Annotated in this window: 35 protein-coding genes and 2 pseudogenes (2 of these 37 only partly in view); 32 read left to right on the forward strand and 5 right to left on the reverse strand. The window is 74.5% G+C overall.

The window, feature by feature from the left end; genetic code table 11:
• From ACIO92_RS20755 to ACIO92_RS20850, 20 genes are all read left to right on the forward strand, one after another.
• Positions 1-589, forward strand: partial view of an ATP-binding protein gene (locus ACIO92_RS20755; protein ID WP_402282557.1) — the 3' end only. Its footprint begins 791 nt before the window's first position; only the last 589 of its 1,380 coding nucleotides appear in the window; its start codon lies off the left edge, out of view; the stop codon is at positions 587-589.
• Positions 590-653: 64 nt separating this feature from the next.
• Positions 654-1,079, forward strand: coding sequence for a nucleotide pyrophosphohydrolase (locus ACIO92_RS20760; protein WP_402282555.1), 426 nt, complete (start codon positions 654-656; stop codon positions 1,077-1,079).
• 127 nt (positions 1,080-1,206) lie between these two features.
• Positions 1,207-1,692 (forward strand): DUF6099 family protein, encoded by a 486-nt coding sequence (locus tag ACIO92_RS20765; RefSeq protein WP_366441276.1) that lies wholly within the window; start codon positions 1,207-1,209, stop codon positions 1,690-1,692.
• Between the two features lie 574 nt (positions 1,693-2,266).
• Positions 2,267-3,190 (forward strand): LLM class F420-dependent oxidoreductase, encoded by a 924-nt coding sequence (locus ACIO92_RS20770; protein ID WP_366441277.1) that lies wholly within the window; start codon positions 2,267-2,269, stop codon positions 3,188-3,190.
• 12 nt (positions 3,191-3,202) lie between these two features.
• The gene (mmuM, locus tag ACIO92_RS20775; protein ID WP_401239165.1) at positions 3,203-4,114 is read left to right on the forward strand and encodes a homocysteine S-methyltransferase; all 912 of its coding nucleotides are present in this window, start codon (positions 3,203-3,205) and stop codon (positions 4,112-4,114) included.
• 402 nt (positions 4,115-4,516) lie between these two features.
• On the forward strand, positions 4,517-5,986 hold the full coding sequence (locus tag ACIO92_RS20780; RefSeq protein ID WP_402282553.1) for a 3' terminal RNA ribose 2'-O-methyltransferase Hen1: 1,470 nt from the start codon (positions 4,517-4,519) through the stop codon (positions 5,984-5,986).
• A complete protein-coding gene (locus ACIO92_RS20785) occupies positions 5,983-8,532 on the forward strand; it encodes a polynucleotide kinase-phosphatase (RefSeq protein WP_402282551.1) in 2,550 nt (849 codons plus the stop codon). The genes ACIO92_RS20780 and ACIO92_RS20785 overlap by 4 nt, the downstream gene beginning before the upstream one ends.
• Positions 8,533-8,937: 405 nt before the next feature.
• Positions 8,938-9,663: a Crp/Fnr family transcriptional regulator gene (locus ACIO92_RS20790; RefSeq protein WP_366441424.1), complete on the forward strand. Its 726-nt coding sequence runs from the start codon at positions 8,938-8,940 to the stop codon at positions 9,661-9,663.
• Between the two features lie 92 nt (positions 9,664-9,755).
• The gene (locus ACIO92_RS20795) at positions 9,756-10,676 is read left to right on the forward strand and encodes a hypothetical protein (protein ID WP_366441281.1); all 921 of its coding nucleotides are present in this window, start codon (positions 9,756-9,758) and stop codon (positions 10,674-10,676) included.
• A complete protein-coding gene (locus ACIO92_RS20800; RefSeq protein ID WP_402058005.1) occupies positions 10,673-13,177 on the forward strand; it encodes a hypothetical protein in 2,505 nt (834 codons plus the stop codon). Before ACIO92_RS20795 ends, ACIO92_RS20800 begins: the two co-directional genes overlap by 4 nt.
• Entirely contained in the window at positions 13,174-14,817 is a 1,644-nt protein-coding gene (locus ACIO92_RS20805; protein WP_401239177.1) for a hypothetical protein, read from the forward strand. The genes ACIO92_RS20800 and ACIO92_RS20805 overlap by 4 nt, the downstream gene beginning before the upstream one ends.
• A 254-nt stretch (positions 14,818-15,071) precedes the next feature.
• Positions 15,072-15,518 carry a Pycsar system effector family protein gene (locus ACIO92_RS20810; protein ID WP_366441284.1) on the forward strand — a complete coding sequence of 149 codons (447 nt, stop codon included), beginning with the start codon at positions 15,072-15,074 and terminating at the stop codon, positions 15,516-15,518.
• Between the two features lie 8 nt (positions 15,519-15,526).
• Positions 15,527-18,091, forward strand: coding sequence for a VWA domain-containing protein (locus ACIO92_RS20815; RefSeq protein WP_402282696.1), 2,565 nt, complete (start codon positions 15,527-15,529; stop codon positions 18,089-18,091).
• 338 nt (positions 18,092-18,429) lie between these two features.
• On the forward strand, positions 18,430-22,281 hold the full coding sequence (locus ACIO92_RS20820) for a tubulin-like doman-containing protein (protein ID WP_402282548.1): 3,852 nt from the start codon (positions 18,430-18,432) through the stop codon (positions 22,279-22,281).
• Complete coding sequence (locus ACIO92_RS20825; protein ID WP_402282546.1) at positions 22,278-24,995, forward strand: hypothetical protein; 2,718 nt, start codon at positions 22,278-22,280, stop codon at positions 24,993-24,995. Before ACIO92_RS20820 ends, ACIO92_RS20825 begins: the two co-directional genes overlap by 4 nt.
• Before the next feature lie 623 nt (positions 24,996-25,618).
• Positions 25,619-27,814 carry a hypothetical protein gene (locus ACIO92_RS20830; protein ID WP_402282544.1) on the forward strand — a complete coding sequence of 732 codons (2,196 nt, stop codon included), beginning with the start codon at positions 25,619-25,621 and terminating at the stop codon, positions 27,812-27,814.
• Positions 27,811-30,519, forward strand: a complete 2,709-nt coding sequence (locus ACIO92_RS20835; RefSeq protein WP_402282542.1) for a hypothetical protein — start codon at positions 27,811-27,813, stop codon at positions 30,517-30,519. The genes ACIO92_RS20830 and ACIO92_RS20835 overlap by 4 nt, the downstream gene beginning before the upstream one ends.
• A gap of 236 nt (positions 30,520-30,755) precedes the next feature.
• Positions 30,756-31,988 carry an arginine deiminase gene (locus ACIO92_RS20840; RefSeq protein ID WP_401239192.1) on the forward strand — a complete coding sequence of 411 codons (1,233 nt, stop codon included), beginning with the start codon at positions 30,756-30,758 and terminating at the stop codon, positions 31,986-31,988.
• A 105-nt stretch (positions 31,989-32,093) separates the two neighbouring features.
• Positions 32,094-33,155, forward strand: a complete 1,062-nt coding sequence (gene argF, locus ACIO92_RS20845; protein ID WP_401239195.1) for an ornithine carbamoyltransferase — start codon at positions 32,094-32,096, stop codon at positions 33,153-33,155.
• Positions 33,156-33,324: 169 nt separating this feature from the next.
• Positions 33,325-34,803 carry an amino acid permease gene (locus ACIO92_RS20850; protein ID WP_366441291.1) on the forward strand — a complete coding sequence of 493 codons (1,479 nt, stop codon included), beginning with the start codon at positions 33,325-33,327 and terminating at the stop codon, positions 34,801-34,803.
• On the opposite strand, the gene ACIO92_RS20855 is transcribed toward ACIO92_RS20850, so the two are convergent.
• The gene (locus ACIO92_RS20855) at positions 34,757-35,200 is read right to left on the reverse strand and encodes an ATP-binding protein (protein WP_366441426.1); all 444 of its coding nucleotides are present in this window, start codon (positions 35,198-35,200) and stop codon (positions 34,757-34,759) included. The genes ACIO92_RS20850 and ACIO92_RS20855 overlap by 47 nt on opposite strands.
• Before the next feature lie 521 nt (positions 35,201-35,721).
• Here ACIO92_RS20855 and ACIO92_RS20860 point away from each other — a divergent pair.
• Together ACIO92_RS20860 and ACIO92_RS20865 are read left to right on the forward strand one after the other, a co-directional pair.
• Positions 35,722-36,549: an enoyl-CoA hydratase family protein gene (locus ACIO92_RS20860; RefSeq protein ID WP_366441292.1), complete on the forward strand. Its 828-nt coding sequence runs from the start codon at positions 35,722-35,724 to the stop codon at positions 36,547-36,549.
• A 179-nt stretch (positions 36,550-36,728) separates the two neighbouring features.
• Positions 36,729-39,011: a bifunctional salicylyl-CoA 5-hydroxylase/oxidoreductase gene (locus ACIO92_RS20865; protein WP_401239316.1), complete on the forward strand. Its 2,283-nt coding sequence runs from the start codon at positions 36,729-36,731 to the stop codon at positions 39,009-39,011.
• 272 nt (positions 39,012-39,283) lie between these two features.
• Here the strand turns inward: ACIO92_RS20865 and ACIO92_RS20870 are convergent, their stop codons facing one another.
• Together ACIO92_RS20870 and ACIO92_RS20875 are read right to left on the reverse strand one after the other, a co-directional pair.
• A complete protein-coding gene (locus ACIO92_RS20870) occupies positions 39,284-40,180 on the reverse strand; it encodes a PaaX family transcriptional regulator C-terminal domain-containing protein (RefSeq protein WP_366441293.1) in 897 nt (298 codons plus the stop codon).
• Between the two features lie 209 nt (positions 40,181-40,389).
• Positions 40,390-42,012 (reverse strand): AMP-binding protein, encoded by a 1,623-nt coding sequence (locus ACIO92_RS20875; protein WP_402057993.1) that lies wholly within the window; start codon positions 42,010-42,012, stop codon positions 40,390-40,392.
• Between the two features lie 231 nt (positions 42,013-42,243).
• Between ACIO92_RS20875 and ACIO92_RS20880 the strand changes: the two are divergent.
• The 4 genes and pseudogenes from ACIO92_RS20880 to ACIO92_RS20895 form a co-directional block, all read left to right on the forward strand.
• Positions 42,244-43,389: pseudogene (locus tag ACIO92_RS20880) on the forward strand (acyl-CoA dehydrogenase family protein); the annotation flags it as partial.
• 237 nt (positions 43,390-43,626) lie between these two features.
• Positions 43,627-43,998, forward strand: a pseudogene (locus ACIO92_RS20885) (RidA family protein); the annotation flags it as partial.
• A gap of 96 nt (positions 43,999-44,094) precedes the next feature.
• A complete protein-coding gene (locus ACIO92_RS20890; RefSeq protein WP_402282538.1) occupies positions 44,095-45,651 on the forward strand; it encodes an MFS transporter in 1,557 nt (518 codons plus the stop codon).
• A gap of 152 nt (positions 45,652-45,803) precedes the next feature.
• Positions 45,804-47,723: a PA14 domain-containing protein gene (locus ACIO92_RS20895; RefSeq protein ID WP_402282536.1), complete on the forward strand. Its 1,920-nt coding sequence runs from the start codon at positions 45,804-45,806 to the stop codon at positions 47,721-47,723.
• 134 nt (positions 47,724-47,857) lie between these two features.
• Here the strand turns inward: ACIO92_RS20895 and ACIO92_RS20900 are convergent, their stop codons facing one another.
• Together ACIO92_RS20900 and ACIO92_RS20905 are read right to left on the reverse strand one after the other, a co-directional pair.
• Positions 47,858-49,030 carry an aminotransferase class V-fold PLP-dependent enzyme gene (locus ACIO92_RS20900; RefSeq protein ID WP_366441297.1) on the reverse strand — a complete coding sequence of 391 codons (1,173 nt, stop codon included), beginning with the start codon at positions 49,028-49,030 and terminating at the stop codon, positions 47,858-47,860.
• On the reverse strand, positions 49,027-51,024 hold the full coding sequence (locus ACIO92_RS20905; protein WP_402282534.1) for a hypothetical protein: 1,998 nt from the start codon (positions 51,022-51,024) through the stop codon (positions 49,027-49,029). Before ACIO92_RS20905 ends, ACIO92_RS20900 begins: the two co-directional genes overlap by 4 nt.
• Before the next feature lie 159 nt (positions 51,025-51,183).
• Between ACIO92_RS20905 and ACIO92_RS20910 the strand changes: the two genes are divergently transcribed.
• The 6 genes from ACIO92_RS20910 to ACIO92_RS20935 form a co-directional block, all read left to right on the forward strand.
• Positions 51,184-52,566 (forward strand): ABC transporter substrate-binding protein, encoded by a 1,383-nt coding sequence (locus tag ACIO92_RS20910; RefSeq protein ID WP_402282532.1) that lies wholly within the window; start codon positions 51,184-51,186, stop codon positions 52,564-52,566.
• Positions 52,563-53,477 carry a carbohydrate ABC transporter permease gene (locus tag ACIO92_RS20915; protein WP_402282530.1) on the forward strand — a complete coding sequence of 305 codons (915 nt, stop codon included), beginning with the start codon at positions 52,563-52,565 and terminating at the stop codon, positions 53,475-53,477. Before ACIO92_RS20910 ends, ACIO92_RS20915 begins: the two co-directional genes overlap by 4 nt.
• Positions 53,478-53,656: 179 nt before the next feature.
• Positions 53,657-54,499 (forward strand): carbohydrate ABC transporter permease, encoded by an 843-nt coding sequence (locus tag ACIO92_RS20920; protein ID WP_402057966.1) that lies wholly within the window; start codon positions 53,657-53,659, stop codon positions 54,497-54,499.
• Positions 54,500-54,501: 2 nt separating this feature from the next.
• Positions 54,502-56,382 (forward strand): alpha-galactosidase, encoded by a 1,881-nt coding sequence (locus tag ACIO92_RS20925; RefSeq protein ID WP_402282528.1) that lies wholly within the window; start codon positions 54,502-54,504, stop codon positions 56,380-56,382.
• Positions 56,379-57,374 (forward strand): LacI family DNA-binding transcriptional regulator, encoded by a 996-nt coding sequence (locus tag ACIO92_RS20930; protein WP_401239248.1) that lies wholly within the window; start codon positions 56,379-56,381, stop codon positions 57,372-57,374. Before ACIO92_RS20925 ends, ACIO92_RS20930 begins: the two co-directional genes overlap by 4 nt.
• A 278-nt stretch (positions 57,375-57,652) precedes the next feature.
• A protein-coding gene (locus ACIO92_RS20935; RefSeq protein WP_401239251.1) for a hypothetical protein crosses the window boundary here: on the forward strand, positions 57,653-57,671 show its 5' portion. 524 nt of this gene lie beyond the right edge of the window; the window shows 19 of its 543 coding nt (coding positions 1-19); its start codon is at positions 57,653-57,655; its stop codon lies off the right edge, out of view.

Raw genomic sequence — 57,671 nt, forward strand, 5'->3', positions numbered from 1 at the left:
CGCCGCCGAACAGGTCGTCATCGGACTCCGGTCGGCCTTCTCCTGCGACCCCCGGCCGGAGGGGATGCGGGCACCCGTACCCATGGGCGAGGGACGCCTGCGGCGCGGCTGCGACAACCTCGCCGAGGTCCTGCACCGCACCCACAACGACTGTCCGCGCCGCCACCAGCGCTTCGCCGCCGTGGCGGGGGCGGGCTGCGTCGGCGCCGTCACGGGAGTCGGCGTCCAGGAACTGCCCGAGGGCACCGTCCGCGCGGTCCTCGAACGGGGCGGCCGTGCCGCCACCCCGCTCAGCCGCCTCGGCGACGGCGAACTGCGCTACCTGGCACTCGCGCTGACACTGCTCACCGGACCCGGGGTCCTCGCGATGGACCGGATCGCCGAGGTGCCCGACGCCATGCAGTCCCTGACACTGCTCGCGGACGGCCTCGACCGGGGGCTCGACGAGCGGCAGGCGCGCGGACTGCTCGGACTGGCCGTGGACATCGCAGCCGACGGACACATCCGGCTCGCGGGCACGGTCGGCTCGCGGACGGGGGCGACGGCCCGCCCGCTGCCGGGGGTGACCGTCGTGGACCTGGAGCCATGAGGGGCGCCCCGGTCCGCCAGGCCCGTGACCAGTGGGGGAGGAGAAGGGTGGTAGACCTGGGCGGATGACGGACAACGACGTAGCGGGACTGCAGCGCAGGCTGGCCGCATTCGCGGCCGCCCGCGACTGGCAGCCCTTCCACACCCCCAAGAACCTGGCGGCGGCCCTCAGCGTGGAGGCGTCCGAACTCCTGCAGATCTTCCAGTGGTTGACGCCCGAACAGGCCGAACGGGTGATGGAGGAACCCGAGTCCGCGCACCGGGTGGCGGACGAGGTGGCGGACGTACTCGCCTACCTCCTCCAGTTCTGCGCGGTGCTCGGGGTCGATCCGCTGGAGGCGCTCGCGGCCAAGATCGAGCGGAACGAAGTCCGCTTCCCCGCGCGGAAGAGCGGCGAAGGGAAGGAGAAGACCCCGGGGACGACTGCGGGAGCCGTCACGGAAGAGGCCCCCGAGGCGACTCCGAACGGAGATCGTCACTCTTCGGAGTGATCGACTTGTCCCCGTCGGGCCGCCTGTCCACAGATTTCCGAATTCCCCTGCTGTTGGGGCTCAGGTTGCCTCACTCTGGGTAATGGAATGAATGAGTGGATAAGTCGTTCGAACGGGGGCGGTGTTGATGGAGGCGGAACGGCTCATCGGGCTCGGCCGACAGGCGTTGGCGGAGAGCGGTACGGCGCAGGACATCGTGGCGGAAGCCTGGCAGGCCCAGGCCCTCGCCCAGGCCATAGGGAACCGGCTCGCGCTCTGCGGACCGCAGGAACTGCGCGGCGAGGCGCGGGGACTGAGCGAGACCGGCGACTCCCCCGCCTGGGGGCCCGGCGGCCCGAGGGCGGCCCGGCTGACGGAAGTGGCCGACCCTCAGGGGGCGTTGACCGCGCTGGGGGCCCTGCTCGGAGAAGTGGGGATCGCCCTCGTCGGGGTGGCATGCGCCACCGACGAGGAAGGGCTCTACTGGGCGTGCATCGAGGCCATCGACGCGGCGGACGAGTCGAGCGACCGGGTACGGGGAATGCTGCACCGCCTCGCGGTGCGCGACGGGGAGCGGGCCCGCCCTCCCGACCCGGCGCGCGGCCGGGCGGGCCCCGGGCGGGGCCCGTCATGAGGGGAGCGGCGGCGGACGCGCTGGAAGCGGTGGTGCCCCTGCCGGCCGGGCTCGTAGCGGTCCGCCGCGTGCCGGACCGGCGTGCTGTGACGGGCACCCTCCCGCGGACCGCTCTCCTCCGCGCGAAGTTCCGCCATGCCGTGTTCCGCCTCCTGGCGGTCGGCGGCGGACTGGCGGTCGGCGTCCAACCGGGTGAGGTCGACGGAGAGCACCGCCATCAGCTCCTCCATCTGCTGGAGCGGGCCCTTGGGGGCGCCGGAGCCCTTCTGCTCGGGCACGGACCGCGACACCTCGGGCACGGCCCACTCAGAAGCGGCTTCCCGGGCCACGGCGGACTCCTCGGCCCGGACCCCGCGGAGGGAGGGGCACGGAAGGGAGCGGCGCACCGGCATCGGCCACCGGCACGCGGGCCGGGCGGTCCGGCTCCGCCCGAGTCGACGACGGGTGCCGGACCACGGCCACCGGCCTGGGCGGACGGGGCCCACCAGGGGGGGCGCGATGTTCACCCGACCGGGCCGGGACCCCGGCGGGCTGATGGAGAGTTGACACGCACCGGGCGGTGCAGGATGGAGGCATGGACCTTCGCATCTTCACGGAGCCCCAGCAGGGGGCCGACTACGACACACTCCTCGCCGTGGCCCGCGCCACCGAGGAACTCGGATTCGACGCCTTCTTCCGGTCGGACCACTATCTCCGGATGGGTTCCGCCGACGGGCTTCCCGGACCGACGGACGCCTGGATCACCCTGGCCGGGCTCGCCCGGGAGACCCGGCGGATCAGGCTCGGCACACTGATGACGGCCGGTACGTTCCGGCTGCCCGGCGTCCTCGCCATCCAGGTCGCCCAAGTGGACCGGATGTCCGGCGGCCGGGTCGAACTGGGACTCGGCGCGGGCTGGTTCGAGGAGGAGCACAAGGCCTACGGCATTCCGTTCCCGAAGGAGAAGTTCGCCCGGCTGGAGGAGCAACTGGCGATCGTCACCGGTCTGTGGGAGACCGAGGTCGGCGAGACCTTCAGCTACGACGGCACGTACTACCAGCTCACCGAATCGCCCGCACTGCCCAAGCCCGCGCAGGACCGCGTCCCGGTCCTCATCGGCGGACACGGAGCGAGCCGCACACCGCGCCTGGCCGCGCGGTACGCGGACGAGTTCAACATCCCGTTCGCCTCCCTGGAGGACACCGAGCGGCAGTTCGGCCGGGTCCGGGCCGCCGTCGAGACCGCCGGGCGGGCACCCGGCGACCTCGTGTACTCCAACGCGCTGGTCGTCTGCGTCGGGAAGGACGACGCCGAAGTGGCCCGGCGCGCTGAAGCCATCGGGCGGGACGTGGCCGAACTGAAGGCCAACGGGCTCGCGGGCTCACCGGCCGAGGTCGTCGACAAACTGGGCCGGTACGCGGCCGTCGGTTCCTCCCGGGTCTACCTCCAGGTCCTCGACCTGGACGACCTGGACCACCTGGAGCTGATCTCCTCCCAGGTCCAGTCGCAGCTGGGATGAGCGGGACAAGCGATGAAACCGGCCCGCACGCTGGCCGAGGCCCTCAGGACGGGCGTCCTCGTCCTCGACGGCGGACTCTCCAACCAACTGGAGGCGCAGGGATGCGACCTCTCGGACGCCCTCTGGTCCGCCCGGCTCCTCTCGGACGGTCCCGAGCAGATCGAGGCGGCCCACACGGCGTACGTACGGGCCGGAGCACGGGTGCTGATCAGCTCCGGCTACCAGGCGAGCTTCGAAGGCTTCGCCGAGCGGGGCACGGACAGGAAGGAAGCGGCACGGCTGTTCGCCCGGAGCGTGGAGCTGGCCCGGGTGGCCGGCGAACGAACCGGTGAGGAGGTGTGGGTCGCCGCGTCGGTCGGACCGTACGGCGCGATGCTCGCGGACGGCAGCGAGTACCGGGGACGGTACGGGTTGTCCGTACGGGAACTGGAGGCGTTCCACCGCCCACGGATCGAGGCGGTCGTCGAGGCGGGGCCCGACGTGCTGGCACTGGAGACCGTGCCGGACATGGAGGAGGCGGAGGCCCTGCTGAGGGCCGCTGAGGGGTGCGGGGTGCCCGTGTGGCTCTCGTACACGGTGGACGGCGGCCGGACCCGGGCCGGGCAGGACCTCGCGGAGGCCTTCGCGGTCGCCGCCGGGAACGAACAGGTCGTGGCGGCCGGAGTGAACTGCTGCGACCCGGCCGGGGCGGGGGACGCCGTGACACTCGCCGTCGCCGTGACCGGGCTGCCGGGCGTGGTCTACCCGAACAGCGGGGAACGGTGGGACGCCGCCGCGCGTGACTGGCACGGCGGCTCCACCTTCGACCCGGCCCGCGCCACCGACTGGGCCACGGCGGGCGCCCGCCTGATCGGCGGCTGCTGCCGGGTGGGGCCGAACGTGATCAGGGACGTCGACGTGGCTTTGTCGACGTATCGGGTCTGAGGGGAGGGGAGGGGAGGGTGGGGGCGGGGGGATGGGGGGAGGGGCCCCCGCCATCCCCATCTGGAACGGGCCCCACTGGAAGCAGCGTCCTTGGATAAGACCCCCGCAGCGGAAGCACCCCCCTCTGGGAGGCCCCCAGAGGGAGGTCCGCAGAGGGAGGCCCCCGAGAAGCTCGGTCCTCAGTCGCAGGCCCCCCGAGATTCCCCGAGATTCCCCGAGGTGAGCCCCCGAGGCGATCCTCCGAGAGGTCCCGGGCCAAGCGCCTCCCTCCCTGCCCTCCCTCCTCTCTCTCCTCCCCCTCCTCTCTCTTGCCCTCCCCCTCCTCTCTCTTGCCCTCCCCCTCCGCCTCCCTCCCCGAAAAATGCCTGGTTGCCGTAGGTGGGGGTCGACATACTCGACAGGGTGTTCCTGACGATCAGTACGACCGGCAATCCGGAGAGTCCTGCGACCGATCTCGGTTTTCTGCTGCACAAGCATCCTGAGCGGGCGCAGGCGTTCTCGACTTCTCACGGCACGGCGCATGTCTTCTATCCGGAGGCGGGTGTCGAGCGGTGTACGGCGGCGCTTCTTCTGGAGGTGGACCCCGTGGCGTTGGTGCGCCGGGGGAAGGGCAAGGGCAGGGGTGGTGCGCCGGACTCCGCGCTCGCGCAGTATGTGAACGACCGGCCCTATGCGGCGTCCTCGTTGCTGGCGGTGGCGTTGGCGAAGGTCTTCAAGACGGCGTTGCACGGGGTGTGCGGGGCGATGCCGGAGCGGGCGGCGGCGCCGTTGCCGCTGCGTGTGGAGGTGCCCGTACTGCCCGCGAGGGGCGGGTCCAGGCTGGTGCGCGCGTTGTTCGGGCCGTTGGGCTGGGACACGGTGGAGGCCGAGCCGCTGCCCTTGGACGGGCGGTTCCCCGAGTGGGGCGACTCGCGGTACGTGCGGCTGGTCCTGGAGGGGGAGCTGCGGCTCGCGGACGCCCTCAACCATCTGTACGTCCTGCTGCCGGTGCTCGACGACGCCAAGCACTACTGGGTCGCGCCCGACGAGGTGGACAAGCTGCTGCGTGCCGGTGACGGCTGGCTCGCCGGGCACCCCGAGCGGGAGCTGATCACCGCCCGGTACCTGTCCCGGCGCCGGGGTCTGGCGCGGGAGGCGACGGAGCGGCTGGAGCTGGTGCGGCTCGCGGAGGCCGAGGGCCTGGACGTGGACGACGTGGACAACGCCGTCGACGAGACGGAGGACACCGAGGAGCGGCCGGTGCCGCTGGCCGAGCGGCGGCGTGCGGCGATCCTCGCCGCCCTGACGTCGGCGGGGGCGGCCCGTGTCCTCGATCTCGGCTGTGGGCAGGGCCAGTTGGTGCAGGCGCTGCTCAAGGACGTCCGGTTCACGGAGGTCGTCGGCGTCGACGTGTCGGTCCGTGCGCTCACCATGGCCGCGCGGCGGCTGCGGCTCGACCGGATGGGGGAGCGGCAGGCGGCCCGCGTCCAGTTGGTGCAGGGCTCGCTCGCGTACACCGACAAGCGTCTCGGCGGTTATGACGCGGCCGTGCTCAGCGAGGTGATCGAGCACCTGGACCTGCCGAGGCTGCCTGCGCTGGAGTACGCGGTGTTCGGTGCGGCGAAGCCGCGCACGGTGGTGGTGACGACGCCGAACGTCGAGCACAACGTGCGCTGGGAGTCGCTGCCCGCCGGGCACGTCCGGCACGGCGACCACCGTTTCGAGTGGACCCGCGAGGAGTTCCGGAGCTGGGCGGAGACGGTCGCCGGGCGGTACGGGTACGGCGTCGGGTTCACCCCCGTCGGCCCGGACGACCCGGAGGTCGGTCCGCCCACCCAGATGGCCGTCTTCACCCGTACCGCCGACCTGCCCGTGAAGGAGGGACAGGCATGACCGTTCCCGTCGAGCGCCGGGCGCTCCCCGTCCCCGATCTGTCCCTGGTGGTGCTCGTCGGGGCCACCGGTTCCGGCAAGTCCACTTTCGCGCGGCGGCACTTCAAGCCGACCGAGATCATGTCCTCCGACTTCTGCCGGGGGCTCGTCGCCGACGACGAGAACGACCAGTCGGCGAGCGGGGACGCCTTCGACGTCCTCCACTACATCGCGGGCAAGCGTCTCGCGGCGGGACGGCTGACGGTCGTCGACGCGACCAATGTGCAGCAGGAGGCCCGGCGGCAGCTGGTGCGGCTGGCCCGGGAGCACGACGTGCTGCCCGTCGCGATCGTCCTCGATCTGCCCGAGGCGGTGTGCCGGGAGCGCAACGAGGGCCGTCCCGACCGGGCGGACATGCCCGCGCACGTCATCGGACGGCACCGGCGCGAGCTGCGCCGCTCGCTGCGCGGTCTGGAGCGGGAGGGCTTCCGGAAGGTCCATGTGCTGCGTTCCGTCGAGGAGGTCGAGGCGGCCGAGGTCGTCATGGAGCGCCGTTTCAACGATCTGCGTCATCTGACCGGGCCGTTCGACGTGATCGGTGACGTGCACGGCTGCCGTTCCGAGCTGGAGACCCTGCTCGTGCGGCTCGGCTACGCCGACGGCCGTCACCCCGAGGGGCGTACGGCGGTCTTCGTCGGCGACCTCGTGGACCGGGGGCCCGATTCGCCGGGGGTGCTGCGCCGGGTGATGGGGATGGTGGCCTCGGGCGACGCGCTGTGCGTCCCCGGGAACCACGAGAACAAGCTCGGCCGCTGGCTGAAGGGCCGCAAGGTGCGGGAGACCCACGGTCTCGCCGAGACGATCGAGCAGCTGGGGCGGGAGAGCGAGGAGTTCCACGCCGAGGTCGGACGGTTCATCGAGGGGCTCGTCAGCCACTACGTCCTCGACGGCGGGGACCTCGTCGTCTGTCACGCCGGGCTGCCGGAGAAGTACCACGGCCGTACGTCCGGGCGGGTGCGGTCGCACGCGCTGTACGGGGACACCACGGGCGAGACCGACGAGTTCGGGCTGCCGGTGCGCTACCCGTGGGCGGAGGAGTACCGGGGGCGGGCCGCCGTCGTCTACGGGCACACGCCCGTGCCCGACACCTCGTGGGTCAACAACACCCTCTGTCTCGACACCGGGGTCGTCTTCGGCGGGAAGATGACCGCGCTGCGCTGGCCCGAGCGGGAACTCGTCGACGTACCGGCCGAACGGGTCTGGTACGAGCCTGCGCGCCCGCTCGCCACCGGGGTGCCCGGCGGGCACCAGGGGCGTCCCCTCGACCTGGCCGACGTGCACGGGCGGCGGACCGTGGAGACCCGGCACCTCGGGAACGTCGCCGTGCGGGAGGAGAACGCGGCGGCGGCCCTGGAGGTGATGAGCCGGTTCGCGGTCGATCCTCGGCTGCTCGCCCACCTGCCGCCGACGATGGCGCCGACCGCGACCTCGAAGGAGGACGGCTATCTGGAGCACCCCGCCGAGGCCTTCGCCCAGTACCGGGCGGACGGCGTCGAGCGGGTCGTGTGCGAGGAGAAGCACATGGGCTCCCGGGCCGTGGCCCTGGTCTGCCGGGACGCGGCGGCGGCCCGCGAGCGGTTCGGCGTCGAGGAGGAGGGGGTGACCGGCGCGCTCCACACCCGTACCGGACGGCCCTTCTTCGACGACCGGGAGGTCACCGAGCGGGTCCTCGGCAGGCTGCGGACCGCGATCGGCGCCGCCGGGCTGTGGGACGAACTGGACACGGACTGGCTGCTGCTCGACGGCGAGCTGATGCCGTGGTCGCTCAAGTCGATGGGGCTGCTGCGCGCGCAGTACGCGGCGGTCGGCGCGGCCTCGGGGGCGGTCCTGCCCGAAGCGGTCTCCGCGCTCGAACGGGCGGCGGCGCGCGGGGTCGAGGGCGTGGACGGGCTGCTCGGGCGGCAGCGGGAGCGGGTGGTGGACGCGGCGGCGTTCACGGAGGCGTACCGGGGGTACTGCTGGCCGACGGAGGACCTGGACGGTGTGCGGTTCGCGCCCTTCCAGGTGCTCGCGGCGCGCGGGCGTTCGCTGGCAGCCGTGCCGCACGACGAGCAGCTCTCCTGGCTCGACCGGCTCGTGGAGCACGACCCGACCGGTCTCCTCCAGGTCACCCGCAGGCTGGTCGTCGACACGGGCGACGAGGACTCGGTCCGCGCGGGCACGGAGTGGTGGCTGGAGCTGACCGGTGCGGGCGGCGAGGGCATGGTGGTCAAGCCGCTGGCCGCGCTCGTCCGCGACCGGAAGGGGCGGCTCGCGCAGCCGGGCGTGAAGGTGCGCGGCCGGGAGTACCTGCGGATCGTCTACGGCCCCGAGTACACGCGGCCGGAGAACCTGGAGCGGCTGCGGCAGCGTTTCCTCGGGCACAAGCGTTCGCTCGCGCTCCGTGAGTACGCGCTCGGCCTCGAAGCGCTCGACCGGCTCGCGGACGGGGAGCCGCTCTGGCGGGTCCACGAGACCGTCTTCGCGGTCCTCGCCCTGGAGTCGGAGCCGGTGGACCCGAGGCTCTGACCGGCCGGGCGAAGCCTCCTCCGACCTCGGCCCTGCCCCGGCCCCGCCCCCGCCCCGCGCCGAAGGCGGGGCCGGGGGCGGCGTGGGTGACGGGGGTGACGGGGGAAGGGCGGTGATCCGTCCGTTTCCCGCGTGGCGTTCCGTGAGGGGCGCGGTCTTCGGGGGCGACGCGTGGCTGCCTCGCGGGGGCGCAGGGGTGTGGGGCGGGGCGCTCCCCTGCGCCCCCCGTGCCGGTTGACGCGTTTCTCCCGTACCTCTAGCGTTCTTCACCCCGTGGCGTGACACAGCGTCAACAGCGTTACGTCACAAGGCGCATGGGACGGAAACGTACGCGCGAACGCGCCGGTCGATCACCGGCAGGCGGTCTTCCCCGGAGGGCCCGAGGACGGTACGGGGGTGAGCGCGGTGAGTCTCTTCGGTCAGGACCGGTCGTTCCTCCATGCCCTCCCGCCCGTCGACCGCAGGGCGCTGCTCGCCGAGGGAGCCCGGCGGGTCTTCGCGCCCGGGGAGGTGATGATCCGCGAACGCGACACCAGTGCCTACGTCCTCGCGCTCCTCTCCGGCTGGGCCGTCGTCTCGGTCGGCACCGAGCGCGGCTCGCGGCTCATCCTCGCCCTCAGGGGCGAGGGCGAGGTCGTCGGGGACCTCGCCGCCGTGGACCGGCGCCCGCGCAGCGCCAGCGTCACCGCCCTCGGCACGGTCGACGCGGTGGCGATCTCCGGCGACCGGTTCCGGCGCTTCCTCGCCGCCCGGCCGCACGCCACCTCGCTGATCCTGCGGCAGCTCGCCACCCGGCTGCGCAGCGCCGACGTCGAGCGCCGCTCGCTCGCCTCCGAGACCGTCCTCCAGCGTCTCGCGGCCCGGCTCGTCGAGCTGGCCGAACGCGCCGGACGGCGGGGCGACACCGGGACCGTACTGGAACTCCCGCTTCCGCAGCACGATCTGGCCGCCGCCGTAGGGGCCACCCGGGAGGCGGTGGCCAAGGCCCTGCGGCTGCTGCGGGAGCAGGGCGTGGTCCGTACCGCGCACCGCACCGTCGTCGTCCTCGACATGCGGGTGCTCGTGCTCCTCGCGGAGGGGCGCGCCCGGCCCGGCGGGAGTTCGGCGGACGAATCTCCGCCGGGTGTGTAAACGGCTACATCGCCGACCGCGGAACGCGGTCAGTCTGGACACGCGGCATCACGGCACGAACGGCACCGGGGCATCACACAGGGAGTCCGAGAGTGAGCACTGCGGTACGGAACGGGCGAGCGGGCGGCGAACCGGCCGGGATCCACCGGTTCGTCGTCTTCGGAGACATCTGCGGCTCCGGGGCACTGGACCTGGCGGAGAAGAAGCTCCAGCGGGCGGCGATGTACGAGGCGTTCGACGAGGCGTTCGGCTCGGTCGGCGTCGAGCCCGGCACCTTCCACCAGGAGGACCGGGGGGACGGCATCCTCGCCGCGCTGCGGCCCGACGTGCCGCCGACCCTGATGGTCGGCCGGTGGATCGACACCCTGTACGAGAGCCTGCGCGATCACAACCAGGGGCGCGGGACACCGCTGCGGCTGCGGATCGGGATGAACGCGGGGCTCGTCGTCCAGGACCGGCACGGGCTCGTGGGCCGTGCGGTGGACCTCGCCGCCCGGCTCTGCGACAGCGCCCCGGCCAAGCGGATCATGGACGAGGTCCCCGGGATCGACCTGCTGGTCGTCGTCTCGGACTGGCTGTACGTGAGCGTGGTCGCCGAGGGCGGGCGGTACGTGGAGCCCGGTCACTACCGGGCGGCCCGGGTCCGCGCCAAGGAGACCGACGAGACCGCCTGGTTCCACGTACCGCGCCTGCCCGCGCCGCCGCTGCTCGGGGCGGACGGGGACCGGGCGCGGGGGGACGAGGGGGCGCCGCCGACGCCGTCCGCCGGGGGGGAGCGGGCGGCGGAGGGGTCACGGACCGGCGTTGGGCCGTCGCGGGGGGACGGCCCAACGCCCCGGACCGGTGGAGGGAACCGTACGTACCAGGTCGGGGGCGATCTGCTCGACGTCCACGGCAACACCATCCACGGCGGGTTCACCGGCATCCGGAAGGACGCGCGCCCCGAGCCCGGCACGGGCGGGGACGGGCCCAGGGGGACGGGCGGGGCCAAGGGGGCGGGTGAGGCGCGGTGAGCGACGAGGACGAGGGCGCGCCGCACGGCGATCCGGACTCCGGGCCGGGGTACGGCGACCGGGGGGACGCCCAGGACCGGGGGGCCGACCGAGGCTCCGACCGAGGCGACCGGACCGACCGCGGTGACCGCGGCGATCGGAGTGACAGGGGCGGTCGAAGCGACCGGGGAGACCGGAGCGACCGGAGTGACAGGGGCGGTCGTGGCGACAGGAGCGACCGGGGAGAGAGGAGCGAGCGCGGGGGCCGTGACGGCGATCCCCGTAGGGACCCGGCCGAGGGTGGTGACCAGCCGCCCCGCGAGCCCAGCGTCTTCGCCGCCGCCGACCGGGGGCCCCTCGGGGGCGAGGGCGACACCGGCGGCGCCGCCACCGCCCGCCGGGCCGTCCGCACCTGGGCGGGCGGCGGGGCGGACCGGCTCACCACCATCCACGGCGACGGCACGGTCTTCGAGGGCAACCAGATCTTCGCCCTGTACGGCTCCGACCGCGCCGCGCACTTCGTCCAGGGCCCCGTGCCGCAGGAGACCCTCGACCACCTGGGGCGGGTGTACTGCGCGACCGCCGCGTACCCCCGGATGCGGGACCGGCTCCGCGACCACCGGGTGCTCGTCCTGTGCGGCGAGCCCGGCAGCGGCCGGAAGGCCACCGCGCTCGCCCTCCTCGACGAGCTGACCGGCGGAAGGGTCTTCCGGCTCGACCCGCGCCACGGCGTCGACGAGATCACCGAGGACGCCCTCCAGGAGGGCGGGGGCCACCTCCTGGAACTGCTCGCCGAGGACGTGCGCGCCGAGCTCGAACCCTCCGGCGGCCGGGGCGAGGGGAACACCTCCCGGAGCCGCCGTCGCCCCGCCCCCCGGCTCAGCGAACTGCACCTGGACCGCTTCGGGGACCTGCTGCGCGGCCGGGACGCGTACGGGGTCGTCCTCGTCGAGGACGGGGAACTCGCCGACCGGCTGCTGCGCGGCCGCTACGGGATGTACTGCGCGCCGCCGCCCGCCGAGGAGGTCCTCAGACGGCACCTCTGGCACCGGCTGCGCGCCGAGTCCGACGAGGCCGTCGGGGAGGCGTGGGCGCACGCCGGACGGCGGGAGGTCGTCGCCGCACTCGGTCTGGAGGAACTCCGCCCCCGCGAGGCCGCCCGGCTCGCCGACCACCTCGCCGGGCACTGGCGCGGGGAGATGTCGGACGACCGACTCCTGGTGGAATGCCGGTCGTTCGTGCGGTCGCAGGCCCGCGAGTGGTTCGCCGGGGCCGACCGGCCCGGGGCGCTCCCGGAGGCGCTGCCCGCGCTGAACGCCGGGGCGTTCCGCATCGCCGTCGCCGTCTTCGACGGCTCCGCCTACAGTCTCGCCGCCGAAGCCGCCGAACTCCTCTCCTGGGAACTCGCCGTCACCCTCGACCCCGAACACGCCCCGGGAAGGCGCCTGTTCGGCACCCACGCCGAACACCGCCCGGTGCAGGCCCGCGCCGTCCTGGAGGACGGAGAACTGGACCTCGGACCGGCCAAGGTCCCGGTGCGGGCCGTCCGCTTCCAGGGCGAGGCACTCGCCGGGGCCGTCCTCGGCGAGGTGTGGCACGGCTACCACAACGTGCGCGGCCCGGTCGCCCGCTGGCTGCGGGCCCTGTGCGACGACCCCCGCCCCGAGGTGTGGGTGAGGGCGTCCATCGCGGCCGGAGTGCTCTGCTCCTGGGACTGGATCCACGGCTTCCGCGAACTGGTCGTGCCGCTGGCCGTCACCGACGAACCGGTCGCCCACATGGCCGCAGCCACCGCCCTCGCCGAGTCCGCCCGCGACCCGCGCGTCCGGTCCGCCGTCGCCGCCGTGCTCAAGGACTGGGCGGGATCGGGCGAGGACTCCCTCGTCAGGACCGCCCTGCTCGCCCACGGCTACGTCCTGGCCGCCGGGAGCGTCCCCGGCTCCCTCGACGCGCTGGCCCGGGTCGTCAGGGCCCGCGAGGCGACCGACATCGAGGTCCTCGTGCCCGCCTCCTTCAGCGTGGCCCGGCTGCTCGCCTCCGGCGAACCCGGTCCGGTGCTCCGCAGGCTCCGGCACTGGCTGGAGGACGGACGGCTCAATCTGGCCAACCTCGTGCACCTCTCCGTCATCCGGACGCTCACCACCCGCACCACCCATCTGTGGGGGCTGCGCGAGGTGCCCGAACTCGACGGACACGCGGCCCGCCCGCTGCTCGTCGCCCTGCTCGCCACCCGGCCGGAACTCGCCCCTCCGCTGGCCTGGTTGCTGCGCCACGCACTGACCACGGCCCGATCCGGGGAAGCTGCCCTGGAGGCGCTCGGCGGTCTGCTCCGGCGGGCCGCGAAGGACCCGGAGTCGCTCGGGCACGTCGGTGGCTTCCTGCCGCTCCTCGCGGTGGACCGCCGCGACCGCGACCGGCTCAGGGGCCTGCTGAACGAACTGGTCAGGGACCGTGACCGGCCCCTGGACCGTGAAGCGGCGCGCCGCATGTGGGACGCCGTGACGGAAGGAGCGAACCGATGACCGGGCCCGAACAGGACAGGAACCCGCGGCGGGACGAGCGGGCGCGCCCGCGGGACGGGGAGCGGGCGTACGACCCGGACCGCGACGGCCGCGACCGTGCCCGTGACGACCGGGCCCGCGCCGGGGACGGCCGGGAACGGCAGCGGTACGAAGGGCAGAACGGCGCCCGCCGGGGCGCCCGCGACGACGCGGAGGACACGGACCGGGACCCGGACGCCCGGGACGGGGAGCGCGAGCGGGACGGAGAGGCGCGGGGGCGGTCGGGCGGTGACCCGTACGACGGCCCCGGCGGGGGTCCCGACTCCGGTTCCGCTTCCGGTCCGGCCGGCCGCCCGCGCGGCCCGCTGGTCGGGGAGTACGCGCCCCCGTACCGGCGCAGGAGCGGCCGGGTCGCCGCCGTGCTCCTCTACCGCAACGGCGGCCACCGGATCATCTGGCCGGACCGTACCGAGGACGTGAACAAGCCGATGTTCGGCACCCCCTACACCGTCTTCGAGGTGCGGCTGGGGCGGAACGTCACCGAGTTCAGGCTCCAGCTCCCGGCCGCCGGGGACGGCGTCTTCTTCGAAGCCGTCGCCAAGGTCCAGTGGGTGGTGACCGACCCGCACCTGGTCGTCCGCGAGCAGGTCGAGGACGTCGCCGAACTGCTCCACGACGAACTCCTCGACGGTCTGCGCAGGCTCTCCAGGAGATTCCGGATCACCGAGGCGCAGCGCGCCGACGAAGCCGTGCGGGAGGAACTGGCCGCCGGGCGGCTCAGCTTCGGCCGGGACATCGGCCTGCGCACCCGGGTCCTCGTCTTCATCGACCTCGACGCCTCCGTCAAGGCGGAGGTCTCCCGGCGGGACCGGGTCGGCGTCACCATGGAGGCGGACGAGCGCGTCGCCGAGGCCGAGCGGCGCCGGGAGGCCGCCGAGCGGGCCCTGATCGCCGACCGCGCCCGCGAGATGGAGGCCCTCTTCCGGCGCGGCGACCTCGCGCAGATCGCCCACCACATGGCGATGAACCCCGACAAGCAGTGGGAGATCCGCACCCAGCTCCAGCGGGAGCGGCGCGAGAGCCAGGAGGACTACCTGGCCGTCTTCAACCGGCTCCTGGACACCGGTGTCCTCGAACGGCACGACATCGGCGAGCAGATGTACCAGGTGCTCATGTATCTGCGGACCCAGACCGGCAGCGTCCTCGGCGGCATCACCGACCGGGTGCTCAACCCGCCGGGCGACACCGGGCGCCGCCGCCTCGACCCGGGGCCCTCGCTCCCCGAACCCAGCTTCCCCGACTGGGACGAGGAGCACGGGGAGCACGGGGACGCGCCCCGAGACCCCCGGGTGTACGAGCCGACCCGCGTCGAGTCGGGCTCCGAACGGGAGCGGGAGCGGGAGCGGGGGAGGGGGCGCGACCGGTCGCGGTCCCGTGACGACGACACCCGTGACGGGCGCGGCGACGGCCCCCGGGACGAAGCCCGCGCGGACCGCCGCGACGGGGGCCACGACCGGTACGACCCGGACGACCCCTACGGGCGGACCGACTCCGACGAGCGGAACGACCGCTACGACCGGGACGACCCCTACGACCGGTCCCGGCGGACCACCCGCCCCGGCAGGGCCAGTTCCGCCTTCGACGACTGGGACGAGACATGACCGCGCCGGTCCCGATACCGGACCCGACGCCCCCGCCGGACCCCGTACGGGGGTCCCGGGCCGGTCCCGTACGGGGTCCCGGGGACGGTCCCCCACCTGAGTCCGTCCCCGGTCCCGTACGGGAGTCCACCGGTCCCGTACGGAGTCCGGCACCTGGTCCCCTACGGGGTCCCGTCCCCCGTCCCGTACGGGAGCCCCCGGCCGGGACCGGGCCGCACCCGGTCCCCGTACTCCGTGAGGAGGAGCTGAGGTTCATGGCGGAGCACCTGCTCTCCACCGTCCGGGAGGACATCGGCCGGGCCGACACCAAGGCCGCGATCCTGCTCTCCGGCGCGCTCGCCTTCCTCGCGGTCGTCTTCTCGGGGGAGCGCTCCCCGCTGCCCACCGCCGGGACGGGACTCGCGCTCCTGCTGGTCGCGGGGGCGCTGTGGACGGCCGGTGTGGTGATGCTCGTCTCCGTGGTGCTGCCGCGCACCCGGATCGGCGCCGACCGCACACTGCTGCGCGAGCTGACGGCAGGCCCGACCGGGCCCGCGCTGCGCGCCCGGCTCGCCGCCACCGGCACGGACGCCACCGGCTGGCTCCTCGAACAGGCCGGTGTGCACGGCCTCGTGCTCGCCGCGAAGTACCGGTGGCTGCGCCTGGGCGTCTCCGCGCTCGCGCTCGGCGCCCTTCTGGCCCTCTTCAGCGAACTGTGGTGAGAGTGAACATGCAGTGGACCACCAGGGGGAGCGTCCTGCTCCTCGCCGGGGCGCTCGTCGCCCTCTCCGGACCGCTCACGGCGACCACCGCCACGGGCGTGCCCGGTACGCCCGCGCGCCCGGCCGCCCCTGCGGTGCTCCCGTACGCCCAAGCCGCTCCGCACGCCCAGGCCGCCGTCCCGTACGCCCAGGCCGCCCCGCGTCTCCCCGCCGCCCGGCTCGCTCCCTCCGCTCCCTCCGCTCCCGCCGACGGGCCCGACCCCATCGACTTCGCGGTCGTCGTCGACCAGTCGGCCAGCCTCGCCGACGAGGACCTCGCGCGCGAGACGGAGGCGGCGGCGCTCATCGGCCAGGGCGAGATATCGGAACGTTCACGGGCCACCGTCATCGGTTTCGGCAGCTCCGAGAAACCCGGCCAGTCACCCGTCCGCGAGGTCTGCCCGCTCACCGCCGTCGACGCGGCGGGACGCCAGCAGCTCAGCGGCTGCGTCCAGCTCCTGAACGACCGTGACCCCGCCCGCACCGGCCCCGGCACCGACTTCCCCGCCGCCGTCCGGCACGCCGTCACCCGCCTCACCGAGGGCCGGGCGCCCACCGGCCCCGCCGGGACGCCCGCCGTCCCCAAGGTCGTCTTCCTGCTCACCGACGGGCGGCTCGACGTCGCCGACAGCCCCGAGTACGGCACCGACCGCGACAGCCGCCAGGCCAACGGCGCCCGCAGGCTCACCGAGGAACTCGCCCGCGCCCGTGCCGCGGGCGTCCAGATCTGGCCCCTCGGCTTCGGCGGCGAGATCGACCGCGCCGCCCTCACCGCCATGGCCGAGGGCGGCTACCGGGGCGCCTGCTCCGGAATCCCCGGCTCCGTCCCTCGGATGCGGGTCGTGGGCACCTCCGCCGGGATCGACACGGCGCTCCAGGAGACCTTCGCCGCCGCCCGCTGCGCCCGGATCGCGCACGGCACCGTCGGCAAGCCCCCCGCCGACCTGACCGTCACCATCCCGCCCATCGCCACCGACGGCTCCCTGACCGTCGCCAAGCACGATCCGAAGGTACGGGTCACCTACTACGACCCGGCGGGCCGCAAGGTCCCCGCCCGGGGCGAGCTCGACGGCTCCGTCTTCGAGGTGAGCGGACAGAACGGCCCCGTCGAGGCGCTCCGCGTCACCGACCCGCTGCCCGGCCGCTGGCGGGTGCACATCGAGGCCCCGGAGGGCCACGGCGACCGGGAGGTCGCCGTCCGGGCCATCTGGCAGGGACGGCTCCGCTCTGCCGTCGTCCTCGACCCCGCGTCGCCGCGCCCCGGGGAGAAGGTCACGGTGGAGGTACGGATGCAGACCCGGCGCGGAGTCGTCATCACCGACCCGGGCCAGCTCGCCGGGCTCGCCGTCACGGCCGACCTCAGCGGCGACGGCTTCAGCCCCGTCTCCTTCCGGCTCGCCGACGACGGCAGGGCCCCCGACACCAGGGCCGGGGACGTGCGCTTCACCGGTACGTTCACGCTGCCCGCCGGAGCCACCGGCGACCTGGAGCTCCTCACCAGGATGGCCGCCCCCGGCATCGTCTCCGACCGGCGCCCGCTGCACGCCCGCGCCGCAGACGGCGTACCCCTCGTGACCGCCGGGCTCGTCACCGACGCCGTCACCGTCCACCCCGGCGGCACCGTCCACGGCACCCTCGACGTCACCAACAACGACACCGCGCCGCACACCCTGCGCCTCGCCCTGGCGGAGCAGGTCCCCGGCGCGGAACTCGCCGTCACCCCGGCGACCGTCACCGCCCCGCCGAACAAGGCCGTCCGCGTCCCCTTCACCGTCACCGTCGGTCCGGGCACGCCCCTCGGCGAACTCGGCGGCCAGGTCACCGCCGTCGACACCGGAGACGGCGACCGGGCCCTGCGCAGCACCTTCCTGAACGTCCGGGTGGTGGCCCCGCCGACCTGGTGGGACCGGTGGTGGCGGGCCGTGGCCGCGGGGGCGGCCGTCGCCCTCCTCGCGGGCGCCTTCGCCGGGATCCGGCTCGCCGCCCGGCGCCGCCGCCGCGACCTGACCGGCGTCACCCTCGAACTGTGCCAGGAGGGAAGGCCGCTGGACTCGCTGACCGTGCGCCGGGGGCAGTGCCCCGGCGGCGCCTTCGCCTTCACCGTGGACGAGCCCTACGGGTCGCCCCCGACCCTCCGCCGCGTCCCCGGCGGCTCCGCCTCCACCACCCATGTGCTGCGCCGCAACGGAGCGGGCGAGCTGCTGCTGCGGCTCAGGGGCGGTGGCCAGGTCCCGCTCAGGTCCGGCGAACCGACCGGCATCGGCGACCACGAACTGGTCGTACGGAGCGGCCGCACGGCCCCGCGCGGCGACGGGGACCGTACGGGCGCTGGAAGCCGTACCGGCGCCGGGCGCCAGAACCGCGGGTCCCGCACCGGCCGGTGGGCCCGGTGGCCCGGCGCGCCCAGGCGCACCGAGCCCGTCGGCGCCCCCGGAGCACGTACGGGAGGCCGTACGGACTCCGAGGGCCGACCCGGCGACCCGGGCGCGGGCACCTCCCCCGGCACGGGCGGTGACTACGACAACAACTTCTGAACGGACCGATCACCCGACCGATCACCACCCGACCACGGGCGGACCACGGACCGGCACCCGACCGATCACAGACGGACCACGTACGGACTTCGGACCGGCCGCGTACGGACTTCGGACCGGCTTCGGGACCGACCCGGGCGACCGGCCCCGAAGCCGACCGATTCCGGACCGGTCGCCCCCGGACGGCTCGTCCCGTCGCCGGTCCGTCCCGTCCCGGGAACGGACCGGCCCCGAGTGCCGGCCGGTTCCCCGTGCCGGCCGGTTCCGGAAACCGGGCCGACCGCCCACCGGTCGGCCCCGAACGCGTGAGCTCTGAACGGGGCAGCGAGGAGAAGGACATGAAGATCTATCAGCCGATGCTGTTCGTCGGGCTCGGCGGCACCGGCGGACGCATCGGCAGCGAACTGGAGCGCGGTCTGCGCCGGGAGCTGTGCGGCCCCGACGGCACCGACCTGGTCGACGGCGGCCGTCGCCTGCCCTTCCAGCTGCCCGACTGCCTCCAGTTCGTCTACGCCGACTTCAGCGAGGGCGAACTGCTCAACCAGCCGCAGTTCCGCGCCAAGGGCGCCGAGGGCGCCGCCTTCGCCCGCACCTCCCGCATGGTCCGCGACCTGCTCCCCACCGACCTGGAGACCTCGCCCGACGTGACCCGGATGCTGCGGGTCTCCCTCCCCGAGGAGACCCGGCTGTGGCTGCCGCCGCAGGCCCGCCAGCCGCGCGTCGCCCCGCTCAACGCGGGCGCGGGCCAGCTCCCGACCGTCGGCCGAGCCGCCCTCTTCGCGACCCTGCGCTCCGGCCTCGAACCCGTCCTCCGCCAGCTCCGCGAGGCCATCGGCGCCATCGGCCAGGCCGCCGGGGACCTCCGGCGGGTCGGCGGCGGCCGGATCAGGGGCTGTGACGTCTTCGTCGCCTTCTCCGTCGCCGGAGGAACCGGCGCCGGGATCTTCTACGACTTCATCCACCTCATCGGCCACGAGTTCCGCAACGCCCGGGTCCCCGGGGTGAAGATCTACCCGCTCGTCGTCATGCCGTCCGCCTTCCCGCCCGAGGCGGGCGGCGGACGCGAGGCCGAACTCAACTCGGCCCGCGCCCTCGTGGACCTCTCGCGGCTCGTCGACGACCAGAACGTGCCCGACGCCCTCGACCAGGTCGGCGACGTCGAGGACCGGGGCAGACTGAGCGTCACCTATCCCGGCGACGGAGTCGTCGCGCTGCGCCCCGCCACCATGCAGACCGCGTTCCTGTTCTCCAAGCCCGCCGTCATCGGCAGCGAGGACCTGCGCCGTTCCATCGCCGCCATGGTGATGTCGCTGATCGGCACCGACATCGGCGACGACAGCGGTTCGGCCACCCGCGCCGACGAGGACTACCAGTCCTTCGCCGCCAGCTTCATCAACAAGAGCGTCGAACGCTCGACGCCCGCCCGCACGGGCATCGGCTACCGGGGCATGTCGACCAGCCTCGCCGCCTCCCTGACCGTGCCCGTCGACGACCTCGCCGAGATCGTCGCCGCCCGCCTCCTCGCCCAGGCCGTGAGCGGCATGGCCGAGCGTGCCGGACGGCCCGACCGGGAGGGCCAGAACCACGTGCGGGACCTGTTCACCCGCTCCGGCGTCGGCCGCCTCTGGAGCCGTGAGGCTCCCGACGTGCCCGCTCCGGAGCAACTGCCCCGGGGCCGCAACCGGATCACCCAGGAACTCCGGAACCGGCTCGGGGACATGGAGGAGGCCCTGCGCCGCCTCGACAGCGGTCTCGCCCGCGAGGTGCCCCGCCTCACCGAGGACTTCCGGCCCAGCGCCGGGGTCCGTGAACTCCTCGGCCAGATGGACCCGTTCCAGGTCGAGGTGGTCCTCGCCGGACTGCCCGGCCACCCCGACCGGGTGGCCAGGGAGGGCTTCACCGGAATGCTCGACAACCGGCGCAACGAACCCGAACGGCCCCCGGATGTAGGGGCCTTCGCGCCTCCCATCCCCGCCGTCCGGGGCAGCGTCGGCGGAGTCGTACCGGCCCGGTGGAGCGATCCCGACGTCCAGGACGCGCTCGCCGCCCAGGAAGCCTGGTACCAGTGGCGGGCCCGCACCCTCTGGCACCGGGGCTGGCAGGCGGGCGAGGCCCAGTGGCGGCCCTCCCTCAACCGGGTCACCGTCGAGGTCGCCGAACTCGCCAAGGCGCTGCGCGCGCACGAGAACGACGAGGCGAAGTCCTTCGCCGAACGCCGCCGCGACCTCTACCGCGACGACCGCGCGGGCATCGCCTACCTGCTGCCCCCGCAGAACACCCTGCGCGCCTTCTACGACGACGTCGTGGACCGGCTCGCCGAGAGCCTGGGCCTGCCGGAGACCGCCGACCCGGCCGCGATCCTCGGCAGGCTCGTCGGCCCCGACGACTGGCGGCGGGCCCTCGACACCGTCCGGCGGTCCGCCGGGGCGGCCGTGAAGGAGATCAAGCAGGTCGTCGAGCGCCGGGTCAAACGTCTCTTCGGCGAGGCCAACGACGACGTCTTCGCCCGCCCCCTGCTGCCCTCCATGGAACTGCTCCTGCGGGCCGCGTCCGGCGACGAGTCCGCCGAGGCCAAGGTCGATCCGCGCTGGCTCGACCAGTTCCGCGCCCGGCTCGCCGGACTGATCCCGGTGGGCTTCGTCCCCGACGGCAGCGGGCCGCTGAAGATCCTCATCGTGCACCCGGCGAGCGAGGCCGACGGCCGGGCCCGCGACTTCCTCGAACAGGAACTCAACCTGCCCGCCCGGGTCACCCCGGAGAGCCGCGCGGGCGACACCGACTCCATCACCGTCGTCTTCTTCCGCAGCGGCATGAACCTCACCGACATCTCCGAGGTCCGCAGTGTCCTCAGCGTCTGGTCCGAGGCGCGCGACGCGGGCGGCGAGGACGACTTCCTGCACTGGCGCCAGCGGCTCGGCTACCAGGACGACTGGCTGGTCTCCACCGAACACGACCGGCAGCGCATCCTGCACCGGCTGCTCTGCGCGATGTGGAACGGGCACATCGACACCGAGGGCCCGGCGGACTCGCCCCACCGGGTGCGCATCCGGCTCCAGGACGGCGAGTCCGCGACCATGTCGCTGCGCCTTGAGGACTTCGACGGCTCCCTCTCCAGCTGGGCCGGGCTGCTGCGCGCGTACGAGCGCTGGGCGCTGCTCGACGAGGGGCAGATCATCGAGCAGTTCTGCGAACGCCTCATGCAGGCCCTGCCGAAGGGGCTCGCGCAGGTGCCGGTGCCGCCGTCGCCGCTCTTCGCGCGGTTCGTGGAAGAGGTCGCCCCGCGCCAGCTCGACCTCATCGACGGGCTGGTCGAGGAGTTCGGCGCGGCGGACAGCGAATGGCTCGCCCCGCTGCGCCACTTCTGGTCCGTCACCTACCCCGGCGCCCTGGCCATGCGCTTCCCGAAGGCGGCCCGCGCGACCAAGTCGAGCCTGGGCGCCCTGTACGACCGGCACACCCCCCGCCCGGCACCCGGCCGGGGCGCCCGCCCGCAGGGCACGGGGGAGCGGGGCGGGTACGGGAGCGAGGGCCGGTCCCGTGCCCCGTACGGGAACGACGAGCGGGGCCCCTACGGGACCGGCGACGGCCCCGGCCCTGACCCCCGAGTCCCCTACGGGGACAGGGACACTCGGGGCCCCGGACCCGCTGGACGGACGCGCCGACACCGGTCCGTCCACGACGGCGAGTGGGAGTTCGACGCCGAGCCGGACCCCTTCCCGTACGACGACGAGCCGTACGAGAACCCGTACGGGGAGCCGCACGGACACCAGGACGGACACCAGGACGGGCATCGGGAGGGAAATCGGCGCGGAGACCGGGCCGGAGACCGGGGCGAACAGCGGAACGGACACCCGAACGGGCACCGGGACGGCGGCCGGGACGAGCACCGGGACAGCAACCGTCAGGGAAACCCGTACGGGACCCCGTACGACGACCCGTTCGACGATCCGTACGACGATCCGTTCGAGGACCGCGACCCCGGACGCGACCCCGTGAGGGACCCCGGTCCCGGACGGGAGACCGGCCGCGAACCCGGCCATCGGCCCGGCCGTGATCCGGGTCGTGACCCCGGCCGTCACCCCGGGCCCGGCCCCGCGCGCGGCTCCGGCCCCGGTCCCCGTGGTGACGGCGGGGCCGGGCGGGACGGCCGGAGGGCGCCCCGCCGCGACCCGGGGAAGGAGGCCGAATGAGCCCGCGCGTCCTCCCCGAACGGCCCCTCCCGGGGCACGCCGTCTGCCTGGACCTGCGGACGGTGGCGGCGCACGACCCCGACGACACCGTCCGGGCCGCCCTCGACGCCCAACGGCCCGGTGGCGAACGCCGCTTCCTCGTGCTCGACACCGCCGACCGGCTCGTCGCCCACCAGCGGCTCTACGAGCGCCTCTCCTCGTACGGCCCCGCCCGCGTCGTCTGCCTCGCGGTCGGCGAACGGAACGAGCGGACCGTCCGCCGCACCCTCACCCTGCGCCCGCCCGCCGCAGGCGTCCTCTGGCTGTTCGACGGGGTCGAGGACGACGTGCCCGGCGACGCCGTACTGCGCCCGCTCGTCGACGTCCTGGCCACCCCCGAGGTCTTCGACGCGGTCCTGCGCGCGCTCGGCGAGGTCGTGCACGGGGTCGCCGTGCCCGCCGTGCGCGTCCTGGAGCACGACCTCACCGACGAGGCACGGGAGCGGGCCTGGCGGCAGGCGGTCGAAGGGCTCGTCGGCCAGGAGGTGCCCGTGGGCGCGTCCGCCGCCGAGCGGGTGCCCGGCGCGCTGGCGCTGCTCCTCGACGAGGGCGTGCCGCGCTCCCTGGCCGGTCACCAGTGGCTGCCGCCCGGGGGCATGACCGGGGCCGCGCTCGCCGCCTGCGAGGAGGCCGTCGCCGTCGCCGCCGACGGACACCAGCGGGTCCGGGGCGCCGCCGGACTCCTCACCCGGGCGGGTGCGGACGTCGATCTGCCCGGGGACATCGAGCGGGTGGTACGGGAACTGGGCCGGGTCCGGGCCGTCGTCGCGGACGCGTTCGGCGCCGCGGGCGGCAGCCGCCCCACCGTCGAGCACCGGGCCGTCCTCCGGGACCGGGGCGTCGAACTCCCGGAGATGCCACGGGAGATCACCCGCGCCGGGATCGTCCCGGCCCTGCGCGACCACACCCACGAACTGATCGGCCGGGGCCTCCCCCTGCGTTCGGTCGCGGCCAGGCTCTCCGCGCTGTCCGCGCGCACCGCGCCCGTCGGCAGCGCCGCCCGGCTCACCCGGCTCGACGCGCTCTGCGGCCCCGAGCGGCTGCGCCGCCTCGACGGCCGGTACGCCTTCACGGCCGGGGGGCCGCGTCCCGCGGCCTTCGCGGTCACCGGACTCCTCGCCCTGCTTGCGGGAGTGTGGCCGGTCCTCGGCTGGGTCCTCGGACCGGCCGTCGGCGTCGTCGCCGCCGGACTCGCCCGGCTGGCGCTGCGGCGCAGGCCCAACCGGTCGCCGGACGGCCGGACCGACGGCGGCGGGTCGACCGGCGCCGCCCCCCGGCTGCTCGGCGGTCTCCTCGGCGGCCTGGCCGGGGCGGGCCTCGGACTGTTCCTCGGCCCGCCGCCCTGGGCGGGGGCCCTGGCGCTCGCCGTGTCCCTCACGGCCGTCGTCCTCCTCGCGCTGCGGGACTGGACCCGGGGCGTGGACGACTGGTGGGCGCGGGCGGACCCCGAGGAGGCCTGGCGCGTCCTCGGGGAGGTCCGGAACCTCGTCGTCACGACCGCCGTGCACGACTGGCTCTTCGCCGAGGTGCGCCACCACTGCTCGGCGGGCGCGGGCGCGGTGTCCCGGCTGCTCGGGGACCTCGCGGACACCGCCGACGCGCACGGACCCGGCACCGCCGTCCCGCCGGGCGCCCGCTTCCGTGCGGCGGCCCGGAGCCGGGAGGACCGGGACGGCGGCGAGTGGGGCGAGCGGGGCGAGAGCCTCCCGCCGCGGTCGGCCCGGTCCTCCGGCACCTCCCGTCCCCGGGACCCGCACGGAGACACGTACGGGAACGCGTACGGGGGTCCGTACGACCCTCACGGGGACTCGTTCGGGGACGCGTTCGGGGATTCGTTCGGGGACATGGAGGACGACCGCTACGGGGATCCGTACGGGGACACCTACGGGAACGGGGACGACCCGCACAGGAGCCCCTACGGGGACCGGAACGACCCGTACGGGAGCCCCTACGGGGACCGCGAGGACCGGGACCCCTACGGGTCTTCCGGCAGGTCCACCGCCACCCCGGAATCCTTCGCCCGGGACCCCGAGGCCCCCTACGGGGGGCCCTCGGCGCTGCCCGCGCCCGCCTGGCTGGAACGGCGGCACGGGGACGGCGGCCCGCTCCTCGTCGACACCCTCGTCGGCGACCTGGTCGCCGGTACCCTCCTGATCCTCGACCGCTGCTGGGCGGGCGTCGAGCGCGACCCCGGCGCCCCCGCCTCCCCGGTCCACGAGCAGCGGCTCACGGAACTCCTGGACGACGCCAGGCTGCGCCTGGAGCGGGACGTGGCCGCCTCGCCACCGCCCCGCCCCGACGGGCCGCGCGACCCCGAGGGCCCCACCGGGCTCACCGCCGCCCCCGCCGACCGGCCCGACGCCGCCCGGCTCAGCGGGGTCGCCCCCGACGCGGTGGCCCGGCTGCTCCTCGCCGGGGACGACCCCGGGCTCACGGTCACGCTCTGCGGGCCGGAGCACCTGCGGCTGCTCTCGCACGACCCGCTCGCCGCCCGGCAGGTCCGGTTCGTACCGGAGGCCATGCGGCGCGGGGCGGCGGGCGACGACATCTGGCGGGGCACTCCCGAGGACGTCGTCTGGACCGACGCGGGACGCCACGCGGGAATCCTCCGTCTCGTCCCGCTCCGCGCGGACGTCGTGCACACCGTCCGCGCCGAGGAGGCGGAAGACCAGTGACCGACCCGAACCGTCCGAACCAGGGGAACGACCCCACGGACCCGCACGAACCGTGGGACCCGAACGAACCGTGGGATCCGCACGACCCGGCGGGCCGGGGGCGCCCGGAACCGAACCGCCCGAAGATCTGGCGTCCCGCGGACCGGTCCCTCCCCCCACCCGGGCGCCCGCACCGCCCGACCGGCCCCGGCTCCGGCCTTCCGGGCGACGCCGTTCCCCCGGGCGGTACGGGCCGTCCGGCCGAGACGGCGTTCCCGGACGGCCCAGGACATCAGACCGGACCGCCCCGCGCCGACGGCCCCGCCCGCCCGACCGGCGGCCCGGCGTACCCGAGCGGTCCAGTCCATCCGAACAGTCACGCCCACAACGAGAGTTCGGGCCGCTCGGACGATCCGTACGGCCCGCCCGGACCCGCCTTCCCCGGCCCGCCCGGACCTCCCGGAGGTCCGGGCGGTGCCGGGGCGCCCGGAGACGGGCCGGAGTTCCCGGCCGAGGCGGGCCGGGGGGCCGCCGACCCCGGCCGGTCCCTGGGACCGGAGGACCCGGACCACCTCCGGGCGCCGACCCCGCCACCCCACCCGTACTACCAGGAGCTGGAGTTCCTCACCCACGGCGAGGCGCCGGTGCGCTTCGCCGTGCGGTACGGCGAGGACCACCAGGCCCCGGGCCGCCCCGGCTTCCTGGCGCGCCGTGCGTACCTCGGGACCGCCGGGCAGCCCGTCGTCCAGTACCGGCTCGCCTCCCCGGCGCTCGCCGACCCGTACGCGTACGGCCGTCTGGAGCGCGAGGTGGCCGCCGCCGTCGCCCTCGAACGGCGTTACGGCGGGGCCAGGCCCGGGGCCGTCCTCACCCGGACCGTCGGCTTCGACCTCACCTCGGCGGAACCCTTCGTGCTGTACCGGCCGCAGTCCGGCCGTCCGCTCGCCGACTGGGCGGGCCGTCTCGCCGCCGAGGAACAGGAGCAGATCATCGGCCAACTCGCCACGGCCGTCAGGCTGCTGGCCGACGCCGGTCTCGTCCACCGGGCGGTCACCCCCGGCACCGTACGGTGGGACGGCACCCGGGTACGGCTGTGCGAGCCGTACGCGGCGCTGCGCGCCGGAGAGCCGCGCGAGCCCTACGGGGCCGCTCCCTGGGCCTCGCCCGAGCAGCGCGCGGGGCACGGGACCGCCGACCCCCGCGACGACCTGTGGTCCGTCGCCGAGATCGCCTACTTCCTGCTCGCCGGGCGCCCCGACCGGGGTGAGGGACCGCCCCGGGACCTCGCCGACTACCGGCGGCTCGCCGCCCTCGAACACAGCGGCGTCTTCTCGCCCCGGGCCTCCGAACGACCAGGGCCCGAAGACCTGTTGAGGCTCCTCCACGTCCCCGACCCACTCGCCTCCGGGGTCGGCGCGGCCGATCCGCTGGACCGCTGGCGCGCCGCGTACGACCAGCAGATCGCCCGTAAACGCGCCCTCAGCGGAGCGGGCCGTCCGGACGGCGGGGCCGCTTCCGAGGCCGCCGCCCGAGAGCCCCGCCCGCCCCGCGCCTCCCTCTTCGAGCGGATCTTCGGCGGCGGTGACCCGGCCCGTCCCGCCGGTGCCGACCGGCGCCCGGACGGGGATCGCGGCACGGGCCGACCGGCCCACGGAGAACGGAGGTTCACACCGGACGCGCGCGGCGGTCCGGCGGGATCCACCGGCCCCGCCGCCTTCGTGCCGCCGCCCGAGCCCCTGTCGGCGGCCCTCTCCAGGGGCCGCATGTGCCCGCACTGCCTGCTGCCCGTCACCTACGACGAACGGCTGCTCGTCACCATCGACGCCAAGGGCAACCGCATCCCGCTGGACCTCGGCGCCGAACGGCGGCCCGGACACCGCGCGGACGCCCTCCGCAAGGCGTACCACCTCTGCCCGCACACCGGGCAGGGCGACGAGGAACACGAACTGCCCGTGCCGTACCTCACCAACGGCGAGCCGCTCACCGTCGCCCTCGTCGGCAGTTCCTCCGTCGGCAAGACCCATCTGCTCGCCGCCATGCTCGGCGAGGTCGAACTGGGCGGGCTCGAACCGTACGGGCTGAAATGCCGGCCGCTGAACCCCGAGGCCCACCGCACCTATCTGCGGGAACGGGTGCAGAGCCTCCAGCAGGGCAGACAATTGGGCCGCACCGGACAACAGACGTTCGCCCGGTTCGCCGACGGGCTGCTCGTGTCGGCGGGCGGCGCCACACCCCGGCCCGTCGTCTTCTTCGACCTGGCGGGGGAGGACCTCGCCCAGGACAGCGAGGTCGGCCGCTTCCTCATGGGAGTCGACGCGTTCGTCTTCGTCCTGGACCCGCTGCGCGCGCTCCGGCTCACCTCCCTCGACCCCGTACGGCAACAGAGCGGTCTGCGGCGGCGCGAACTCGGCGACGAGGCCTTCGCCACCGTCCTCAACCGCATCCCCCGGCAGCGCGGCGGGCTCGTCGCCGCCCCGGTGGCGCTCGCCGTCAACAAGAGCGACCTGGTCCGCTTCGAACCCGTCGTGGACCGCTGGCTCGGCCGCGCCCTGACGGGCCGTCACGATCCGGTCGCCGTCGGCGCCGAGAGCCGGGACGCGTACGCCTTCCTCGCCCACCACGCCAGCGCCGCCTGGCTCAAGCCCTTCGACGACTGCGCGGACTGCACCCTGCACTTCGTGGCCGCCACCGGAGGGCAGGCGCGCGGCGACCGGTTCCCGCACGGGGCCCGGCCGCGCCGGGTCCTCGCGCCACTGCTGTCGCTCTTCGCCTCGTGCGGGCTGCTGCCCGGGGTGGACACCGCCGGATCCCTGGGGCCCGGAGAGGGGAACGTCCGATGACACGGCCGGAGAACGAAGCCGACCAGATCGTCTTCCGCTGGGACAGCGAGAACCTCTCCGGCAGCACCGGCTTCGGCCCGGTCGCCTGGTCCGGCTCCCGCGAGGAGGCCGAGAACCTCTTCCGGCTCGCCGGGCCCGTCCTGCGCGCCAGCGGTGAGGAGACCCGGTCCGCCCTGGTCCGGATCCAGCGGCGCGCCGACGTGATGCTGATCCGGCGGGTCCCGTTCACCGGGGCGGACGGCGGCACCTCCGTGTTCTGCCACGCCCTCGTCGGCTCCCACGCCCTCCTCGAACCCGCCGTCTGCCTCGGGCTCCACTCCTGGGACTGGGAGGGCGCCGGCCTCGACCCGGCCGTCCGGGGGGCGCTGCCGTCCGTCACGGACTCCGTCCTCGGCCGGGCGGCCCGCCGGGGACAGGACGGACTCGACCGGGAACTGGCCCGATTCCCCAGCGAACTCACCGGAACCGTAGCGGAGTTGCTGCGCCACCCCGATGAACGCTTCACCGTCCTCGACGCGCACGGCGACACCGCGTCCCCGGTGCTCTGGGGCCTGTACGGGATGTTCGGCGGGGTCACGGAACGCTGGTGGACCTTCGCCACCCACGACACCGCCGAGGTCGCCGCGCTCCGCTTCGTCTTCGTCGGCCGCTGGGCCGGGGCCGCGAGCGGCAACACCGGCCGTCGCCGGGTGGACCCGCGCGACCGGACCGGCGACCGGGCGGAGGCCGTCGCCGCCCGCCTCGTCGCCCACCACCTGCGGGACGTGGCGGAGGGGGAGAGCGGCGGGTACGCGGTCGCGGGTGCGCTCCACGCCGTCCGGTCCGCCCGCGCCCCCCTCCTGGAGACGGCCGCGCGGGCCCTCGACGTGCTGGAGCGGCACGGCGGTTCCGGGGAGCCGGGCCCCGCCGGGCCCCGGAGGGGAGGCCCCGTACGGGACCTCCCGGACGAGGGCCGGGGCGGCGGCACCACCGGTCGGGACACCGCCCGCCGCGCCCCGACGTCACCCTGGGACGCCCCTGCCGACCCTTCCGGGGCCGCCGTCCTGGAGGGGCCCTGGGACGCCCCGGACCGGTGGTTCCGCCCGGCCCCGTCCCCGTACGGCACCCCACGGGAGGCGCCGGGCCCCAGCCATGGGGGAGACCCGGACACACCCGGTCCGGGCGCCCCCGAGAACCCTGAGAACCCCGAGAACCCCGAGAACCCCGATAAGGCGTACGGGCCCTCCCGGCCGAAGACCCCGGACCGCTCTGACCGCTCTGACCGCCCGGACCGTGCGGACCGCCCCGACCGCTTCGATCACCCAGACCGACCGGATCACCCCACGGCCCGGCCCGGCCAGGACCGCCGGGACCGTACCCGGCCTCCGGACCGCCCGACAGGCCCGTCCCACCCGGACCGGGGCGTGGAGACGGAGCGCCCGGAGAGCCGACAGCCGCCCACCGGGGCCGACCGTCCGGAACGGCCTGCGGGCGCCGACGCGTGGAACCGCCCGGCGGAGGCGGAGGACCGCGCGGACTCCGGAACGAAGGCGCCCGGCCGTCCGCCCCGGGCCGACCTCCCGGCCCGTCCGGACCGCCCGTCCGGACCCGACCCACGGTCCGGACCCGACCCACGGTCCGGACCCGACCCGCGGTCCGTGCCCGGCGGCCCTGCCGAGTCCCGCCGCCCGTTCTCCTCCGACCAGCCTTTCGTGCCCGACCCACGGTCCGGTCCCGGCCGTCCGTCCCCGTCCGATCGCCCGGAGCGGTCCGGTCGCCCCTCACGGTCCGGCCGTGACGACCACCCTCCGGAGTCCCCCGGGAATCCCCGGCCCGTACTCGACAAGTCCCGGCAGCCCCGACACCCTCACCAGCCCTCGCAGCCACCACAGCCACCACAGTCCTATGAGCCGCACCAGCCCCACGAACGTCCGGAGCCCCCTCCCTTCGACGGTCCCGCGACCGTCACCCCGACCCTCGGGGACCCCGACCCATCCCCCGACCCGCCCGCCGACCCCTCCCCGCGCCCCGACCCCGCTCCCTCCCCGGCCGGGGCCCCCGTTCGTGATCCGTACCCCCGGCCCGTCCTGCCCCTGAACGTGCCGCAGTGGACCGGTCCCGGCACGACCGGGCGCGCGTGGCTTCGGGGGCGGGGACAGAAACGGGAGGTCGAGACCGGGCTCGTGCACAAGCTGGCCGCCGCCCGCTCCGTGGACGAGGCCCGTGAGCTCGTCGAGCGGGGCGGGGGCCGCGAACTGCTCGACGCGCTGCGGCGTCGGCAGGTGTACGCCGTGCTCACCGTCCTGCTCGCCGAGGTCGCCCGCCGACTGCCGTCCTGGGACCACGGGCGGCGCCGGGAGCTGTGCGAGATCGTCATCGGCGGGGAACTGTGGGCGGTCCGGCCGCCGGGCGCGGACGCCGACCCCTCGGACCCCCCGGAGGAGCAGCGCGCGGCGAACTCCGCCGAGCTGCACCGCTGGGCCGTCCGCCCCCTCCTCGGCGGCGGCGACGCCCCCGTCGGCACGGTCGCCGAACTGCTCTCCCGGCTCCGTACGGGCCCGGAGCCGTCCGCCCGCGAGACCTTCTGGCAGATCGTCGACGGCGAGCGGCCGGGACTGCCGGACACGGTGTGGCTGGCGTTGTTCAAGGAGGCGTGCGGGCTGCCGCGTTCGGCGCCGCGCCCGGCGGCGGGGCCCCCGGAGCGGGGCGGGCGCGGACGTCCCTGAGGATCCGGGCGGACGGCTGTCTCCGGCGCCGTCCGCCCGGCGCCGGGCCGGTCCTGGGCGGCTCGATGTCGGCGATCCCGCTGATCTCGGCCTTCCTTTCAAGGCCCTCCTCCGGTCCCCGGCCCCCGGCGTACCCGGGAAACCCGACCGGGCCCGCCGTGTCCCCGCCCGCCTCGCCCCGGCCCGCCCATGAGGAAAGGCGGGCCGGGAGCCCTTCGCTCCGTCAGGATGGCCGTATGGGATTCCACGTCGATTCCGAGACCGGGCGGCTGCGCCGCGTCATCCTGCACCGGCCCGATCTGGAGCTGAAGCGGCTGACGCCGACCAACAAGGACGCACTGCTCTTCGACGACGTGCTGTGGGTGCGCCGGGCGCGGCAGGAGCACGACGGGTTCGCGGACGTGCTGCGGGACCGGGGGGTGGCGGTACACCTCTTCGGGGACCTGCTGCGGGAGTCCCTGGACGTGCCCGTGGCCCGCGCCCTGGTCCTGGACCGGGTCTTCGACGAGAAGGAGTACGGGCCGCTGGCCGCCGATCACATCCGGGCCGCGTTCGACTCGCTGGACGCGGGCGCGCTGGCCGAGGCGCTGGTCGGGGGGATGACGAAGCGGGAGTTCCTGGCGGCGCACCGGGAGCCGACGTCGGTGCGGTTCCACGCGCTGGACCTGGACGACTTCGTGCTGGGGCCGTTGCCGAACCACCTGTTCACCCGGGACACCTCGGCGTGGATCTACGACGGCGTGTCGATCAACGCGATGCGCTGGCCCGCGCGGCAGCGCGAGACCGTGCACTTCGAGGCGATCTACCGGCACCACCCGCTCTTCACGGGGGCGCAGGCGGGGCCTTTCCACCAGTGGTCGCAGGGGCAGGCGGACTATCCGTCGACGATCGAGGGCGGGGACGTCCTCGTCATCGGGAACGGCGCCGTGCTCATCGGGATGAGCGAGCGGACGACCCCGCAGGCGGTGGAGATGCTGGCCCGGCGCATGTTCGAGGCCGGTTCGGCGCGGGCGATCGTCGCCCTCGACATGCCGAAGCGGCGCGCGTTCATGCATCTGGACACGGTGATGACGATGGTGGACCAGGACACGTTCACGCAGTACGCGGGCCTGGGGATGCTCCGCTCGTACACGATCGAGCCGGGGGACGAGGGCCAGTCCCTGCGGGTGACGGACCGCCCGCCGGAGCGGATGCACAGCGCGATCGCGGCGGCCCTCGGCCTCCAGGAGATCCGGGTCCTCACGGCGACGCAGGACGTGCACGCGGCGGAGCGCGAGCAGTGGGACGACGGCTGCAACGTGCTGGCGGTCGAGCCGGGGGTGGTGGTGGCGTACGAGCGGAACGTCACCACCAACACGCATCTGCGGAAGCGGGGCATCGAGGTGATCGAGATCCCCGGCAGTGAGCTGGGCCGGGGGAGGGGCGGGCCGCGCTGCATGAGCTGTCCGGTGGAGCGGGACGCGGCCTGAGGCCCCGGGGCACCGAAGGGGGCTGTATATAAATGTTGAAGTATGTATACACTTCCAGGGTCCTGACCGCCGTCCCCTCGACCCGTACCCCCAGGAGCGCGTCCCATGGCCACAGACCTCATCGGCCGCCACTTCCTCAAGGAGCTGGACTTCACCGCCGAGGAGTTCCGCGGCCTGATCGCGCTCTCCGCCGAGCTGAAGGCGGCCAAGAAGGCGGGTGCCGAGGTCCAGCGGCTGCGCGGCAGGAACATCGCCCTGATCTTCGAGAAGACCTCGACCCGCACCCGCTGCGCCTTCGAGGTGGCCGCCGCCGATCAGGGCGCCTCCACCACCTATCTCGACCCCTCCGGCTCCCAGATGGGTCACAAGGAGTCCGTCAAGGACACCGCCCGGGTCCTCGGCCGCATGTTCGACGGCATCGAGTACCGGGGTGACAGCCAGGCGGCGGTCGAGGATCTCGCGGCCTTCTCCGGCGTGCCCGTCTTCAACGGTCTCACCGACGACTGGCACCCCACCCAGATGCTCGCCGACGTCCTCACCATGACCGAGCACACCGACAAGCCGCTGGACCGGATCGCCTTCGCCTACCTCGGCGACGCCCGCTTCAACATGGGCAACTCCTATCTGATCACCGGCGCGCTGCTCGGCATGGACGTGCGGATCGTGGCCCCGGAGGCGTACTGGCCGGGCGCGGAGGTCGTCGCCCGCGCCCGGAAGCTCGCCGTGACCAGCGGTGCGACGGTCACCCTCACCGAGGACGTGGCCGAGGGCGTCGCGGGCGCCGACTTCGTCGCCACCGACGTCTGGGTCTCGATGGGGGAGCCCAAGGAGGTGTGGGACGAGCGGATCGCCGCCCTCGCCCCGTACTCCGTGACCATGGACGTGCTGCGCGCCACAGGGAACCCGGACGTCGGGTTCCTGCACTGCCTGCCCGCCTTCCACGACCTGGGCACCGCCGTCGGGCGGGACATCCACGCCCGGCACGGGCTGACCGAGCTGGAGGTCTCCGACGAGGTCTTCGAGTCGGCCCACTCGGTCGTCTTCGACGAGGCGGAGAACAGGATGCACACGATCAAGGCGGTCCTGGTCGCCACGATGGCCGGCGGTCCGCTCCCCGCGCTCCCCGGGCTCCTCGCGGAGCCCGCCGGTCCGGGCGCCGGGCTCTAGGGACCCGACGAAGGGCCCAGAGGCTCGACGAAGAGCTTCGACGGCATAGTTTTACGCCCGATTGGGTGAATATGCACGACGCGGTTTACGATCGCGTTCCTCAGGGGGGTTCAGGCGGATATGCCCGAACCCCCCTTTCGCGTGCGCCACCAGAGATGAGAACCACCGCATGACCCCGTCCGCCCCACGGAGCACCACCCGCCGGAGGATCGCCTCCCCCCAGCGGATCAAGAGCCCGCAGCAGCTCCTCGCAGAATCGGGCGCCGACCTGGAGGGCCACGGCCTCAAGCGCACCATGGGCCTCTTCCAGCTCGTGTGCTTCGGCATCGGGGCGATCGTCGGCACCGGCATCTTCGTCGGGCTCTCCGACAGCGTCGCCGAGGCGGGGCCCGCGGTCGTCGTCTCCTTCGTCCTCGCCGCGATCACCTGCGTCTTCACCGCCTTCTCCTTCGCGGAGCTGGGCGGCGCGATCCCGGTGTCCGGCTCCTCCTACTCCTTCGCCTACGCGAGCCTCGGCGAGCGGACCGCCTTCCTCGTCGGCTGGTGCCTGCTCCTGGAGTACGGCGTCTCCGTCTCCGCCGTCGCCGTCGGCTGGAGCCAGTACCTCAACGAACTGCTCGACAGCCTCGTCGGCTGGCGCCTGCCCGCCGTGCTCTCCGCGGGCCCCGCCGACGGCGGCGCGGTCAACCTGCCCGCCGTGGTCGTGATCCTGCTCGCCGCGACCCTCCTCGTGCGGGGGGTGCGGGAGAGCGCGCGGGCCACCGCCGCGATGGCGATCCTCAAGATCGGCATCCTGATCGTCTTCTGCGCCATCGGCTTCTCGGCCTTCCAGGACGGCAACCTCTCGCCGTTCGCCGGAGCCGGGCTCGGCGGGATCACCGCGGGCGCCTCGGTGGCCTTCTTCTCGTACATCGGCTTCGACGCGATCACCACGGCGGGGGAAGAGGTCAAGAACCCGCGCCGGAACATCCCGATCGCCATCCTCGTCTGCATCGGCGTCGTCACCCTGCTGTACTGCGCCGTCGCGCTCGCCGCGATCGGGGCCCTCGGCGCCGACGCGGTCGCCGGCCGTCCGGCCGCGCTCTCGGTCGTCGTCGACCAGGTCACCGGCTCCTCGGTCGGCGGCGGGATCATCGCCTTCGGGGCGGTCGTCGCCATCGCTTCCGTCGTCCTCGCGGTGATGTACGGGCAGACCCGCATCCTGATGTCGATGTCCCGCGACGGGCTCGTCCCCCGGGTCTTCGAGCGGGTCTCGCCGAAGTCCGCGACACCGGTCGCCAACACCTGGATCGTGGCCGCCGTCTTCGCCGTCCCGGCCGCCTTCGTACCGCTCGACGTGGTCGTCAACCTGACCACCATCGGCACCCTCGCCATCATGGCGGCCGTCAACCTCGCCGTGATGGTGCTGCGCCGCCGCGACCCGGAGCTGCCGCGCTCCTTCCGGGTGCCGCTCTTCCCCCTCAGCCCGATCCTCGGGATCGGCTTCTGCCTCTATCTGATCTGGGGCACCGGCTGGACGACCTGGGTCCAGTTCGTGGCCTTCCTGGCCGTCGGCTCGCTCGTGTACGCGGGATACGGGCGGCGCCACTCGCGCCTGGCCGTCACGGCTCCGAGCGCGGACGCGGGGCCGGGATCGCGGGGAGCGTGAACCAGACCGCCTTGCCGTGGGCGGTGGGGCGGTGTCCGCAGTCGCTGCTGAGGGCCCGGATGAGGAGGAGGCCGCGGCCGTGCTCCTGCCAGGGGTCGATCTCGGTCTCCGGGTCGGGGCAGACGAGCTGACCGGGGCGGGCGGGCTCGGCGTCGTGGACCTCGATCTGGCAGCCGCCGGGCGAGGCGAACAGCTCGACGACCAGCTCGATGGGCCCCCGGCCCGCGGTGTGCTCGACGGCGTTGGCCACCAGTTCGGCGGTGAGCAGTTCGGCCGTGTCGCGGTCCGGGCGGCCGGTGGCGGCGGGGTCGATGTCGGCGAGCGCGGTACGGATCAGGGCGCGGGCGAGCGGCACGGCGGCGGTGGTGTGGGGCAGCTCGACGCGCCAGGACGCGATGGCGTCCGTCCCGGAGCCGCCCGGGGCTCCGGCGGATCCGTGGGTGCCGGCCGGTCCGGCCGCGCGTACCTCCCCGGCGGGTCCCGGGAGATGGCCCGTCCCGGTGGTGCGGGCGGGTCCCGGGGCGGCGGCCCCGCCGGTACGGGCGGCGCGACCGCCCTCGGTGGAACCGTCTCCGGTGGTACCGGCCGGTCCGGGGTCGTCGGTCCTGGTGTCGGCCCTGGTACTGGTGGTGCCGTCGGTGGCTTCGTGGACGGACGGTCCGTCGGCCTTGGGCATGGTGCGGGCTCCCTTCGCCGGAGGGGCGGGTGGGCGATGACCTCCCAGACGTCCCGGTTTCAACCTTACGAGGTGCAATCCGCAAGTACAGGGGAGCCTCTCCCGCCCCGAGGGGGACCTCGGTCACGAGCCGGGAGGACCTCGGTCGCCCCGCACGACCGCCGCCCACCCTCTATCGCGCGCTCGTGACGACGGTCACAGGTGAGTGATACCCTCCGGGAGGAGGAAGGAGGCCGTTCCGGATGAGCCCCTTTACCGGTTCCGCGCCCCGCACCGAGGAATGGCGGCATCTGCGCCTCACCGTCGACCGGGGCGTCGCCACCGTCACCCTCGCCCGCCCCGAGAAGCTCAACGCCCTCACCTTCGGCGCCTACGCCGACCTGCGCGACCTCCTCGCCGAACTGTCCCGCGAGCGGTCCGTGCGCGCCCTGGTCCTCGACGGCGAGGGCCGGGGCTTCTGCTCCGGCGGCGACGTCGACGAGATCATCGGCGCCACCCTCGCCCTCGACACGGCCCAGCTCCTCGACTTCAACCGGATGACCGGCCAGGTCGTCCGGGCCCTGCGCGAATGCCCCTTCCCCGTCGTCGCCGCCCTCCACGGAGCCGCCGCCGGAGCCGGAGCCGTCCTCGCCCTCGCCGCCGACTTCCGGGTCGCCGACCCCACCACCCGCTTCGCCTTCCTCTTCACCCGCGTCGGACTCTCCGGCGGCGACATGGGCGCCGCCTATCTGCTGCCCCGGGTCGTCGGACTCGGCCACGCCACCCGGCTCCTCATGCTGGGCGAACCCGTCCACGCCGCCGAGGCCGACCGCATCGGACTGCTCTCCGAGCTGACCGGGCAGGGCAGGGCGGGCGAGCGGGCCGCCGCCCTGGCCCGGCGCCTCGCCGACGGCCCCGCCCTGGCCCTCGCCCAGACCAAGGCCCTGCTCACCGCCGAACTCGACATGCCGCTCGCCGCCTCCGTCGAACTGGACGCGGCGACCCAGGCGCTCCTGATGAACGGCGCGGACTACGCCGAGTTCCACGCCGCCTTCACCGAGAAGCGCCCCCCGAACTGGCGGGGGTGCTGACGGTGCCGCCCCCCGAGGGCCCCACCGACCCCACCGGCCCCCGCGCCCCTTCCCGTACGGCCGTGGGCGACGGGGGAGCCCCCTCCGGCGCCGACGACGACACCGCCCCTTCCCGTACGGGCGCCGACGGAGTCCCCTCCCGTACGAGCCCGGCCGACGAAGGCGGCGAACGCGCCCCCGTGCGGAACACCGCCCCCTCCCGTACGGGCCACGGCGGCCCCTCCCGGATCGCCGTCGTCGGCGGCGGGCCCGGTGGGCTCTACGCCGCCGCCCTGCTCAAACGGGCCGACCCCGCCCGCGAGGTCACCGTCTGGGAGCGGAACGCGCCCTCCGACACCTTCGGCTTCGGAGTCGTCCTCTCCGACGAGACACTCGGCGGCATCGGCGACGCCGACCCCGTCGTCCACGAGGCACTCACCCGCGACCTCGTCCGCTGGGACGACATCGACGTCGTCCACCGGGGCCACCGCACCACCTCCACCGGCCACGGCTTCGCCGCGCTCGGCCGCCGCAGGCTCCTGGAGGTCCTCCGGACCCGCTGCGCCGACCTGGACGTACGGCTCCGCTTCCGCACCGAGGCCCCGCCCGCCGCCGACCTCGCCGCCACCCACGACCTGGTCGTCGCCGCCGACGGCGTCCACAGCCGCACCCGCGAGGCCCACGCCGGGCACTTCCGGCCCCGGATCACCACCCACCGCTGCCGGTACATCTGGCTCGCCGCCGACTTCGCCTTCGAGGCCTTCCGCTTCGAGATCGCGGAGACCCGGCACGGCGTGGTGCAACTGCACGCCTACCCGTACGAGGCGGACGCCTCCACCGTCATCGTGGAGATGCGCGAGGAGGTCTGGCGGGCGGCGGGCTTCGACATGATGGACGAGGCCGAATCGGCCGCCCGCTGCGCCAGGATCTTCACCGAGGCGCTCGGCGGCCGGCCCCTGCGCTCCCACCGCTCCGCCTGGACCGCCTTCCGCACCGTCGTCAACACCCACTGGTCGTACGGGAACACCGTCCTCATCGGCGACGCCGCCCACACCGCGCACTTCTCCATCGGCTCCGGCACCAAACTCGCCGTCGAGGACGCCGTCTCCCTCGCCCGCGCCCTCGGCACGCACCCCGCGCTCCCCGAGGCCCTCGCCGCCTACGAGACCGAGCGCCGTCCCGCCGTCGAGTCCACCCAGCGTGCCGCGGCCGCCAGCCTGCGCTGGTTCGAGGACCTCGCCGAACACGTCGACCGTCCGCCCCGGCGCTTCGCCTTCGACCTGCTCACCCGCAGCCGCCGGGTCACCCACGCCAACCTCGGGCTCCGCGACCCCGCCTTCACGGCCACCGTCGAACACGACTTCGGCTGCCCGCCCGGCACCCCGCCCATGTTCACCCCGCTCCGGCTGCGCGGACTGACCCTCCGCAACCGGATCGTCGTGTCCCCCATGGACATGTACGCCGCCGAGGACGGCGTCCCCGGCGACTTCCACCTCGTCCACCTCGGCTCCCGGGCCCTCGGCGGCGCCGGACTCGTCATGACCGAGATGGTCTGCGTCAGCCCCGAGGGCCGCATCACCCCCGGCTGCACCGGCCTGTGGAACGACGGACAGGCCGACGCCTGGGCCCGGATCACCGCCTTCGTCCACGAACGGGCCCCCGGCACGGCCCTCGGCGTCCAGCTCGGCCACGCGGGCCGCAAGGGCTCCACCCGGCGCATGTGGGAGGGCATCGACCAGCCCCTGCCCACCGGCAACTGGCCCCTCGTCGCCGCCTCGCCCCTGCCCTACCGGCCCGGCGTCAACCAGGTGCCGCGCGCCCTCGACCGCGCCGGACTCACCGCCGTGCGCGAGGAGTTCACCGCCGCCGCCCGCCGCGCCGCCCACAGCGGCTTCGACCTCCTCGAACTGCACTGCGCCCACGGCTATCTGCTGTCCGGTTTCCTCTCCCCGCTCACCAACCACCGCACCGACGGCTACGGCGGCGACCTCGACGGCAGGCTCCGCTTCCCGCTCGAAGTCTTCGACGCGGTACGGGAGGTCTGGCCCGAGGACCGCCCGGCGACCGTCCGGATCTCGGCCACCGACTGGGCCGAGGGCGGCACCACGGAGGAGGAGGCCGTCGCCCTCGCCCGCGCCTTCGCCGAGCACGGCGCCGACGCCGTGGACGTCTCCACCGGCCAGGTCGTCCCCCACGAGGCCCCCGCCTACGGACGCTCGTACCAGACCCCCTACGCCGACCGGATACGCAACCGGACGGGCGTCCCCGTGATCGCCGTCGGCGCGATCTCCTCCTGGGACGACGTCAACTCACTGCTCCTGGCGGGCCGCGCCGACCTGTGCGCCCTGGCCCGCCCCCACCTCTACGACCCCCACTGGACCCTGCACGCGGCGGCCGAACAGGGCTACGAGGGCCCCGCCGCCCCCTGGCCCGCCCCCTACCGCGCGGGCAACCGCCCGCCCCCGACGGGCCGCAGGGCGTAGGGGCGCCTGTCCGGAAGCTCTTTCCCGCGATGCCGTCGGACATCGCCCCCCCCGGACTCGCCGAAGCGGCAAGGCGGTCGATGATCGAGCCGCGACTCGCCGCGACCGAGGGGGAGGGGCAGCCCCTGCGCTTCGAACGCGGCCCGGTCCAGCCCGGGACGGGACGCGTGGCCCCGGCGGCCGGGACGCGTGGCCCCGGCGGACGGCCCGCCGGACGTGGGGATGGTCCTGGCCTTCGTCGCGTCCGTGTCGGTCCCTCGCGGGACGGGCGGTCAGGGCCCGGTGGAGTCCTTCTCGTGTCGGGGCGTCCCGGCGGCCGGAGCGCCACCCCCTCCGGGTCCCGTGGCCGCGTCCCCGGTCAGGAACGGGCGTACGTACTCCTCGCCCCGGGCCCGCAGCAGTTCGTGCAGGGCGGCGAAGACCTCGGCCGAGCGGCGGCCCGGCCAGTCGTCCGGGAGCAGCTCCGCCGGGAGGACCGGGTCGGCGTACGGCAGCCTGCGCCAGGAGTCGAGGGCCAGCAGATGGTCCCGGTAGGCGTCCTCGGGTCCCGCCGGAGCGGTCCGCCAGGCCCGTAGCACCGGCTCGTGCGCGGCCAGGAACTCCTCGTGGAGCCCGGCGACGGCGGGCAGGTCCCACCAGCGGGCCACCGCCCCGGAGGTCGCCGCGTACCCCAGGTGATCGCCCCGGAAGAGGTCCACGTAGGGGGAGAGACCGAGGCGTTCCAGGGCGTTGCGGGTCTCCTCGTAGAGGCGCGCGGGCGCGATCCAGACGCCCGGTGCCGCCGTGCCGAAGCCGAGCCTGCCCAGCCGGGAGCGCAGCAGGTGCCGCTTGTGCCGTTCGGCCTCGGGCACGGAGAAGACGGCGAGCACCCAGCCCTCGGACAGCTCGGGCTCGGTGCGGGCGTAGATGCGCCGGTCGCCGTCGTCGAGGAGCCTGCGGGCGTCCTCGGAGAGGGCGTATCCGGCGGCCCCGTCGGCGGTCCTGCCCGGCAGCAGCAGTCCGCGCCGCTTCAGCCGGGACACCGAGGAGCGCACCGAGGGCGCGTCCACGCCGAGGACCCCGAGCAGCCTGATGAGCCCGGCCACCGGCAGGGGGGAGCCGTCGGGGGTACGGCCGTAGGCGCCGTAGAGGGAGACGATCAGGGATCGGGGGGTGTGCTGCTCGGCCACGTGATCATTTTAGACCGACCGGCACATGGGGGGCGGCGTCGCGGGGCTGGGGCCGGGCACGCGCATCTGCCGCGTTGTCGTCGATCACCATGGCTCCGCCGTGCCTCGGTCCTCCGCCTCGCAGCCGCACGCACCCGGCCCCGCTCCTTCTCGGGTGTCGTGGCGGACGCGCCCGGCCGAGGTGGGTCCCGGGAGTGGACCGGGGCCGGTCAGGCCGGGTCGCGCAGCCGGAAGCGCTGGAGCTTGCCGGTCGCCGTGCGGGGCAGGGCGTCCACGAAGACGATCTCGCGGGGGGACTTGTACGGGGCGAGCCGGGCGCGGACGAAGGCCCGCAGCGCGGCGGCGGTGCCCGCGTCGCGCGGCACCCCGTCCCGTATCACCGCGTAGGCCACGACGACCTGCCCGCGCAGTGCGTCGGGGCGGCCCACGACGGCGGTCTCGACCACGTCGGGGTGGTCCAGGAGGACCTCCTCGACCTGGGGTCCCGCGATGTTGTAGCCCGCGGAGATGATCATGTCGTCGGCGCGTGAGACGTACCGGAAGTAGCCGTCGGGATCGCGGACGTAGGTGTCTCCCGTGACGTTCCAGCCGTTCCGTACGTACTCCGTCTGGCGGGGGTCGGCCAGATAGCGGCAGCCCACCGGGCCGCGCACGGCCAGCAGCCCCTCCTCGCCGTCCGGGACGCCCCGGCCCTCGCGGTCGACGATCCTGGCCCGCCAGCCGGGGACCGGGCGGCCGGTGGTGCCGGGGCGGATGTCGCCGTCGGCGGCAGAGATGAAGATGTGCAGGAGTTCGGTGGCGCCGATGCCGTTGATGAGACGGATCCCGGTGCGGGCGTACCAGGACTTCCAGGTGGCCTCCGGCAGGTTCTCCCCGGCGGAGACGCAGCGGCGCAGCGAGCCCAGGTCGGGCGCGGTGCCCTGGGCCAGCTCGTCCAGCATGACCCGGTAGGCGGTGGGGGCGGTGAAGAGCACCGACACCCGGTGCCGTTCGACGGCCGCGAGCAGTTGTTTCGGTCCGGCCTGTTCGAGGAGGACCGCGCTCGCCCCGGCCCGCAGGGGGAAGACCACGAGCCCGCCGAGGCCGAAGGTGAAGGCGAGCGGCGGCGAACCGGCGAAGACGTCGTCGGGCTCCGGGCGCAGGACGTGCGCGGAGAAGGTGTCGGCGACGGCCAGGACGTCCCGGTGGAAGTGGGCGCAGCCCTTGGGGCGGCCGGTGGTGCCGGAGGTGAACGCGATGAGGGCCACGTCGTCGGCGGCGGTCGGTACGGCCCGGTAGCGGCCGGGGCGGCGGGCGGCGAGGGCGAGCAGGTCGTCCGGACCGCCCCCGCCGAAGGGGGTGACGCGGAGCCCGGGGACCCGGGCGGCGAGGAGTTCGTCGACGGTGTGGGCGTCGCAGAGGGCGTGGGTGCAGCGGGCGGTCTCGGCCATCACGGCGAGCTCGGGGGCGCGCTGCTGGGCGAGGACGGTCACCGCGACCGCCCCCGCCTTCATCACGGCGAGCCAGCAGGCGGCCAGCCAGGGAGTGGTGGGCCCGCGGAGCAGGACCCGGTTGCCCGGCAGGACCCGCAGGTCGGAGGTGAGGACGTGGGCGATCCGGTCGACGTGGTCGCGGAGCTGTCCGTAGCTCCAGACGCCGCCGTCGCCGTCGTGGAAGGCCGGCCGGTCCGGGCCGAAGCGCTCCACCGTGCGGTCGAGGAGTTCCGCCCCGCAGTTGAGCCGGTCGGGGTACGCCAGCTCGGGGAGGTCGAAGACGAGGCGCGGCCACCGGTCGGGCGGGGGGAGCCGGTCACGGGCGAAGGTGTCGAGGTGGGCCGAGGGCGTCAGCTCCATGAGTCCGTCCCCCTGTCGTGGTGGGGTCGCACATCGCTCCACGAGCGTATCGTGTCGGTGACGACAGTCAACGGTTCGCTACAGATGGGCTGGACCGGGCCCGTGCCGCCGCCCCACCGGGTGCGGGCGCGGCGCCCCGGACCACCCCCACGGAGGAGCCGTCCGGCGCCCGGAGGAGAGCGCCGGACGGCACGGGGACGGAGACGCCCGAGGGCGTCGGAGAGGGCCCACATGCCCGCATTCTCGCTCGATCCCGCACAGATCACCTGGTGTGCGGAGCTCCGTGCCCTCACGGACGTCCACCTGAAGCCCCTCGCCGAACGCGGCGAACCCGGCCGGGTCAACCGCCCCCTCCTCGCCGCCCTCGGCGAGCTGGGCCTGCTCGCCCGGCTCTTCGACTCCGGCGCCCTCGGCCTCTGCCTCCTCCGGGAGAGCCTCGCCCGCGTCTGCACCGAGGCGGAGACCGCCCTCGCCCTCCAGGGCCTCGGCGGCCACCCCGTCGCCGCCTTCGGCAGCCCCGCCCAGCGGGCCCGCTGGCTCCCCGGGATCACCTCGGGCCGGGCCGTCGCCGCCTTCGCGCTCTCCGAACCGGGCGCGGGCTCCGACGCCGCCGCCCTCGCCCTCGACGCCGTCCCCGACGGACACGGCGGCTGGCGCCTCCACGGTGAGAAACGGTGGATCTCCAACGCCCCCGAGGCCGATTTCGCCATCGTCTTCGCCCGCACCACCCGGGGTGCCGGGGCCCGGGGCGTCACCGCCTTCCTCGTCCCCGCCGACCGGCCGGGGCTCGGCGGCGAACCGCTCGACATGCTCGCCCCGCACGCCCTCGGCACCCTCACCTTCGACGGCGTCCCCGTCGGCCCCGAGGACCTCCTCGGCGCCCCCGACCGGGGCTTCCGGGTCGCCATGGGCACCCTCAACCTCTTCCGTCCCAGCGTCGGCGCCTTCGCCGTCGGCATGGCCCAGGCGGCCCTCGACGCGACCCTCGCCCACACGGCGGCCCGCCCCGCCTTCGGCGGTGTCCTGCGCGACCTGCAGTCCGTCGCCCACCAGGTCGCCGAGATGGCCACCCGGACCGAGGCCGCCCGCCTCCTCGTCTACGCGGCGGCCACCGCGTACGACGAGGGCGACCCCGACGTCCCCCGGCGCTCCGCCATGGCCAAGCTCCTCGCCACCGAGACCGCCCAGTACGTCGTCGACGCCGCCGTCCAGCTCCACGGCGCCCGCGCCCTGCAACGCGGCCACCTCCTCGAACACCTCTACCGGGAGGTCCGCGCACCCCGGATCTACGAGGGCGCCACCGAGGTCCAGCGCACGATCATCGCGAAGGAGCTGTACGGGTCCCCGGCGGGGACGGCCGCCCACGGCCGAGCCGCCGGGACACCGGCCCCCGCCGGGCCCGCCATCCATGACGAGGCCACCGGCTCCGCCCCTGTCACGACCGGCTCCGCCCCGGCCGAGACCGGCTCTGCCCCGGTCACGGCCGCCCCCGCCCCCGCCCCCGCCCCGGTCACGGCCGCCCCCGGGCGCCGCCCGCCCGCGCCCCACCGACGCCAGGAGGACCCCTCCCCCATGAGCCTGCACCGGCACAACCCCGTCGAGCTGTCCCCGCCCGCCGGGTTCTCGCACGCCGTCACGGCGACCGGCACCCGGCTCGTCTTCCTCGCCGGACAGACCGCGCTCGACCAGGAGGGGAAGATCGTCGGGGACACCCTCCCCGAACAGTTCACCACCGCCCTCGGCAACCTCCTCACCGCGCTCCGCCACGCCGGAGGCGCTCCCGCCGACCTCGCCCGCGTCACCGTCCACACCACCGACGTCGACGACTACCGTGCCCACGCCCCCGAACTCGGCCGGATCTGGCGCCGGTTGGCGGGCCGCGACTATCCGGCCATGGCCGTGATCGGAGTCGTACGCCTCTGGGACGAACAGGCCAGGGTCGAACTGGACGGCTTCGCGGTCCTGGACGAACCCGCCCCCGCTTGATCGACTGGTCCGCCCTCCGGGGCGGGCTTAGGGTCGAGAGGTGGACCGACCGGCCCACGGCTCCCCGCCCGAGGGCGCGATCCGCCATGAGCAGCGATGACCAGCAGTAGCCCCGCACCGAGGACGGCCCCCGCGCGAACCCGGCGGGGCGGGCGAGGGGACGGCAAGGGCATCGCCCTGTTCGTCATCGCGTCCTGTCAGCTGATGGTGGTCCTCGACATCACCATCGTGAACATCGCCCTCCCGCACATCGAGAGCGCCCTGAACTTCTCCACCACCAACCTCTCGTGGGTGGTCAACGCCTACACCCTCACCTTCGGCGGACTGCTGCTCCTCGGCGGACGCGCGGGCGACATCCTCGGCCGCCGCCGGGTCTTCGTCTTCGGCGTGCTGCTCTTCGGACTCGCCTCCCTGCTCGGCGGGTTCTCCCAGACCTCCTGGCAACTCCTCGCGGCCCGCGCCGTGCAGGGCGTGGGCGGCGCGATCGCCTCGCCGACGGCGCTCTCCCTGATCACCACCACCTTCGAGGAGGGCCCCGAACGCAACCGGGCGTTCGGGGTGTTCGCGGGCGTCTCCGCGGCGGGAAGCGCGATCGGCCTGCTGGCGGGAGGCGTCCTCGTCGAATGGCTCGACTGGCGCTGGGTGTTCTTCGTGAACGTCCCGATCGCCCTGCTCATCGCCTTCCTGACACCGCGCCACGTCAAGGAGTCCGAGCGCCGTCCCGGCAACTTCGACCTCGCGGGCGCGTTCACCTCGACCCTCGGCATGGTGTCCCTGGTGTACGGCTTCATCCGCGCCGCCCAGGAGGGCTGGAGCGACCCCTACACGATCGGCTCCTTCGCGGCGGCGATCGTGCTGCTGGCCTCCTTCGTCCTGGTGGAACGCCGTTCCCGGCAGCCGATCACCCCGCTGCACATGTTCGCCGACCGCAACAGGGCGGGCACCTACGGCATCATGCTCTGCCTCTCCGCCTCCATCTTCGGCATGTTCTTCTTCCTGACGCTCTTCGTGCAGACCGTCCTGGGCTTCAGCCCCCTGCGGGCCGGTCTCGCCTTCCTCCCGGTCAGCGCCATGATCGCGGTCCTCGCCGGGATCACCTCCCAACTGCTGCCCCGGTTCGGGCCGAAGCCCTTCATGGTGGTGGGCTCGGTCTTCCTCGCGGCCGGCCTCTCCTGGCTGACCCAGACCGATGTGCACTCCACGTACCTGGGCAGCATCCTCGGACCGATGCTGGTCCTCAGCGTGGGCATGGGCATGATGTTCGTCTCGCTGACCCTGACGGCACTCTCCGGGGTCGCCCCCAAGGAGGCGGGAGCGGGCTCCGGCCTGCTCAACACGATGCAGCAGGTGGGTGGTTCACTGGGCCTGTCCATCCTGGTCACGGTCTTCGGCACCGCCAGCCGCAACGAGGCCGACAAGCAGGTGCCCGCCTTCCTCGCCCAGGCGAACCCCCTGGAGAAGGCCCAGTTCGCCAGGACGGGCCGACTGCCCCCGGAATGGAGCAACCAGATCCTCACCTCCGGCGTCTCGGCGGGCTTCGTGGTGGCGGCGGTCTTCGCGGCCGTGGCTCTCCTGATCGCCCTCTTCGTCATCCAGGTCCGCGCCTCCGACCTCGAACGCCTCAAGGGCGGCGGACCGATGCCGGGCGGCTGACCGCGCGGGAGCCGGGCGGGGACGCGCGGGGGACCCCGGAGGCCGGGCCCCGAGCGAAAACACCGCCCCGACCCGTACAACCATGATCCGTTTCCGAGGGTCTTGATCACACGCGCCCCGTCACGCGCGCAGGACCACGACCGAGGGAACGCATGAGAACAGCCCGTCGGACCACGGCGGCCACCGCCCTGGTACTCGCCACCGCCGGTGGCCTCCTCACCACCGCGCCCGCCGCCGAAGCGGCGGTGAACTGCGCGTCCCCGCTCTTCAAGCGGGAGTACTTCGCCAACACCACCCTCACCGGCACCCCCAGGCGCGCCGACTGCGACAGCGCGGTCAACGAGCACTGGACCGGCGCCCCGGCCACCGGTCTGCCCCGCGACCGGTTCGGCGTCCGCTGGACCCTCACCCGTGACTTCGGCTCCGGCGGCCCCTTCGCGCTGTCGGTCCAGGCCCGCGACGGCGTGCGCGTGTACCTCGACGGCGTCCGCAAGTACGACGCCTGGAGCGATCTCACCGCCGTCCGCAAGGGCACGGTGAACCTCACCGTCCCCAAGGGCCGGCACACCCTCCGGATCGACTTCGTGAACTGGACCGGCCCCGCCGACGTCACGTTCGCCTACGCGCCCCGCACCTCCGCCACCGTGGACAAGGTCAAGCCGCTCGCCCCGGCGGGCCTCGGCGCCGTCCACGACCGCGTCACCGCCCGGACCAAGCTCAGCTGGGTCCGGAACAAGGAGATGGACCTCGCCGGTTACCGCGTCTACCGGCGCCTGGCGGGCCAGCCGTTCCCCGCCCGCCCGCTGGCGGTCACCACCGGCGCCGCCTACACCGACGCCACGCCCGCCACCGGCCAGACCTTCCTCTACGAGCTCCGCGCCCACGACCGCGCGGGCAACGAGTCGCCGGGCACCTCGGACCTCGCCGTCGCCACCGCCGACCGGACCGCGCCCGCCGCCCCGGCCGCCCCCGGGGCCACCGTCGCGGCCGGGGCGGTGAACCTCGGCTGGCAGCCCGTGGCCGGGGCGAACCGCTACCGGGTGCTGCGCGCGGCGGGCACCGGCGGCCCGTGGACCACGGCCGTCGACCAGCTCGCCGCCACCTCCTGGCAGGACACCGGGACCGACATCCGCAAGCAGTGGTACTACCGGATCGTCGCGATCGACGCGGCGGGCAACGCCTCCGCGCCCTCCGCCACCGGCACCACGGGGGCCCCCGACGTGACCGCTCCCCGGCCCGTCACCGCGATCGCCGGGCAGGGCACGACCGCCGGGAACCGGATCACCTGGACCGCTTCCGCCTCCACCGACACCGCCGGGTACCAGGTGTTCGCAGCCCCGGCCGGGGGACAGGACCCGGACGGCCCCGCGTTCGTCACGGGAACCTCCTTCCACGACGCCCTCGTGGAGACCGGCGCCGAGACCGTGTACCAGGTCCGGGCCGTGGACCACTACGGCAACCCCTCGCCCGCCGAGGAGGTCCGCGCCACCCGTCCGGTGCCGGCCGACGTGCCCGCCCCCGAGCTCGGCCGGGCCCGGCCCGGTGACCTGGGCAACGCGATCGCCTTCGGCCCGGTCGGCACGGAGGCCACCGGCTACCGCCTCTACCGCCGCACGGACTCCACCTCCGCGTGGACCGTGGCCGACACCACCGGAGCGGACGCCTACGAGGGCACCGACCGCACGGCCCCCGTGGGCCGGGCCTTCTACTACGTGGTGGCCCTCGACGCCCAGGCAGCCGAGGGCCCGCCCTCGGCCACGGTGGAGGTGCGCCGCGACCGCCCGGTCCTGACGGCCCCGCTGAGCGCCCCGAAACTGACGGTCGTCCAGGACGCACGGATCGCCGTGAAGGTCGACGTGAAGCCCGCCGACGCGGACCGGGGCAAGGGCATCACCGGCTACGAGTGGAGCTTCTCCTGCACGAACGGCGTGTGGAAGCGGTCCGCGGGCGAGACCGTCCGCATCGAGGAGAGCATCCGCACGGCGGGCCCGTGCACCCTCATGGTCCGCGCGGTCGGCCACTACGGCAGCGAGGGCGACATCGCGTCCCAGGAGTTCTTCTGGCTCCGCTGACCCGTTCGATGGGGCCACCCGGTCGGCCCCACCGACGACACCGGGGGCTCGTTCTCCTCTCAGAGGAGGACGGGCCCTCGGCCGTTACCCGGTGGTGCGGGCCGGTCAGGGGGCCCGCCCCTCACAGGACCCCCTCACCCCCCGTCCAGCACCTCCCCCACCCCCCGCGCCAGCGCCTCGTACTCCGCCGGGTGGTTGTAGATCTGGCCGGAGATGCGGAGGCCGCCGCCGGTCGGCCAGGGCCAGACCGCCACCCGGCAGCCGAGGCGGGTCATCAGTTCCTCGCGCAGGGCCTCCGCCTCCGGTTTCGTACGGGCGAACCGTTCCGGCAGGCGCAGGGAGCGCATCGAGAGGCGTTCGTCCCAGGGGAGGGGGCGCACCCCGGGCAGGGCCGTGAGGAGTGCGGCGCCGTAGCCGACCAGGGCCGCGTTGTGCCGTCGTACGGCCGGGGCGCCGAGGCGTCGCAGCAGGTCCAGGCCTTCGGGGGCGGCGAGCGGGCCGGTGTAGTCGGCGGTGGCCCGGTACTCCACCGAGCGCGGGAAGCCCCGGTGGTCCTCCCAGGACGGCACGGGCGCCGGGACCCGGTCGCGGAGCGCGGGCGCGACCACCAGGACGGCGCTGCCCGGGGGCGCGTACGCCCACTTGTGTAGATTGCCGAACCACAGGTCGGGCCGTCCGGCGAGCGGTTCGGCCAGCATCCCGGGCGCGTGCGCCCCGTCCACGACCGTGGTCACCCCCCGCGCGGCGAGGTCACCGAGCAGCCCGGGTCCCGCGACGATCCGGGCCGTCGGCGAGCTGATCTGGTCGAGCAGCGCGACTCTCGTACGGGGGGTCAGCGCGGCCAGCACCGCCTTGCGCACCGCCTCCTCGTCCGGCAGTTCCGGATCGAGCGGGACGGTGACGAGCCGGGCCCGCCGGGCGGCGGCGGCCGTGACCGTGCCGTACCCGTGGTCGGTGACCAGCACCTCGTCGTCCGGGCCGAGGTCCAGCGCGTCGAGGGCCAGGTGCGCCGCCTCGGTGGCGTTGGTGACGAGCGCGGTGCCGTCCGGGTCCGTGCCCAGGCGGGCGGCGATCCGGGTCCGGGCGGCGGCGAGCCGGTCCGGGGCGCCGAGGAAGAAGGCGTCCGGGTCGGCCGCCGCCTCGGCGGCGATCCGCCGCTGTTCCAGGGCCACGGGCAGCGGGACGGCCCCGTAGGAGCCGTGGTTGAGGTGCGCGATCCGCCCGTCGAGCCGGAAGAGTTCCGCTCCGCCGGGGAAGGAGCCGGGCCCGGTCACCGCCGTGCGGTCCTCGGCGTTCCCGCCGCTCATCGGAGTTCCGCCGTCACCGTGCGGCCCGGCGCCACCTTCACCCGGACCGTCGTGGTCGTGACGCCGTCGAGCACCTCGACCCGGGCCGGGCGGGCGACGCCGTCGACGAGGACCGTGCGGTGGGCGCCGGGGAACCGGGCCCGCCAGGTGTACGGGGCGGAGCCCGTGGTGTGGGTCAGGGTGGAGCGGCGGGTCCCGTCGTGCCGGAGCGCGAAGGCGGAGTCGCCGATCCGCAGGTCCTCGATGCCGAGCCAGGCCATGCCGGTGGGCAGCGCGGACCGGGTGGTGAGGGTGCGGGCCGGGGCGTCGGGGGTGACCCCGAGGAGGCCCCGTACGGTCTGGCCGACCAGGGTGAAGGAGACCTCCGGGTAGTCGCCGTTGGTGCCCTGGCGGGTGTTGACGTGCTGGACGTCCTTCTCGGCGTAGACGTGCCGCATCCACTTCCAGGCGGTGCCGGGGCGCCCGTTGGCGAAGAAGGTGTCGGGCAGGTAGGTCAGGGCCTCGATGTTGTCGGGGCGGCCCGCGCCCTCCGCCTGGGCGTCGATGTAGTCGAGGTAGGCCTCGCGGCGGGCGCCCGGGGCGACGATCCCCTTCATCGGCATGAACCAGCTGTTCTCCTTGCCCCAGCCGGTCAGCGGCTGCCCTTCGGTGGTGTAGCCGCGGACCATGTCGGCGCCCGAACCGGCTCCGCTCCATTCGGAGTTGAAGTACCGCTTGAGCTCGCGGGCGCGCCGCGCGAAGTCGGCGGCCAGGCGCCCGTCGCCCTTGGCGCGGGCCAGCGCCGACATGGCCAGGTACGCCTGGTACTGGGAGCCGATGGCGTCGCCCGCCTCGGCGAGCGGCTCGTCGCTCTGCTCGTTGTAGCTGGCCACGCCCTGGAAGATGCCCTTGCCGGTGCCCTCGGCCACCTTCACCCGGCGCCCGTTGTCCTTGCGGCCGTCGTGGAGGGTGACGAACTCCTCGGTGGCGTGCCGGTAGAAGTCCCAGAGCGCCGGGTCGTCGAGGTAGCTCCGGTCGCCGGTCCAGCGGTACGCCTCCTCGGCCTTCTGCACCAGTTCGAAGACGGCGGGGACCTCGCGGACGAAGAGGTCGGGGCGGCGGTAGTCGATGGACAGATAGGTGCGGTTGTCGAAGTTGAGGGCCCACACCGGGTAGTAGGCGTGCTTGGCGGTGGCGGAGGCGGCGAACGCGCGGAGCATCGCCTTGTTCTCGGCGTGCAGTCCCAGGGCGCCCGCGCCCGCCAGCTGGTGGGCCATGTCGCGGGAGTAGTAGCCGCTGCGGTTGGCGTAACCGGCCCAGTAGGAGGGGGCGTAGACGCCGGTGCCGTCGCCGCCGGTCTGCCGCTCGTCGGCGTTCAGGGGGCCCTCGGTGCCGGGGAGGTGGACCCAGCTGTTCGCCTTGCGGGCGGCCCAGTCGAACATCGTGGTCAGTTCCGGGTCGCTGGAGGTCACCCGGGGCGCGGCGGCGGCGGGGGAGACCATCACGTCGTCGGCGTTGACCCAGCCCCGGCCGGACTCGAAGGCGATCTCCAGCCGGTCGCCGGGGACGAGGGTGACCGGACCGAGGGTGTGGCGGCGGTAGGAGGCCGCCGCCGGCAGGTCCAGGGCGGCGGCGGGGGCGCCGTTGACGCGGAGCGCGTACCGGCCGCCGGTGCCGCCGGTGGCGATCCAGGCGGAGACGACGTACCTGCCCCGGCCGGTGGCGGTGACGGTCTGGGAGACCTTCATGCCGTCGCCCTCGTCGAGGTACGCGAGCCGGGAACCGGCGTGCGGCTGGTTGGTGGCCGTACCGGTGCCGGAGGTGAACTCCCAGCCGGTGCCGCCCGCTTCGAAGCCGGGGTCGGAGACGGCGAGCGGGGCGGCCGCCCCGGCGGCGGGGGCCGTGGTCGCGGACACGGGTGCGGGCGCGGCGGGGGCGGCCGGGGCGACGGCGAGCGGGGCGAGGGCGGCGATCAGGGCGACCGCGGATCTGAGGGCCAGGCGGGAACGCGTCATCGGATTCTCCCGGTGAGGGCGGACGGGATCGGCGCGCGGCACGCTAGCAACCTTGACGCAGGCTTGCAATCATTCTGCCGTTCTTGGACAGACGGGTGAACTGAAAGTTTTCACTAGGGGATTGCAAGTGAAGGAACGGCGCTTGTACTGTCCGGCCCCATGACCGACACCACCCGCGACGACGCGGACAGCTCGACCCCCGGACGCAGAAGCGTCCTGCGCATGGGCGGCGGAGCCCTCGCCGCCGCGTTCGGCGGGCTCGCCCTCACCGCCTGCTCCGGCACCGGCGCCACGGCGGGCGCCGGAAGCGAGGGCGACCCGGACAAGGGCCGGATCACCGTCTGGTCCTGGCAGGGCCCAGCCGCCGAACTCAAGGCCCTGATACCGGAGTTCAACAAGGCGCACCCCGGCATCCAGGTCACCGTCGAGGACATCGGCAACCCCGCGATCTGGGAGAAGATCACCGCCGGTCTCGCCGCCGGGGGCCAGGGCCTCGCCGACGTCCTGCACATCGGCGTCGACTACCTCCCCGGCTACGTCGAACGCTTCCCCGGCGGCCTCGCCGACCTCGCCCCGCTCGGCGCCACCGCCCACAAGGACGCCTTCGCCGCCGGTCTCTGGGGCACGGTCTGCCCCGACGGCAAGCGGGTGAACGCCCTTCCCTGGGAAGCCAATTCGGGCGGCTTCTACTACCGCGCCGACCTCTTCGAGAAGGCGGGCGTCGACGCCGGGGCCCTCCAGACCTGGGACGAGACCATCGAGGCGGGCAAGGTCCTCAAGGCGAAGACCGGCGCCCACCTCCTCGGCCTCGACAAGCCCGCCTCACAGCCCGACGCCGCCAACTTCTTCCAGCTGCTGCTCCAGCTCCAGGGCGCCTTCTACTTCGACCTCGAAGGCCGCGTCACCCTCGACTCGCCCGAGGCGGTCAAGGCGATGACCCTGATCAAGACCATGAACGACGCCGGTCTCGTCAGCGACCTCTCCGGCGGCTGGAACGCCCTGATGAGCTCCCTCAAGAAGGGCACCAACGCCGTCGTGCCCTGGCCCACCTGGTTCGGCGGCGTCATCGAGGAGCAGGTCCCCGAGGAGTCCGGACGGTGGAAGGTCCGGCTGCCCCCGGCCGTCCGCAGGGGCGGCCCCACCGCCGCCACCGTCAACTCCACCCACCTCGCCGTCGCGGGCGGCAGCGAGCACCGGGCCGCCGCCTGGACCTTCGTCGAGTACGCCCTCACCCGGCCCGCCTCCCAGGTGCGGATCTACCGGGGCAAGGGCATCGCGCCCGCCCTCATGAAGGCGTACGACGACGCCGTCTTCCACGAGCCGTCCGCCTACTTCGGCGGCCAGAAGAAGGGCGAGGTCTTCCTCGGGGCCCTCAAGGCGCCGTCCCCGCCGGTCAACTACACCGCCGACTACGCCCGCGCCCTCAAGCTCGTCACCGACGCCCAGTCCAAGGTCCTCCTCAAGGGCGCGGACCCCGCCGCCGTGCTCCGCGACGCCGCCGCCGAACTCGTCCGGCAGACCCGCCGGAAGGCCGCCCGGTGAGTCTGGCCGACACCCTCCCGGCCGCCCGGCGGGAGACGCCCGCCCGCCCCCGGCGGCGGCGCGGCCGGGCGGCCCCGTACCTCTTCGTCCTGCCCGCCCTGCTGCTCTTCGGCGCCTTCAAGCTCTGCCCCATCGGCTGGTCCTTCGTCCTCAGCCTGCACCGCACCGTCGCGGGCGTCGACACCTTCGTCGGCCTCGACAACTACGCCCGGCTGGTCGACGACCCGCTGATGTGGACCGCGCTCCGCAACACCGCCGTCATCCTTCTCGTCCAGGTCCCGCTCATGCTGGCCCTCGCCACCGGCCTCGCCGTCGCGCTGAACTCCACGCTCCTCAAAGGCCGTTCCGTCTTCCGCCTCGGCTTCTTCCTGCCGATGGTCACCGGCCTCGTCGCGTACGGCATCGTCTTCTCCGTCCTCCTCAACAAGGACTACGGGCTCGTCAACTGGACCCTCGGGCTCCTCGGCCTCGACCCCGTGCCCTGGCTCACCGACGGCACCTGGGCCCGGATCTCCCTCGGCCTCGCCCTCACCTGGCACTACACCGGCTACAACGCCGTCATCCTGCTCGCCCGCCTCCAGACCGTGCCCCGCGAGCTGTACGACGCCGCCGCCGTCGACGGAGCGGGCCCCCTCGCCGCCTTCCGGCACGTCACCCTGCCCGGACTCCGCCCGGCGCTGCTGCTCACCACCGTCCTGTCGACGATCGGCACCCTCCAGCTCTTCGACGAACCGACCGTCCTCACCGGCGGCGGCCCCGACAACGCCACCCTCACCCTCGGCATGTACCTCTACCGCAACGCCTTCACCTACTTCGACTTCGGTTACGCCTCCGCCGTCGGCTACGCCCTCACCGTCCTCATCGGACTCCTGGGCCTGCTCCAGTTCCGCCTCCTGGGAGACAAGTCGTGAGACCAGCCGAGAGGTCCACCGGACGGGCCGACGACTCCACGGGCCCGGCCGGGAAGAGCACGGACCCGGCCGCGAAGAGCACCGGACCGGCCGGGAGGACCGCCGGACGAACCGGGCGCCCGCCCGCCGGACGAGCACCGGGGACGACCGTACGAGCTGCCGCCCGCCCCGCCCCTCCCATGCCTGCCCGCACCACGCGCCCCACCCGGACCGGCCGCTCGATCCTCCTCACCTCAGGCCTGGCCATCGTCCTCGCCGTCGTCGTGGTCCCCTTCTACTGGCTCGCGGTCGGAGCCACCCACAGCTCCCGGGAGCTGTTCTCCAGCCCGCCGCCGGTGCTGCCCGGCGGCCACCTCGCCGAGAACCTCGCCACCCTCCAGGAGACCGCCCACTTCGGCCGGGTCGTCCTCAACTCCCTCGGCATCGCGACCGTCTACACCCTGCTCGCCGGGACGGTCTGCACCCTCGCCGGATACGGCTTCGCCACCTACCGCTTCCGCGGCCGGGAGGCCCTCTTCGGCCTGCTCATGCTGGGCCTGGTCGTCCCCGCCCAGATCACCCTCGTCCCGCTCTTCCGGATGATGGCCGAACTCCACTGGCTCGGCACCTACCAGGCCGTCATCGCCCCCAACCTCGCCCTGCCCTTCGGGATCTTCCTCATGCGCCAGTCCATGGGCGCGCTCCCGCGGGAACTCCTCGACTCCGGGCGGATGGACGGCTGCGGCGAACTGAGGCTCTTCCTGCGGGTCGCGCTGCCCCCGATGCGGCCCGCCCTCGCCGCCCTCGGGATCTTCCTCTTCCTCTACCAGTGGAACGATTTCATCTGGCCGCTCATCGTGCTCCGCGACGAGCTCACCTTCACCATCCCGGTCGCCCTCGCCTCCCTCCAGGGACTCGACGAGACCGACTACGGCGCCATCCTCGCCGGCACCTCGATCGCCGCCGTCCCGATGGCGGTCGTCTTCCTCCTCCTCCAGCGCCACTTCGTCTCCGGGCTCCTCGCGGGAGCGGTGAAGGAATGACCATGAACACCCACCCGTCGACCGAATCCGCGACCGCCCCTGTGACCGGGTCCGAGACCGCCCCCGAGACCGGCCCCGCGAATGCCCCCGCGACCGATCCCACCGCCACAGCCGAGGCCCCGGCCGCCCTCGAACCCCTCACCACCGCCCACGAGGTCCCCGCCCCCGCCGAACCCCTCCTCGACCAGGTGTCGATCGCCCTCGTCGCCCCCGGCGCCGACCCGCGCTGGACCCTCACCGACCTCCCAGGACCCGGCGGTCTGCGCGCCCTCGACGTCCACGCCCCCGGCACCCCCGTCGAGATCCGGCTCTCCGTCCCCCTCGGCGACGCCACCGGCTACTGGCACCCCCAGGGCGGCTGGCGCCGCACCCTCGTCCCCGACTGGGCGGGCCGCACCACCACCTGCCTGGTCGACGGTCCCGCCGCCGGAAGCCTCTACGAGCACTCCGGCGCCACCCTCCTGACCTGGGCCGCCGCCGACCCCGTCACCGAGGCCACCGTCCGCTACGGCGTGTCGGAGGAGAACGACACCCACGTCGTCCACCTCCGCCTGCCCGCCGCCGACCGCCCCCACCGGCTGCTCCTCGCGCCCCGGTCCCCGTCCGTCGCCGCCGCCCTGCGGCCCCTGCGCGCCCACTTCGCCGCCGCCCACCCGCCCATGCCCGTCCCCGAAGGCGCCCGCGTCCCCGTCTACTCCACCTGGTACGCCTTCAACCAGGACGTCACCGCCGAAGCCGTCGAGACCCAGGCCGCCCTTGCCGCCGGACTCGGCTGCGGCGCCCTGATCCTCGACGACGGCTGGCAGCGGTACGGCTCCGGCCGGGGCTACTCCGGCGTCGGCGACTGGACGCCCGACCCGGCCAAGTTCCCCGACCTCACCGCCCACGTGGCCCGCGTCCGGGCGCACGGCCTGCGCTACCTCCTGTGGGCCGCGCCCCTCCTCCTCGGCCCCGGCGCCGACTGCCACCCGCGCTGGGCCGCCGCCGCGACCCGCCCCGCCACGGTCCCCGGCGCCCACGTCCTCGACCCGCGCCTCCCCGAGGTCCGCGCGCACGTCGTCGGCCTGTGCGTCCGGCTGGTCGCCGAGCACGGACTCGACGGACTCAAGCTCGACTTCCTCGACGAGGCCGCCGTCTACGCGGGCGACGGAAAGGGCGACATCGGCCACGCCATGACCACGCTCCTGGCCGAACTGCGCGCGGCCCTCGAAGCCGTACGGCCCGACGTCCTGATCGAGCTGCGCCAGCCGTACACCGGGCCCGGCATGGCCCCGTACGGGAACATGCTGCGGTCCTTCGACTGCCCCGCCGACGCCACCGCGAACCGGGTCCGCACCCTGGACACCGCGCTCCTCGCGGTCGGCGGCGCCGTCCACTCGGACATGCTCCTGTGGTCCGCCGACGCCCCGCCCGAGGCCGTCGCCCGGCAGCTGATCGGCGCCCTCCACTCCGTACCGCAGATCTCCGTCCGCCTGGACCGGGTGCCCGAGGCGCACCGCGAGACCGTACGGTTCTGGCTCGGCTGGTGGCGCGCGCGCCGGGAGCTGGTCCTCGGAGGGGAGACGGAACCGGGCAGACCGGACGGCCTCTACCCGCTGGTCACCGCCGTCCGGGGCGAGGAGTGCCTGATCAGTGTGCACGGCGACCGGGTCGTCCGGCTCGACACCGCCGCCCACCGGGTCTTCCACCTCGTCAACGGCACCGGCGGGGACCGGCTCGTGGTCGACGTCACCGGCGGCGGGGGCACGTTCTCGGCCCGGGTCCACGGACCCGACGGACGTATGATGGGCGACCGTCCGACGCCGCTGCCGGAGGGGCCGGGGCCGCTGAACGTCCCACGCGGCGGCCTGGTGTCGCTCACTCTCACGGAAGGACCGCGATGAAGGTCGGCATCACCGACCTCGCAGCCCACGCACAGGTCAGCGAGGCCACCGTCAGCCGGGTGATCAACCGGCGCCAGGGGGTGTCCCGCAAGACCCGCGAGGCCGTCGAGCGGGCCATGGCAGAGCTGGGGTACGAGCGGGCCACGCAAGGCCAACTGGTCGCGGTCGTCACCGAGTTCGTCTCCAACCCGTTCTTCGCGGACGTCGCCGAACGCATCGAGTCGGCCCTCGCCCCGCACGGCCTGAAGACCGTGCTGTGCCCGGTCTTCCCCGGCGGGGTGCAGGAACTGGACTTCCTCACCGCGCTGGTCGACAAGGGCGTCGCCGCCGTCGTCTTCCTCTCCGCCTCCAACACGGTCGAGGGCGCCGACACCGAGAGCTACGAGCTGCTGCGCCAGCGCCGGGTGCCGTACGTCGGCGTCAACGGCGAGTTCGCCGACGGGGTGCCCGTGCCCGTGTACTCCACGGACGACGCCCTCGCCGCCGAACTCGCCGTCGACCATCTGCACCGGCTCGGGCACCGCCGCATCGGCATGGCCTCGGGACCGGCCGGGAACCGGCCCGCCGACCGGCGGGTGCGGGGCTTCGTCGAGTCGATGGCCCGCCGGGGCGTGGAGGACGCCGAGCGCTGGGTGGTCCGCCAGTCCTACACCGTCGAGGGCGGCCAAGCGGCCTCCTCCGTCCTCGTCGCCCTGGGCGTCACCGCGATCGTCGCCGCCAGCGACTACATGGCGCTCGGCGCCGTCCGGGGGCTGCGACGGCAGGGCCTGTCGGTGCCCGACGACGTCTCCGTGGTCGGCTACGACGGCACCTCGGTCACCGAGTTCACCGACCCCGCGCTGACCACCGTCCGCCAGCCGGCCGACCGCCTAGCCCTGGAGGTCGGCCGCTCGGTCCTGGCCCTGGTCAGCAACCGGGACGTGCCGACGGGGGAACTCCTCTTCGACCCGGAACTGGTGATCCGCGCGTCGACGGGCCCGGCGAAGGACTGACGAGGGGACAGGGGACAAGGGGGTACGGGCCCGCGTCGTACGGGACGGGGCGGGCGGACCAGGGCCGTACGGAGCCGGTCGCACGGAGCCGGTCGCACAGGCCAGGGTCGTACGAACCGGGCGTACGGAACCGGCCGTACGGAGCAGGGGCCCGGGGCTCCCTACGGGACCTCCCTCACCGCCCCCGTCCGTCGCCGCGAAGGCCCCGCACACCGAAATCCCGGCCCCGGATCGAACCTCTTTACGCACTCCACAGCCGCGTCGGCCATACTGCGGCCGTGGAGCAGCAGAGCACAG

It is taken from the genome of Streptomyces sp. NPDC087215, from assembly GCF_044744885.1.
In the GTDB taxonomy this organism is placed as follows: Bacteria; Actinomycetota; Actinomycetes; order Streptomycetales; family Streptomycetaceae; genus Streptomyces.

Bases quoted from the DNA above. Each gene is read 5' to 3' on its own strand.
- ACIO92_RS20760 (WP_402282555.1), top strand. From the start codon at position 654: ATGACGGACAACGACGTAGCGGGACTGCAGCGCAGGCTGGCCGCATTC.
- ACIO92_RS20765 (WP_366441276.1), top strand. From the start codon at position 1,207: ATGGAGGCGGAACGGCTCATCGGGCTCGGCCGACAGGCGTTGGCGGAG.
- ACIO92_RS20770 (WP_366441277.1), top strand. From the start codon at position 2,267: ATGGACCTTCGCATCTTCACGGAGCCCCAGCAGGGGGCCGACTACGAC.
- mmuM (WP_401239165.1), top strand. From the start codon at position 3,203: ATGAAACCGGCCCGCACGCTGGCCGAGGCCCTCAGGACGGGCGTCCTC.
- ACIO92_RS20785 (WP_402282551.1), top strand. From the start codon at position 5,983: ATGACCGTTCCCGTCGAGCGCCGGGCGCTCCCCGTCCCCGATCTGTCC.
- ACIO92_RS20805 (WP_401239177.1), top strand. From the start codon at position 13,174: ATGACCGGGCCCGAACAGGACAGGAACCCGCGGCGGGACGAGCGGGCG.
- ACIO92_RS20810 (WP_366441284.1), top strand. From the start codon at position 15,072: ATGGCGGAGCACCTGCTCTCCACCGTCCGGGAGGACATCGGCCGGGCC.
- ACIO92_RS20815 (WP_402282696.1), top strand. From the start codon at position 15,527: ATGCAGTGGACCACCAGGGGGAGCGTCCTGCTCCTCGCCGGGGCGCTC.
- ACIO92_RS20820 (WP_402282548.1), top strand. From the start codon at position 18,430: ATGAAGATCTATCAGCCGATGCTGTTCGTCGGGCTCGGCGGCACCGGC.
- ACIO92_RS20825 (WP_402282546.1), top strand. From the start codon at position 22,278: ATGAGCCCGCGCGTCCTCCCCGAACGGCCCCTCCCGGGGCACGCCGTC.
- ACIO92_RS20835 (WP_402282542.1), top strand. From the start codon at position 27,811: ATGACACGGCCGGAGAACGAAGCCGACCAGATCGTCTTCCGCTGGGAC.
- ACIO92_RS20840 (WP_401239192.1), top strand. From the start codon at position 30,756: ATGGGATTCCACGTCGATTCCGAGACCGGGCGGCTGCGCCGCGTCATC.
- argF (WP_401239195.1), top strand. From the start codon at position 32,094: ATGGCCACAGACCTCATCGGCCGCCACTTCCTCAAGGAGCTGGACTTC.
- ACIO92_RS20850 (WP_366441291.1), top strand. From the start codon at position 33,325: ATGACCCCGTCCGCCCCACGGAGCACCACCCGCCGGAGGATCGCCTCC.
- ACIO92_RS20860 (WP_366441292.1), top strand. From the start codon at position 35,722: ATGAGCCCCTTTACCGGTTCCGCGCCCCGCACCGAGGAATGGCGGCAT.
- ACIO92_RS20875 (WP_402057993.1), bottom strand. From the start codon at position 42,012: ATGGAGCTGACGCCCTCGGCCCACCTCGACACCTTCGCCCGTGACCGG.
- ACIO92_RS20890 (WP_402282538.1), top strand. From the start codon at position 44,095: ATGACCAGCAGTAGCCCCGCACCGAGGACGGCCCCCGCGCGAACCCGG.
- ACIO92_RS20895 (WP_402282536.1), top strand. From the start codon at position 45,804: ATGAGAACAGCCCGTCGGACCACGGCGGCCACCGCCCTGGTACTCGCC.
- ACIO92_RS20900 (WP_366441297.1), bottom strand. From the start codon at position 49,030: ATGAGCGGCGGGAACGCCGAGGACCGCACGGCGGTGACCGGGCCCGGC.
- ACIO92_RS20905 (WP_402282534.1), bottom strand. From the start codon at position 51,024: ATGACGCGTTCCCGCCTGGCCCTCAGATCCGCGGTCGCCCTGATCGCC.
- ACIO92_RS20910 (WP_402282532.1), top strand. From the start codon at position 51,184: ATGACCGACACCACCCGCGACGACGCGGACAGCTCGACCCCCGGACGC.
- ACIO92_RS20920 (WP_402057966.1), top strand. From the start codon at position 53,657: ATGCCTGCCCGCACCACGCGCCCCACCCGGACCGGCCGCTCGATCCTC.
- ACIO92_RS20925 (WP_402282528.1), top strand. From the start codon at position 54,502: ATGAACACCCACCCGTCGACCGAATCCGCGACCGCCCCTGTGACCGGG.
- ACIO92_RS20930 (WP_401239248.1), top strand. From the start codon at position 56,379: ATGAAGGTCGGCATCACCGACCTCGCAGCCCACGCACAGGTCAGCGAG.